The following is a 56870-nucleotide window of genomic DNA, read 5'->3' as shown; positions in this document are numbered from 1 at the left end:
AGACAGGCCGCGGCACTTCCGAGCAACAGCTCCCACGCGCGTGTCGGCAGCATGAAAAATGCAAAGCTTGGCCAAAGCTGAACTGCAATCGTTACAAAAGCGAAACTGGCGACCGACAGGAGAAGAACGACGTGCAAAGGGTTTGCGCGCCGGACGCGGGAAACCAGCAACAAGAGGAAAGGCATGAGCAGGTAAAACTGTGCCTCGACGCCGAGCGTCCACGTATGCAGGAGCGGTTGCAACTGAGCGGCGACTTCGAAGTACCCGCGTTGTGCAAGAAAGTAGAAGTTTGAGACGAACAGAGCCGCCGCGCCCGCGCTTTCCTGTATACCGACCTGATAGCTGTTTGGCACCAGAAGGCTTGCCGCCAATACCGTTGCGATGAGAACGGCGAAGAGTGCGGGAACAATTCGCAGAATGCGCCGCCTGAAGAAAACCGGAAGCGAAAAACTGTTGCTGTTGAGATCTGAAAGTATGATCCCGGTTATCAGATAGCCTGAAATAACGAAAAAGACATCAACACCGATAAAGCCGCCGGAGAACGTGTCGAAGCCCGCGTGAAACAACACGACCGCAAGCACCGACACCCCGCGTAATCCGTCAATATCCGCTCGGTAATTCATGCATTTCCTGGTTGTCGCGTTATCCGGTTGGCCGCGTTTTTGCCCATGCTCTATGCCAATTGCAGATCCGTCTGCCGCCGGTCGAGCCCGCCTGCCCCGGACTGCGCCTTGCGTGGAACCGGGCTCGTGGTTGAGCCGAGCTATCGATCGCCAGGCCCTGGACTGGCCGAGTGCCGGGACATCCTGATCAGAACCATTTTAGCGGAGGACCATACGCCTTGTAGTTGGCAGGTGCGTCGAGAAACCGGAAATCCAGCAAGAGCGCTTCCCGGGTCCCCGCATGGCTGAAACGTCCGCGTCGATGCAAACCCATCGTATTGAAAATGATGAGCGAATTTCCCGGAGCTTCAAGCGGGATAGGTTTCGCGTCGAGAAGCTTCAGCAAGTTATCCTGGATCGGCTGCACTTTCACATGCGGTTTGCCCTGCCGGGCCCTCGCCTGGACGATGCTGTCCCTGTATTCCATGTAGAGCCGCTTCATGTTGAATTTGTGCGTTCCAGGCGCAAACTCGAAAGCGGCATTCGATTTGTCGCAATCTTCGAGATAGAAGAACGCGCGGAAATTTCGCAAAGGCACGTCGTAGTGCAATTCGTCCGTGCGTGCGGTCTCGCGCAGGCCCAGGTCGCTTTCCTCCGCCCAATAATGGTGCATGCGGATCAGGGGTAGAAGATGTTGCCGGTGCGCCGACGCGTTTTCGACGACTTCGTTTATCGTGTTGTTCTTGACAAAGAGCTCTTCGATCAGAGGGTCGACGGTGCCGTCCTTGGGGTCGCAGAGGGGGGGAGCAACCAGCTTTGGTCCTTCGTTTGTCGGTTTCTCAAGGTCTTTGAGACGCTCATAGTAATGATCCTTGAGCCGGGCATAGTCCTCCGGAGAAAGAAAATCAGGGATGACGATGTAACCATCGCGCTCGAAGTCTTTCGTGTAATTCGATTTTTCGGAACGCGGCGACAGGAAGAGCCGTCGAAGCCGGTACTTCAGCTCGAAACCCATGACCCGGAAAACCTGCAGTCCAAGCTGGTTCGCCCGCGTCTTGAACTTTGAACGCACAGGGGTTGACCAGGGGCCCTTCTTTTTTTTGCTCATTGTTGTGTCGCCTCATACAAATCTGGCAAGTCGTATGCCACGGGTGAGCCTGTCAGCGCAACAAATCATGCCCAGCATCGAAATGTCGGGCGCGGCGAGACGCCGTGCCGCGTTTCTCATTCTTCTTGACTCAGCTTGAGAGCTTTATACAAGCGGGTCGTCGGTCTGCCTGGGGAATGGATCGGCGGGTAGCAAAAGGCTTATGCATGCTGGAGAAATTTGCCAAGAGGATAGCCTACAAAATCAGGCGAAAACTCAACTACAAGACAATTTCGATAAGCGGGATCGTTCTCAATACAGATCCTGAACTTGTACCCAAGGGTATTCGAAAGCAGTTGCTGCAAAAGGAATACGAGAGCCCTGAGCTGATTTTGGTGCGGGAAGGCATAACGGCACAGGACCGCGTTCTGGAAGTCGGTGCCGGTATTGGCTTTGTCGGCATTGCCTGCGCGAAAATCTGTGGCCCGGAAAACATTCTGTCCTATGAGCCCAACCCGAAAATGAGGCCGGTGATCGAGGCGAACTATTCCTTGAATGGCATGCGCCCCAACCTGAGAAGCAAGGTTGTTGCCGTGACCGACGGCGAACTTGAGTTTTATTTTTCAGAATCCGTTCTTTCTTCATCGCTGGTTGACCGGAAACAGGGCAGCCCGACGCTCGTCGAAGCGGATGCCATTTCCGGTGTTGTCGAGGAGTTTCGCCCAACCGCGATTGTCATGGATGCCGAGGGAGCGGAAATCGATCTTCTTTCCAATTGCGATCTTGGCCGGGTGTCGACGATCGCGGTTGAACTGCACCCGCATATCGTTGGCTCACAGGCGATCAGCGAGTTGCGCACCTATCTCAGCGAACGCGGCTTTGAAGAGAAAAAGAGGCTGGGAAAAAGCGCATTGTTCAGGAAGGCCGCCTAGGAAATCAGGCGACCCTGTCCGTGAGCCTTTCTTGATCCTGTTGCGCTTGAACGCCGCTTTGACGTTTGCGTTTCTGCCGGTCCGTTACCGAAAGGGCCGGCCTTGGTTCAGGCGTTACGGTCAAGCTCCAGTCCGAGCAGCTTTGCGTAGAAATCGCAGATTGCGCCTTCGGAGTGCTGTTCCTGCTGATACACATGACCGTTTTTTCGGAGTTTTTCCCCAGATGCGGCGTTGGCAAAGACGGATTGGATGTTCCCCGCCAGCGCGCCGGCATCCCCGCAGGGCGACAACAGGCCGGTCTCCCCGTGTTCAATCAGCCAGCTCGGTCCGGGGGACGCAGTGGCAACGACCGGCAGTCCGGCGTTCCAGCCTTCCAGCACGACGTTGCCGAGCGGCTCGTCGTCGGTCGGACAGACCAGGATATCGGCGGCGAGGAGGAACGGGGAGGGATCCCGTTGCCAGCCGAGGAAATGTGTTCTCGCCTCGACGCCAAGCGTCGCTGCAAGCCGCCTGTTTTCATCCAGGAGCTCACCGTCACCAATAAGCCAGGCGTGCACGGTCTCCGGCAGCTTCGCAAGTGCCTTTATCAGCAGGTCGAACCTCTTGCGTTCGACGAACCGCCCGAGCGCGATCAGCACGGTGGCGTCTTCCGGTGTGTTGAAATCCGCACGATGGACGGGTTGGAGGCTTTCCGGCAGGGGATCCACGAAGTTGCTTATCATGTGCGCCCGGTCGGCGCGCCAGCCATCCTCAACCGCCTGCCGGATGATTTCCGGTGTGTTGCCGATGAGACCCTCGACGTTGCCATAGGTGTGAAAACCATCGGGGAAGTCGCCAAGACGCAGGAATGTGCGCATGTCCGGGCCGGGCTTGGGCATCCACTTGCTTGCCGGGCTCATCCAGCCGAGTGTTGCCTTCGAGCCAAAGTTTCTGATCACGCGCGCAATGCCCCAGCGAACGAAATGACGTTTGAAATGCGAGCGGCTGAATTTCAATTCGTGGACCTCGCAATGCTCTGCGAGTTCGTCCCTCCAGGGCCGGTCGTACCGGATGAAGGCGATCTGTTCCACGCCACGTCTCGCCAGAGCACGGGACAGGCGCACGAAAAATTTCTCGGCGCCGCCGTCGACGCCGAGATGGATATGCGCGAGCTTCCTGCGAGCGGAGGTCGGATCAGTTGCCATCAATCACGTCATAGTAATTGTGAGCCCTGCCGAACAGGCCGCGCAGATTGCCCGATCCCTTCATGAGGCGGATGAGCCCGTAGTAGTAGAGTTTTTCGCCGCGTTCCCTTGCAAAAGGCTTCAAGACAAACCCGACGATCGTGGCCACAAGTCCTAACAGGATGCGCCTTGTGCTCTTCGGAATGAAATGCAGTGCGGCCTTGCCTCTGCCTTCCCTCAGGACGATGTTGAACGCACCGGAGGTCGCTGCCATGTGCATGCGGCTCAAGAGCCGTTTGGTCGTCACGCGCGAGGCGGGAATGTCCTCTTCGACAAAGGCGTCGTCGACCCATATCATCTTCGCGCCCGCAGCGTGGGTGCGGCGGAAGAAGTCGATGTCCTCGCTTCCGAAGGTGAGCCTTTCGTCAAACTTGAGACCCAGCCCGTCTTTCCGCACGATGCGCGCATGGATCAGCACGTTGTTGGTCGGAGCTTCGGTGATCTCGGTGCCGGTGGGCCTTGGTTTCAGCAGTTGGGATTTCCACCAGTGGGGAGCCGGTTTTTCGTAGATCCGCCGGACCGGACCGTTGGCAACCTCGGCATCGAACGTCTTGCAGGCCGTTAGAAGTTTCTCGATCCAGTCAGGTTCGGCACGTTCATCGTCGTCGATGAGGGCCACCCAGTCCGGACCCTGTTCGAGCGCCGCCTCAAGTGCCGTGTTGCGGGCAAAGGGAATGCCCCGCCGAGGTTCGTGATAGAAAGAAACCGGAACGGAGAACGCTGCCTTAACTTCGGCTGCCGCTGCACCCATGAAAAATGGCACCGCGTCGTTTTCAACGACCACCACGGACAGTTCGGTCTCGTCCGGACGGATCAGACTGTCGAGGCTTTTGAGGCACGCCTTGAGCATATTCGGACGCTGCGCCGTGCAAACGGCGATGACCAGTTTCTGGGCCATAGGGTAATTTCAATCCTCGGGTCGACAGTGTCGCGGCTCGAGCAGGGGTTTGGCGCAACAGACGCGCGCTGTCAAAGGAATTCCGCAAACCCGGCTTTCCAGAACGCTGCATGCGCGCTACGGTTTAGAGGCATACCTCACTCTAACCCTTTGAGCGATTGCGAAGACGCAACGGTGTTTGGGAGGACACGAATGAAGGGACAGATGATGCACCGTCCGCTGAAGATAGCGGACATCATCACCTTTGCCGCGGCAAACTATCCGAATGGGGAACTCGTTTCCGTGCGAACGGAAGGCGACGTCCACAGAACGACCTACCGGGAGACGGCGCACCGTGTGGCACAACTGGCCCACGGGCTGCGAAATCTTGGGGTCAATCCGGGTGACAGGATCGCGACGCTTGCCTGGAACGGCTACCGTCATTTTGAACTGTATTATGCGATTTCCGGCATTGGCGCCGTTTGCCACACAATCAACCCGCGCCTGTCCGCGGAGCAGATGATCTACATCGTCAACCATGCAAAGGACAGGATACTCTTCTGCGACACGACCTTTGTTCCGATCATTGAAAAGCTCCGGCAGCATCTGCCGCAAGACCTGCTTGTTGTCATTATGACTGACAGGGCACACATGCCGGAGACCTCGCTCGAGGGCGCGCTTTGCTATGAAGAGCTGCTGGACGGGCAGTCACAGGAGATCGACTGGCCCGACTTCGACGAGAACCAGGCAGCCGGCCTTTGTTACACCTCCGGAACGACGGGAAACCCGAAGGGCACCCTGTTTTCGCACCGCTCGACCCTGCTTCACGCCTTGACGCTCTGCATTACCATTCCCAAGGTTTTGCAGGAAGGAACCCGGATCCTGCCGGTGGTGCCGCTCTTTCACGTCAACGCCTGGGGATTGCCCTATGCAGCCCCGCTTTCCGGTGCGAGCCTGATTTTCCCGGGCGGTGCGCTGGACGGAAAGAGCCTGTTTGATCTTTTGGACCGCGAAAAGGTTTTCTCTGCCTGGGGCGTGCCGACGGTCTGGCTCGGCCTGATGAACGAAATCAGCCAGAGAGGCCGTCTCCCGGACGGGTTCGGTGACGTCGTCATTGGTGGTTCTGCGGCCCCGCGAGCGTTGATCGAGGCATTCGAGACCAGGGACGTGAATGTCTGTCACGCCTGGGGCATGACGGAGATGAGTCCGCTCGGAACGCAGTGCAATCTGCCGCCGGACATGGCGGATCTGCCGCAGGAACAGCGCATCGATCGCAAGCAGTCGCAGGGGCGCGGTGTTTTCGGCGTGGAGATGAAAATCGTTGACGATGCCGGAAATTGCCTTCCGCACGACGGCGCATCGCAGGGACATCTTTATGTGCGCGGCAACACGATCACATCAGGCTATTTCGAGGACCCGGAGGCGTCCAAGCCCGTTTTCGATCAGGAAGGCTGGTTCTGTACGGGCGACATTGCGGTAATCGATCAGAAGGGCTTCCTGCAGATCACCGACCGGTCCAAGGATCTGATCAAGTCCGGTGGCGAATGGATCAGCTCGCTCGACCTTGAAAACATCGTCATGTCCCATCCGGACGTCGCCAATTGTGCCGTGATCGCCGTACCCGACCCCAAGTGGGACGAGCGTCCCCTGCTGGTGATCGTGCCGCGCGAGGACGCGCAGCCGCAGGAGGATGAATTGCTTGCGTTGCTGGCGGACAGGCTGGCCAAGTGGCAGGTTCCCGATGAAATCGTCTTCGTCGAGCAGCTGCCGCTTACCGCAACCGGCAAGGTTTCCAAACTGACGCTCAGAAAGCAGCATGCCGAGGGCGGCCTATGACGCCGGACGTGCTTTTCGGCCTCACCGGCAAGACGGCGCTCGTGACCGGGGGCGCAACGGGAATTGGCCGGATGGCGGCCGAGGGCCTGATGGCTGCCGGGGCGCGGGTGCTGATTGCGAGCCGGAAGGAAGACGCCTGCCGTGCGGCCGCCGACGAACTGAATGCAGCCGGTTACAGTGGCCGGGCCGAAGGGTTTGGCGGCGATGTCGCGAGCGAGGGCGGCATCGACGCGCTCAGTGCCGAAGTTGGCAACCGTTGCGACAGCCTGCATATCCTGATGAACAATGCCGGAACCAGCTGGGGCATGCCGCTTGGCGAATTTCCGTATTTCGCCTGGGAGCGCGTGCTGCAGCTCAACGTCACCGGGTTGTTCCACCTGACACAGAAGCTTTTTCCGCTTCTGGAAGAGGCGGCAACCGGTGATGATCCGGCCCGTGTCGTGAATGTCGGCTCGGTGATGGGCGAGTTGCCACATGGCGACAGGGCCTACAGCTATGCGGCTTCGAAAGCCGCTGTTCATCACCTGACGAAAATCCTCGCCAAGGAACTTGCGGAAAGGCGCATCACGGTCAACGCGCTTGCGCCCGGTCCCTTCGTCAGCAAGATGACCGCATTTGCGACCGCCGATGAAGATGTCAGACAAAGAGTAGGCGCCCAGGTCCCGCTTGGCCGGGTCGGACGTCCGGAAGATATCGCTGCCGTGTTGCAATATCTGTGTGGCCGTGGCGGTGCGTATGTGACCGGTGCCATTCTTCCGATCAGCGGCGGCATCAATGTCCAAACCGGACCGGACCTGTTCCAGGAGGCCTATGAGTGAGCGCAGGAGAAGACGCGCGCGTGCTTTCGGTGGACGAGCTGAAAACGCTGATCGGTGAGGAAGTCGGGATCTCGTCCTGGTACCGTGTCGATCAGGCGCGGATCGATACCTTCGCGGATGTGACCGAAGATCATCAGTTCATTCATGTCGATCCTGAAAAGGCAGCACGGACCCCCTTTGGCGGCACAATCGCGCATGGCTTTCTGACCTTGTCGCTGCTCTCCGCCATGGGGCTGGAGGCCCAGCCAAGGGTGGCGGGAGCGCAGTTGGGCATCAATTACGGTTTCGACCGGATCCGGTTTCTGCATCCCGTGAAAGCCGGTCAGGAAGTCCGGGGTCGCTTTGTGCTGTCACGTGTCGCCGAAGCAGGGCCCGGAGAAGTGGACCTCCACTGGCAGGCGACGATCGAGATCGACGGTGAGAAACGACCTGCGCTGAAGGCTGACTGGCTAAACAGGTTCTACCTGGTGGAAAGCGGGGAAAGGCAGACGCGATGCTGAAGACGCGATCGCTTCCACCAGTCTTGCAGGATTTGAGGCTGCCGGCAATTGCGGCCCCGCTTTTCATTGTCTCCTGCCCGGCACTTGTGATTGCGCAATGCAAGGCCGGCATCATCGGCAGTTTTCCGGCGCTTAATGCCCGCGACGAGCCCGGTGGGCCCGTGATGCTCGAGGTCTGGCTGCAGGAGATCACCGAGGCGCTTGACCGGCACAATCAGGCGAACCCGGACAGTCCGGCAGCGCCCTTTGCCGTCAACCAGATCGTCCACCGGTCCAACGAGAGGCTGGAGCGGGATGTCGAGATCTGCGCGAAGCGGAAGGTGCCCGTGTGGATCACGTCCATGGGCGCGCGGGTCGAGGTGAACGAGGCGGCGCATTCCTGCGGTGGCATCGCGCTGCATGACGTCATCAACAACACCTATGCGAAAAAGGCGATCGACAAGGGGGCCGACGGACTGATCGCCGTTGCGGCCGGGGCAGGCGGTCACGGCGGTCCGCAGTCGCCGTTTGCGCTCGTTCGTGAAATCCGCGAATGGTTCGACGGTCCATTGCTCCTTGCCGGTGCGGTGTCGACGGGCGAAGCGCTTCTGGCCGCGCGCGTGCTGGGTGCCGATTTCGGCTATGTCGGATCGCCTTTTGTGGCGACGGACGAAGCCAACGCCGATCCTGTCTACAAGGACATGATGGTTGCCGGGGCGGCGGAGGACGTCATGACCTCGTCGCTCTTCACCGGACATCCGGCCAACTATCTGAAAGGATCCCTGTCGCGCGCCGGTCTTGACCCGGACAACCTGCCGGCGGAGTGGGACGTCAGCGTCATGCCGGACGACAGTCCGCTGCCGAAGGCCTGGCGGGAACTGTGGGGGGCGGGACAGGGGATTGGCGCGATCAAGACTGTCGGGCCTGCCTCGGCGGTGGTTGACCGCCTGGAACAGGAATATCTGGCCGCGTGCAGGCGCGCGCGGGACATCATTTAGGGAGTCGTCATGGATCTGGGCACAACAGAGCGGGTGCGGCCGCTGATCGAACAGGTCCGGCAGATGGTCGAAACCGAGATCGCGCCGCTTGACATCGAATTTCATCATGAAGTCGGCAGGCATCCCTCCGGTGACCGCTTTCAGCACACCCCGCGCCAGCTTGAAATTCTCGAAGGCCTCAAGGCGAGGGCGAAGGAACGGGGTCTCTGGAATTTCTGGCTGACGGACAGCGAGAGGGGTTTCGGCCTGACAACGGTTGAATATGCCTATCTCGCTGAAGAAATGGGCAAGGTCGGCATCGCGGCCGAGGTATTCAACTGCAATGCTCCCGATACCGGCAATATGGAAGTGCTGGAGCGCTACGGCACGCCCGCGCACAAGGAGCGCTGGCTGAAACCGCTTCTGGAGGGGACGATCCGCTCCGCCTACCTGATGAGCGAACCGGATGTTGCCTCGTCCGATGCCACCAACATTGCGCTGAGCGCTGTACGCGACGGCGATACATGGGTTCTCAATGGCGAGAAGTGGTGGGCAACCGGCGCAGGCGATCCGCGCTGCCGGCTTTATATTGTCATGGCCTGTTCCGATCCGTCGGCCCAAAAGCACAGTCGCCATTCGATGTTTCTTGTCCCGGGCGACGCAGAGGGAATCGAGGTGTTGCGGCCGATGCAGGTTTTCGGGGCGGATGACGCCCCTCACGGGCATATGCATATCCGCTTTACGAATGTCCGGGTGCCGGCGGAGGACCTTGTACTCGGCGAGGCGCGCGGCTTCGAAGTCGCGCAGGGACGTCTCGGCCCGGGCCGTATCCATCACTGCATGCGCGCGATCGGGCAGGCGGAAATGGCTCTCGAATTTCTGTGCAAGCGGGCAATGCAGCGCGAGGCTTTCGGCAGGAAATTGACGGATCTCGGCGCGAACTATGACATCATTGCCGATGCCCGTATGGAAATCGAAATGGCGCGGCTCTTGTGTCTCAAGGCGGCCTGGATGATGGACACCCAGGGCACGCGGGCGGCCCAGCCCTGGATCAGCAAGATCAAGGTGGTGGCACCGCTCACGGCGCTGAAGGTTGTCGACGAGGCCATGCAGGTCCATGGCGCGGCAGGCATCAGCCAGGATTTCCCGCTCGCCGCCATGTGGACACACTTGCGGACGCTCCGCTTTGCCGATGGTCCGGACGCCGTCCACCGGCGCCAGGTCGCGCGCACCGAAATCCGGAAATACACCAACGACAAGGTCTGAAGATGGCTGCGGACCCGGCATGTCAAAACAGGAGCAAAGGCTTTTGCCGTATGCGAACCAACCTCATCCTGAGGAAGCGCACAGCGCTGTCTCGAAGGATGGGCCGCTTGCTCCTGCGCATGCCGCCCATCCTTCGAGACGCGCGCCTTCGGCGCGCTCCTCAGGATGAGGTTGGTGGTGTTTTCGTGATTGGCGCCCGGCTTCTCCAGCCGCTACCCACACAAAGTAGGCTCCGTAATGACCAGCACCGCTGATCTTGATCTGGAGCGTCTCGGCGGTTGGCTGCGGGAGAACCTTGCCGGTTTCGCCGGCCCGCTCCGTGCGGAAAAGTTCAATCGCGGCCAGTCCAATCCGACATTCCGTCTGGGCACCGCCTCCGGCGACTATGTTCTGCGCCGCAAGCCGCCCGGCGTTCTCCTGAAATCCGCACATGCGGTCGATCGTGAGTTCCGCGTCCAGAAGGCGCTCGCGGGCTCGGATGTGCCGGTCGCCCGAATGCACGTGCTGTGTGAGGACGAAGGCGTCATCGGGTCGGCGTTTTATGTCATGGAGCTGCTGAGAGGCCGGAGCTTCGACGACCCCAGGCTTCCTGGTCTCGATACATCTCTTCGCGGAGGCATCTACGCCGATATGAACCGGGTTCTCGCCGCGATACACCGGGTTGATCTTGAAGCACGCGGTCTCTCGGACTTCGGGCCGGAGGGCAACTACTACAGGCGTCAGATCGACCGGTGGACCAAGCAGTACCGGGCCAGCGAAACCGAAGAAATCGCCGCCATGAATGCGCTGATAGACTGGCTCGACAGCAACGTGCCGGATGACGACGGCCGGCGGACGCTGGTTCATGGCGACTATCGCATCGACAACATGCTGTTTGCGGAGGATGGGCCGAGTTGTGTCGCGGTGCTGGATTGGGAACTCTCGACGATAGGCCATCCCTTCGCCGATCTTGCCGCACTTGTCATGCAATGGCAGCGCCCGCCGGGCGCGGAAGGGCGCGGTCTTGCCGGGGTCGACCGCGCGTCGCTCGGAATTCCCGAGGACCGGGCCTTCATCGATGACTATTGCCGGCGCGCCGGACTGCCGGGAATACCTGACTTCGGCTTCTATCTCGCCTTTGCCTTTTTCCGCATGGGGGCCATCCTTCAGGGCGTCAAGAAACGCGCCCTCGACGGCAATGCCTCCAATCCCGAACTGGGCCTGAGGCTTGGCGCGAGTGTGCCGGACTATGCAGCAGGCGGATTGAAGGCGGCGAGATCCTCCTGAGAAACAAGCGCGCCTCTGCGATTCAAGGCGGCTTCAGAGCTCCACCGTGGAATCAAACTTCTGATCGGACGAAGGTGAATGGGTCCTGAAGCTTATTCTTAGGATCTCCTTTTCCTCAGGTGCGCAGCGAAACGAAGTCTGGAAGTGTGGGTCCGGCAGAATTGCATTTGCGGCCAATCCTTCGAGACCGCGCTCACGCGCTTCCTCAGGATGAGGCTGGCACGTGGGTCGAAGGGAATGCCGCAAGTCGGCAACAAATCCACGTGTCGTCATTGCCGGACTTGATCTGGCAATCCATGCCGTTCGGTCTCACCTCGAAGGCGATCTCCAACCACTGAACTTGTCATTCCGGCTGAAGCGCAGCGGAACGCAGAGATGACATTGGCTGCGTTGGTTTGCCCCCGAAGAACGTCACCTACCGTCCGTCATTGCAGGGCTTGACCCTGCAATCCATGCCCTGACACCTCAACAACGCACGCCCTGCCAAATGGAAACGAAACGGCATGGATCCCGGATCAAGTCCGGGATGACAATCAACGAGATTGGAGCCTCAGGGAGGGGGCCGTTTGATAAAGTGGCACAACCCGTCGCATTGCATGGCCGCTCTGAGTTCTTGAAGTGCCGCTTTGAGTTGCCGCCGCACCGCAGCTGGACGCGCTACCTTGCGAGATTCCAACGCCCTAACGCCCTCCGTCGACATATTCGCCGTCAAACCGGAACACCGCGTGACCGCTGTTGCTGTGCTGCGGCGGAACGCCAACGCGCATCTGTAAAAACAGGGCGCCGTCCGGGTCCTTGTAAAACGGTGCGCCATTCCAGAGCTTGATCATGAACACTTCGGCGTTCTCGACCTTGAACGCCTTGATCAGCATTTGGGGAACATCGGTAATCAACTGGGGGTGAAACCCGGCCGCCTGTGTGAACGTGATCAAGTCCGCGTCGTTTTCCATGATCCGCGGCCGTGAAAAGCCGCGCGCGACGCCTTTGCTGCCGAGCGTGTATTCCACAACGTTGCCGGCGGCCTCGGGGTCCGGCAGCACAATGCTTGCCCTGTCCTGGCGGAACGTCATCTCAAAGAATTTGACGTCCGTGCCGAGCGTGCCCTGAAACTGGACGAAGGCTTCCGACATGCCCTTGATCGACAGATAGCTGTCGAATTCCCGGAGACTTTCCGGCAGCGCCACCGAATAGATGCTGGCGTCGGGACGCACGCGCACCACGACTCTCTCGCGTCCACCGGACGCGTCCTGGAACCTGATTTCCCAAAGGACGCCGGATTCCTTGCCAGTTGGCGGAGGTCTGGTCGCCTCAACGCCGTCAATCTGGCTCCAACCCGCCGGTGCTTCCGCGCGCGCCGCGTCCAGGATCTGCGGCAGGCGGGCGAGACCGCTCTTCGTTATGGAAAATGGCTGGCTGCGACCCGTCAAGGTGTACATTGAAACCGGTTTGCCGCCGATCCCGCGCCGGAAGCTGCCACCGTTCCAGCGATAGTCCTGTATCGCTGTCGGATCGGTCGGCGACACGGCATCAATTTCGACGCCATGGGTCAGTACCTTGATTTCGAAGACGTGTTCACCCGGACCGATGACGTCGGCAAATCGGTTTTCGGCTCCTTCGAACGGCCAATCGGACTGTGTCCGCAGGTTCATTGACCGGCAACGCTCGGTGTGACTGATATCGGCGCCGTCGAAGCGGCCGTCGGCGAGCGCATAGACCTGCCCGTGCTCGCGATCGCTTCTGACCGAGATGTTCCACTTCACCGCCCATTCTGCCTGACCGAGAACCGGGCCCAGGGCGGCTGCGGCCGCGGTCACCGTTCCCGGGTTCCTGGTCGGCAGGTTGTCCGGTGCAGCGCTCAAAATGGACCACAGCTTCGAAATCTGCAGTTCCGCCTGGCTGAAACGCTCGGGCGGGACGACAAACTTCGGACCGTCTGCCATATGCATCGGTCCATGGAGTTCGTCTACGGAACCCGGATCGCGGCCGTTGCGCCGCACTGACCAGAGATTGAATTCTTCGCCGTCCCGTCCGGTTGCGGCAATAACCGAAAAACTGTCAGGTTCGACCCTCAGCCACAGAAGGTCGCTGTCGCCGATCTCCTTGGTCAGCGTGGTCCAGGCGATGTCGAATGAACTCTTGTCATTGAGATAAGTTGTTTGAGCCCAGGCGGGCAATGAAAGCGCAAGAGCAACGAACAAAACAAGCGGCGCGACGCCGCTGCGCAGACGCAGATATTTGGCCATGATGCACCTCAAAAATATATGAATGGTGCATCATGCCTTGAATACGCTGCGTAAGCAAAACCTGGCCAACACGAGAGCCGGGCTTTATGGCTCAGCTTTCATTCATCCCCGCAAACGTGCCGCCGCTTTCGGCGAGCTTCCGCAGCAGGGACGGAACCTGCCAGTAATAGTCGTCTTCCCCGGCATAGGTTTCGATCCGCCGCACCAGTTCCGCAGCGCCGATCTGATCGGCCGTATGCATCGGCCCGCCGCGGAAGCGCGGAAAGCCGTAGCCGAACAGGAACACAGCGTCGATATCAACGGGCCGGAGCGCGATGCCCTCTTCCAGAACGCGCGTTGCCTCCAGGATCATCGCCGTCACGAAGCGGCTGACGATCTCGTCGCCGGCAAAGGTGCGCGGCGTCACGCCCGCCTTGGCGCGCTCCGCGTCGATGATCGCAAGCGCCTCCGGGTTCGGACGCGTGCCCTCGGCGTCGTAGATGTAAAATCCCTGCCCCGTCTTGCGGCCGAACCAGCCTTTTTCGCAGATCTCGTCGGCGATCGGGATGTAACGCTCTTCTGCGGGGCGCGTCGCTGCACGGCGTTTGTTGGCTGCCCAGCTGATGTCGAGCCCGGCAAGGTCGGCGACCTGGTAGGGGCCCATGGCGAAGCCGAACCCGGTGATCGCCCTGTCGATCTCCTCCGGAGACGCGCCGTCCATCATCATGTAGTCGGCCGCCTTCTTGTAGAAGGTCATGATGCGGTTGCCGATGAAACCGTCGCAGACGCCGGAGCGCACTGCAATCTTCTTCAGCTTCTTGGCAAGGGCAAACCCGGTGGCAACCGCATCCGCCCCCGTCTTGTCGGCAACGACAACTTCCATGAGACGCATGATGTGCGCGGGAGAGAAGAAGTGCAGACCGACAACGTCTTCCGGCCGGCGCGTCGCCTCTGCGATCTGGTTGACGTCGAGATAGGAGGTGTTGGACGCCAGCACGGCTCCGGGCTTTGCGATCTTGTCCAGCGTTTCGAAGATTTCGCGTTTGACGCCCATGTCTTCGAACACGGCCTCGATAATCAGGTCGGCATCGGAAAGAGCCTCGAGCTCTGTTGCCGTGGACAGCTTTTCGGACAGGATGTTTTCCCGGACGTCGGATGTCAGCTTGCCGCGTTTCACCGCACCGTCGAGATTGGACGTGATCGTCGCCTTGCCCCGGTCGAGACCGGCCTGATCCCTCTCCGTCATCGTGACGTCGAACCCTGCAAGAAGCGCAGCCGTTGCTATGCCCGAGCCCATCGTGCCGCCGCCGATCACACCGATTTTTTGAACGTCCCGTGGCGTTGCGGCGGCTTCCGGAACCTTGGCGACCGCGCGCTCAGCGAAGAACGCATGGATCAGTCCGGCCCGTTGCGGGCTGTTCATGCATTCGTTGAAGAGGCGGCGCTCTTCCTTCAGGCCCTCGTCCCGCGGCAGCCGGCTCGCCTCGACAGCATCGACACATTTGTGTGGCGAGAAGAGAAGCGGTTGGGTCTTGGCGAGTTTCGCCCGCATGGCCGCAACGGCATCGGCGTCTTCTTCAACCGGCAGATCGCAGGTGCGCCTTGCTTCCAGCTTGCCCGCGAGAAGGTCCTCGGCAGCCGCGACGGCGGCTTCTCGCGGGTCTCCGGTGGCGATCCGATCGATCAGACCCTGGTCCAGTGCCGACTCGGCCGGGATCGGCTTGCCGCCCGTGATGAGGTCAAGAGAGGCCGCAATACCGGCAAGACGCGGCGTGCGCTGCGTGCCGCCTGCGCCCGGCAGGATGCCAAGCGTGACTTCGGGCAGCCCGACCCGTGTACCGGGCAGCGCGACCCGAACGTGGCTGGCAAGCGCGACTTCCAGCCCGCCGCCAAGTGTCGTTCCGTGAAGAACACAGACAACCGGCGTCTTGCTGTCCTCGATGAAATTGCAAAGATCCGGGAGCCACGGGTCTTTCGGCGGTTTGCCGAACTCTCGGATATCCGCGCCTGCTATGAAGGTCCGGCCTTCGCCATAAAGGGCAATGACCTTGACATCCGCGTCTTCCTGCAGGGTTTCGATGGCTTTCCAGATACCCGAGCGCACCGCGTGGGAAGCCGCGTTCACCGGCGGATTGTTCAATGACACAAGCGCGACCGGACCTTGGCGCTCAAGCGACACGACGTCGTTGATACCGGTCACTCCGGTTTGAGATCCTGATTGCATGGGTTCCTCCGGAAAGCCGCCCGGGGCGAGCGGAACTGCGCTGGAATGTTCAATTCCGGGAGGGGCTTGTCAAGCCGACGAAACAGAATGGGAAGGTGCCGGAATGGAATGGGTCCTGACCCTAGCGCGGTGAATTTGAAGTTCGCTCCGGAGTCTGCTGAAACTATAATGCGAACTTCAAATTCACCGCACTAGTTTTTCGGAGCGGCCTTTGGCGAGAAGGCGCAGCGGTCGGGTTTCAGGTCGATCAGCGGGGTTCCATCGAGGCAGTCGAGCCCGCGAACGATCAGAACCGGTCCGTCAACGCTGATCAGTTTTGCACCAACCGTTCCGATCGGGTTCGGTCGGACGGGAGAGCGCAGCGCAAACGTGCCGAAGGTCTTGTCGCTGTGTCCGGGGTTTTGCACCACCAGATCTCTCCGGGACCTGTCGAGCCAGTAGAGCACTTCGATCTGGTCGTACTCCTCGATCCCCTTCAGCGCCGGCACCCAGGGTTCGAACACTTCGATCCGGCATTCCGGTCCATCCTGTTTGCCCTGGCGCGGGCAATCCTTCCTGTCGGTCCAGGGCGTGCGGATGCGCCCGATGAAATGGAGCTGCGCATCATCCGGCTCGGATGTTGGCACCATGATTTCGTGGGGGCGAATGTCGCTCATGGATAGGTTCCTTGGTCGGGAGGTCAGTCGGACAGCCAGCGAACCGACCCGAAGTCTGTCAGGTCGTAACCGCCGAGCGCCTCGGCTTTTTCAAGAAATTCTGGCGTCCGGGCGTAGGTGAGCAGCGTCTGCACCGGCTCGGTGAAATAGGACCTACGGTCGATCAGGAGATCGAACTGCTCGTCGGTGAGCGGCAGGAACGAGAGCTTGAAGCGTCTGGCCATTGCCTCGATACCGAGCGATGCGTCGGCCTCTCCGGATGCGACCGCTGCTGCCGCGTCGCTTTCCGTGTGGGCCCTGTCCTTGCACAATACCAGGTCGCTTTCGGAAAGACTTGCGTCCTTCAGCAGCTTTTCGAAGATCAGGGCGGCCCCGGCGCCGGGCTGGCGTTGCGCGACGCGCCGGCCCTTCAGGTCCGACGTTGTTCGCACGCTCCGTGCAACATCATTCGACAAAAGCAGCCCGCGTTTTCGCACCGCCCAGCTTATCAGAACACAGTTCCTGCTGCCGCTGCCGGACACGGCGGAAACGTTCCAGCCGTCTTCGCCCGGAAGGTGCAGACCGGCGGCAAGTGCGCTGCCGGCGTTGAACTGTGCCAGGCCGTCCCGGCTGCCGTTGCAGAGCGTGGCGAGACCGCATCCGGAGGCCCGGATGGCCCAGTCCAGAAGCGGATCATGGGACCCTGCCAGGACGTTGGGCCGGTCCCGGGCGTCCATATTGTCATCGCCGTCAATCCAGTTGCGCAGCGCCTGTGCGGGGAAAAGAAGTTTCCCTGTAATCCGGCGGTGTGGAATCTCATTGGCGGCGGCCAGGTCGTAAACCTTGCGCTCCTTCACCCTCAGGAGATCAGCAACCTCTTTCGTGGTCAGGAAAAGCGGAGCGTTTTTTTCAATTTCGGACACGGCAGTTCCTGCATTTTTCAAGGAGCGTAAACGAGAGGTGCTGGTACGTTCAAGAGATCCGAATGATGGAAAAGTCGGGCTTTTGCAACGGGATGGCCCGCTTCGTCCAGGCCGCAGGTCAGGGCGGTGGGTCGTATCGGCGGCATTCTGCGACGTTTGTAGGGTTTCGCAGCCGGAAGATAAAGACGATAGTCCGGTGGCGGCAGAAAGACTGCAAGCTGTCGCAACGCGTTGCAACAGACCGGAAAGAAGATTTTCTTTCCGCCGAACCCGTTGTTTCGGGTGGATTTTCCCGCATTCTTCCGTGCTGCAAAATATTCAGTCGGATCATGAATAAAAAATATCCATTTTTTTTCACAAGCCCCTTTCAAAGAAGCTTCTTTTTTGTTTTTCTAGCGCCGATGGTTTGGTGAATTCCTGAACAGTAACGATCGTTACCGCAAGATTTCACTCGGCGATCCATAATAATGATAGAACCGGATTTGGGGACAATATGGCGAATGCAAGGGGCGCTGCTGTTAAGTATGACAGCGTTCAGAAGAGCTATGACGGGGAATCCCTGGTCGTAAAAAACCTCAATCTCGATATTCCGCCCGGCGAGTTTCTGACAATGCTCGGGCCTTCCGGTTCCGGCAAGACAACCTGTCTGATGATGCTGGCCGGTTTCGAACCTGCCACACACGGTGAAATCTATCTGAATGACCGGCCGATCAACAACGTCCCGCCGCACAAGCGGGGCATCGGCATGGTGTTTCAGAACTATGCCCTGTTCCCGCACATGTCGGTGTCTGAAAACCTCGCGTTTCCGCTCCAGGTCAGGAATGTCCCGAAGGCCGAGCAGGAACAGAAGGTGCAGCGCGCGCTCGACATGGTCGAGCTTGGAGCGTTCGGCAACCGCCGCCCGGCGCAACTGTCCGGTGGCCAGCAGCAGCGCGTCGCCGTTGCCCGCGCCCTCGTGTTCGATCCCGAGCTTGTCCTGATGGACGAGCCGCTCGGCGCTCTCGACAAACAGCTGCGCGAGCAGATGCAGTATGAAATCAAGCATATCCACGAGAATCTGGGCGTAACCGTCGTCTATGTTACGCACGACCAGACGGAAGCGCTGACGATGTCCGACCGTGTTGCGGTTTTCAATGACGGCGTCATCCAGCAGTTGTCGACCCCGGACGACCTTTACGAAGATCCGCAGAATTCGTTTGTGGCGCAGTTCATCGGCGAGAACAACAAGCTGAGCGGCAAGGTCGTCGGCATTGACGGTGAGGAATGCCTCGTCGAACTGGACGACGGTACCCAGCTGAAAGCGGACAAGGTCAACGTGTCCGCGGTGGGCGACAGGACGACACTGTCGCTTCGCCCGGAACGTGTCGAATTCGACACGAACGACTCCATGGACAATCTTGTCGATGGCCGGATCGAGGAACTGATCTATTTGGGAGACCATATCCGCGTTCGCATGAACGTGGCTGGCAATGACGAGTTCATCGTCAAAGTTCGCAACCGGGGAGAGCGGCGCAAGCTGCATGTCGGTGAAACCGTCCAGGTTGGATGGGCACTCAACGACTGCAAGGCGCTCGACGCGGTTGCCTAAATTCGCGTGGCGGATGCTGCAGTCCGCCCGCGACAACGACGGAAAAATCCGTTCAATCCTAAAAGAGGGAGCTAGCTCAAATGAAGCTCAAGACTTTAATTCTCGCGGGAACTGCCCTGGCATTTGCCGGTAGCTCGGCGCTTGCCACGGATCTCACGCTCGTTTCCTGGGGTGGCGCTTACCAGGCGTCCCAGAAGAACGCCTACACGGATCCTTACACGGCGGAAAATCCCGACATCACCGTGATCTGGGACGAATCCTCTGCCGAGGCCGTTGCCAAGCTGCGCGCCATGAACGAAGCCGGCAACGTCACCTGGGATCTCGTGGATGTGGTTGCCTCTGACGCAATCCGCCTCTGCGACGAAGGCCTGGCGATGGAAATCGACCCGGACGTCGATCTTGCAGCCGCACCTGACGGAACCTCTGCATCTGAAGATTTCGGCGACCTGCTGGTCTCCGAGTGCTTCATCCCGCAGATCGTCTATTCCACCACGTTCGGCTACCGGTCCGATATTGACGAGTGGGGCGGCAAGGAGCCGACCGAAATCTGCGACGTGTTCGATCTGGAAACGTTCCCGGGCAAGCGGTCCCTGGAAAAGCGCCCGATCAACAACATGGAATGGGCTCTGCTGTGTGACGGCGTTCCGAAGGAAGAAGTCTACAACGTGCTGGAGACCGAAGAAGGCCAGAGCCGAGCGTTCGCGAAGCTCGACACCATCAAGGACAACGTTGTCTGGTGGTCTGCCGGTGCTGAAACACCTCAGCTTCTCGCCGACAAGGAAGTCGTGATCGGCTCCACATACAATGGCCGCCTGTTTGCCCTGATCGAAGAGCAGAAGCAGCCGGTCAAGATGCTGTGGGACGCGCAGGTGTTCGACCTTGACGGTTGGATCATCCCGACCGGTCTGCCGGAAGATCGTCTTGCCGAGGTGAAGAAACTCGTCAAGTACGCGACCGACACGCAACGTCTGGCCGACCAGGCGAAGTTCATCTCCTACGGCCCGGCCCGTAAATCCTCTGCACCGCTCGTCGGTCAGCACGCTTCGCTCGGTATCGACATGGCTCCGCACATGCCGACCGACCCGAACAACGCGAAGAACACCTTCCTCTATAACTACGAGTGGTGGGCTGATTACCGCGACGACATCGACGCCAAGTTCCAGGCTTGGCTCGCACAGTAAGCCAATAGGCCCCGGCCCGGGCGGAACCTTCCGCCCGGGCTGATTTTTCTGATACCGGAAGACTGTTTCATGAGCGATACCACCGACGGTCAGGTTCTGACGACACAGGACGGAAAGCCGCTGAAAGCCGCGCTCAGGCGCGCCCTTCGCCGCGAAAAGCTGCGCGCCTTCCTGCTGATCGCACCCTTGCTGATTTTCGTGCTGATCACGTTTGTCGCACCGATTGTCGATATGCTGTTCCGCTCTGTCGAAAACGGCATCGTCGCGGACACGCTTCCGAATACGGTTATCGAACTCAGCAAGTGGGACCCGGCCTCCGGGGAATCACCGGACGAAGTGGTCTTCGCCGCGCTTTATGACGACATGGTCGTTGCCGTGGACCAGAAGACACACACCCGTCTCGGCTCCCGTTTGAACTACGAGCAGAGCGGTATTTCCAGCCTGTTCCGAAAAACCGGCCGCCGCATCAAACGCATGGACGAGGATGGTCCGTTCAAGGACCAGTTCATCGGCGCGGACAAGAAGTGGGACGATGTCGCGACCTGGCAGGTCCTGCAGCAGTTTTCGCCGCGCTATACCGACGGCTATTTCCTGAACGCCTTTGATGCCAAGCGCGGTCCGGATGGCATCGAGATGAAGCCGGAAGACCAGCAGATCTACATGTTCCTGTTCGGGCGGACGCTGTTCCTGTCGATCGTGATTACCCTTTCTTGCCTGCTGCTGGGATATCCGATCGCCTTTTTGCTCGCGTCTTTGCCGCTGCGAACGTCCAACCTTCTGATGATCCTCGTTCTGCTGCCGTTCTGGACCAGTCTGCTCGTGCGGACATCGGCCTGGAAGGTGCTGCTGCAGCAACAGGGCGTCATCAATGATTTTCTGGTCTGGACCCGGCTGATCGACGATGCGAACCGTCTCGTGATGATCAACAACCAGACGGGCACGATCATCGCCATGACGCACATCCTGCTGCCCTTCATGATCCTGCCGCTCTATTCGGTGATGAAGACGATCTCGCCCAGCTACGTCCGCGCGGCCAAGAGCCTCGGCGCGAATGACTGGACTGCCTTCTGGCGGGTCTATTTCCCGCAATCCGTCCCGGGCATCGGCGCCGGCGCCATTCTCGTCTTCATCCTGTCGATCGGCTACTACATAACGCCGGAACTGGTCGGCGGCACGTCGGGCATCTTCATTTCCAACCGGATCGCCTATCACATTTCGTCATCCCTCAACTGGGGCCTGGCAGCTTCGCTCGGAACCCTGCTCCTGGTCGCGGTGCTGATCCTCTTCGTTGTCTACGACAAGATCGTCGGCATCGACAACGTGAAGCTCGGATAGGAGGACGACATGAGCGCACTACCACCCTATGCGTCCCCCTTGCAGAGAACGTGGTTCTATACGTTCCGGGTCATTTGCGGGCTGATCTTCTTCTTCCTGATTTTCCCGATTCTGGTGATCCTGCCGCTGAGCTTCAACGCCCAGGACTTCTTCACCTTCACCAAGGAAATGCTGTCCTTCGACCCGGCGGGATATTCGTTCAAGCACTACAACGACTTCTTCACCAACCCGGACTGGCAGCAGGCGCTCGTCAACTCGGTGCTGATCGCGCCGGTTGCAACGCTTCTGGCAACGGCTTTCGGAACGATTGCCGCGGTTGGCCTGTCCCAGTCGCATGTGCCCTACAAGCCTGCAATCATGGCGATCCTGATCTCGCCGATGATCGTGCCGCTGATCATCTCGGCAGCGGGCATGTATTTCTTCTATTCCCGGATCGGCCTGCAGGGCACTTACTGGGGAGTGGTTCTGGCCCATGCAGCGCTCGGCACACCCTTCGTGATCATCACGGTGACGGCGACCCTTGTCGGCTTCGACCGCTCCCTCGTGCGCGCTTCGGCGAGCCTCGGGGCCAATCCGGTCACCACTTTCTTCAAGGTGCAGATGCCGCTGATTGTCCCGGGCGTCGTCTCCGGTGCGCTGTTCGCCTTCATCACTTCGTTCGACGAGGTGGTCGTGGTCCTGTTCCTCGGCTCCGCCGGTCAGAAGACGCTGCCATGGCAGATGTTCACCGGCCTGCGCGAACAGATCTCGCCGACCATCCTTGCGGTCGCCTCGCTCATGGTGGCGATCTCGATCGCGCTGCTCACGGTGCTCGAACTGTTGCGCCGGCGTTCGGAAAGGCTTAGAGGTTTGACACCGGGCTAAACAAATCCCCGCAGCTCACCATATGTGCCGGTGGCGGAACGCCAGCCACCGGGCGGAGACGAAAGTCTCCCGGTTGCAAGACAATTTGGATTTGGGCCTGGCGGGCCGGCTTCTTTTCAGGAAGCCGGCCCGTTTTGCGTTTCAGGCCCCGGAAATGAGCAGAACACGCAGCCTGCTCACTTCGGGAAAGGAGATCTTCCATGAGCGACGACATGATCCGCATTTACGAAATGAACAATGGCGAGAAGAGCTTTTCGCCTTTCTCGGCAGTGGAGATGGACCGGCGTCAAGACAATCTGCGCCTGCTGATGGCGGATCACAGGATCGACGCCGTCCTCATGACCTCCTATCACAACATCTGTTACTACTCCGGCTTCCTCTATTGCCGTTTCGGCCGCAACTACGGTCTCGTCGTCACGCAGGACAAGGCAACCACAGTTGCCGCCGGTATTGACGGCGGCCAGCCCTGGCGCCGGACCCACGGCGACACACTGATCTATACTGACTGGCGCCGCGACAACTTCTTTCACGCTGTCCAGTCGCTGATTGGCTGGCCGAACGCCTCCGTGCTGCGTATTGGCATCGAGTTCGATCATGTTTCGCTCGATCTCCTGAAAATGCTGGAAGCCGCATTTCCGGGCGTGGACTTCGTGGATGTTGCCGCCGATGCCATGACCCAGCGCGCGATCAAGAGCGCGGAAGAACACGCCCTGATCCGCGAAGGCGCGCGCATCTGCGACATCGGCGGCGCTGCCGTTGCCGAAGCCGTTCAGGCGGGGGTCACCGAGCACGAGGTCGCGATTGCGTCGACCAACGCCATGATCCGGGAAATCGGCAAGTCGTTTCCCTTCGTCGAACTCATGGACACCTGGACATGGTTCCAGTCCGGCATCAATACGGACGGCGCTCACAACCCGGTCACCAACAAGGTGGTGGAGGCCGGAGACATCCTCAGCCTCAACTGCTTCCCGATGATCTTCGGCTACTACACCGCGCTGGAGCGGACGCTCTTTTGCGAACACGCTTCCGACGAACACCTGCGGCTCTGGGAGATCAACTGCCATGTCCACCGGGAAGGCCTGAAGCTGATCCGGCCGGGCGCGCGCTGCTGTGACATTGCCGCCACGCTCAACGACATCTACCGCAGCCATGATCTCCTGAAATACCGCAGTTTCGGCTACGGCCACTCCTTCGGCGTTCTCAGTCACTACTATGGCCGCGAAGCCTCGGTGGAACTGCGCGAGGACGTCGAAACGGTGCTGGAGCCTGGCATGGTGGTTTCGATGGAACCGATGATCATGATCCCGGAAGGCCTTCCGGGCGCCGGCGGCTACCGGGAACACGACATCCTGATTGTCGGCGAAGACAGCGCGGACAACATCACCGGCTTCCCCTTCGGCCCCGAGCACAACATCTTTCCGGCGCGCTGAGGCGGGAGGACGTCAGCCCATTGGCGAGGTGAGAACCGGAGCGCGAGCGCTCCGGTTTTCGTGTGCCCCGACACGTATAGTCCTATGAGGTCAGTGAACGTATGCTTGGCACTACCTGCCATGCAAATTGCGATCTCGTCTTTAGAAAATTTCCGACTGAGTCACGACTTTCAATCAAGTGCATCCGAATTACTAGCATGTGCCTCAGTTCAGCATCTCGTCGTCGATCAACTCATACACTCGAGTCTCGATGTGCTTGAAGAGACACAATGCGCCCTCTCGGGTTGACCGAAAGTCCGGTGTCGAGGGGATCAGAGGAGAGCAGTTTTCATTCCGAGCATCAATCCACTTCCTTTGATCGCGGACCAGCTGCTTTTGCGACGACGAATCTAACATCTGACGCCGGGTTCGGTAAACACGTCCGAGAATGCTGTCTAGAAGCATCAGTTCCTTGTCATCGCAAATAAGCCCCTCGACTTTCGTTGTCGCTTTCGAGCAGTCGAAGCTCGGACCGAGATCGGTTGTCGAATTCCCTGATAGCGATGCGAAGAAAAAGCCGTCGACACATGCTTTGCGCCCGGCGATTGGGTGCGGGTCATCAGGGTGATGGTAGAAGCCGAAACAACGAGCCGAAATCTCCGTTATCCATTTCATTTCGTCGGGGCCGTAAGAACCCGTGAACATGTCAAGGGTGCCATAAGGGAAACCTCGTTTGACTGCGGCCTGGGCGATCTCCTCGTTGCAGACGTCGTTGCGGCCAGAGGTGTCCGAACAAGAATGTATTCCGAGAACGGATCCCGGTGTCAGGACGGAATAGAAGCCGGCTGGAAACAAGATCTGAGCGCAAGCCGATGCGCATTCGTCGTCTCCAATGATAGAGAACTCTCGAGCTTCGATCGCGTCGGCGAGAGAAAGCGCAGCTCCGACACTTCCGCCAGGGCTCGTGACGACCAGTATTAGAGCTGACGGCGGATTAGTCTTTAGAAGATCCAAGAAGCGTTCGGTGTCTCCCGGTTCGATTGTGCCTTCGGCGCGTACAACGGTGGTACCGGAATTGCCCGAATAGGGAACAGTTTCGAATGACATCGGACGAGATGACGTGATGTTGGCGAGGAAGGCTAATGAAGCCAACAAAATATATTTCACGTCCAAGTTAGGCATTTCTGCCTCTCTAGTAATGGGAACCGAAGCAAAGTCTCTCGCTCGCGTTTTGTTGATTTTTTTCAGTGAATGCATGGTACGGGGTCAACTATTGCTGATACCTAGTTGGTAAGTCTGCAGTTAGCGGACATCATACTGATGGCGCGGACATAATATTCGGCACGCAGGCTGCTTCTCAGGCTTGATTGCAGACATGAATGCTATTACCTTAGGTTGATCGGGTTGTTGTTTGCTGTCAAGTTAGTTGAGGAATTCATGGAACCCGGTGTCATTTTCCTTTTCATTTGGCTTCCCGCTGCACCAGTTCTGCTCGTTGCTTGGATCTGGACATGGATCATTTTGCGCTACTCCAGAAAGCAATCGATCGCAATCATCGACGGGTTAGAGGAGCGGGCGGTCAAGCTAGAAGATAAGTACGGTGGCCTGATTTCTGAGGAAGCCGAACTCGAACGATTAAGGTCAGAGACTGTCGTAGAACAAAGCAGGATTGAGGAGCTGCGTACTTCGTATGCCGAGAAGAAGGTTACGTTTGATCGATTGCAGCACGAATTAGCTGTGTACGACGAGCGGTTGTCATTCGCCGAACTCGGCATGTATGAGCCGCATTTTGATTTCAATGACAGCGAAGCTTTTAAGGAACGCATCAAAACTGTTCGGAGACGGCAGAAAGCAATGGTCTCTTCTAAACATGCCTGCATTTGTCCAACCAATTGGACCGTTGATGGAAGTCTGTCGAAGGGAAAGACCATGATCAATCGTCAGATGCGCCTGACTATGCGGGCGTTCAACAACGAATGTGAGGCAGCAATAGCAAATACTCGATGGAACAATGTCATCGCGATGGAGAACCGGGTCCTTAAGGCGGTTATTGCAATCGATGCCTCGAACTCTTCGATGAACCTCGTGATCAACGACGCCTATGTTGCGCTGAAAATCGAAGAACTTCGCTTGACGCATGAGTACCGTGAACAACTCAAACAGGAGCGAGATGAGCGGGTGGAATTGGCCCGGGCCGAGCGTGAAGAGAAAAAGCTTCTCGCTGAAGCGGAAAAGGCAGACAAGGAAGAGCAGAAATATCAAGATTTGCTCGCGAAGGCGCGTAAGGAGGCCGAGGTCGACGTCGACAATGAGCGGCTTCGAAACAAGATCGCGGAGTTGGAGACATCTCTCGCGGAGGCACATGCGACCGGTGAACGCGCCCGAGCGATGGCAGAACTGACAAAGTCGGGATACGTCTACATTGTTTCTAACGTGGGGTCATTCGGAGAGGACGTCGTCAAGATCGGACTAACGAGACGGCTGGACCCAAATGATCGCGTGCGGGAGCTTGGAGACGCCAGTGTGCCATTTTCTTTTGACACCCATGCAATGATCTATTCCGAGGAAGCACCAGCTTTGGAGTTAGCGCTGCATCGCGAATTCGGAGACAAGCGCATCAATATGTCGAATTTGCGAAAAGAGTTCTTTCGTGTGAGCCTCAATGAAGTCGAGGACGCCGTTCGACGTCTTGCACCTGACGCGTCGTTCTTCAAGGATCGGGAGGCGCAAGACTGGCAGGAAACGCTTGCGCGCAGAAAACAACTGTTGGCTGATACCGCTTACGCTCAATCGGCAAATGCATTTCCGGCGACACTTTGATGCCCATAAATCTTAACTCTTCCTCCGCTGCGCGTCAGCCGGAATGACAAGCACATTGACCGGGGATCAGCCTACGAGAACCATTTCGGGTTAACCCGCACCGCAGGGGGGAGTGCGGGAGCGTGCAGGTGCCCCGGTTCTTTTGTCGGTGGTCAAAGCCAACTTCGAAAACCTCCCCTATTCACCCAAGTCTTCATATCCACCCCCGTTTTGCCTAAGCTATCGGGCATGGCGAGAGTGGAGATGACATGCACAAGATCCTGATCCCGGTGGATGGGTCCGTTCACTCGATAAAGGCGCTGAGAATTGCCTCGGATCTGGCGGCGAAGTATCAGGGGCGGCTTCTGATCTGTCATGTGCTTCTGAGAGGCAAGGACGCCAGCGATCTGATGGCTCTGGATGTTTCCGGCCAGTTCGATGCGCCGTTGCACAAGATCCTGACCAAGGCTGTTTCGGCCAATCTCGGCCCGGCCCCCGACAAGGTACTTAGAATGATTGGCCAGATCATTCTGGATCACGCCGCCGAAAAGGCCGGCGGCCATGGCGTTGATTTCGAGAAACTGCCCATTCTGACCGGAAAGCCGGCTGATGCGATCTTGAGCACGCAGAAGCGGCTCGAGGCTGCCACGATCGTCATGGGCGCCCGCGGCGTCACGCCTTCGGACCGCTCGACTTTCGGCAGCGTGTCGCAGGACGTCTTCAGCCGGGCAAGCTGCACCTGCATCTCGGTGAAGTAGGCGGCACCACGGGTGCGACGGGTCGTCTTGACGTCAGTTCATACCCCCTGACCGCCCACCCGTCTCTCAATTGTTCCAGTAGGAGCCTTCCTTGCGGCCGATGTGGCTGATCATGACGTCACTGGCTTCTTCCGTCTTTCCTGCGGCCAGCAGCTCGCAGATCCGGATGTGTTCACCGTAGGATTTTTCCATGTGGTCCGGGTGATTGCCCAGCTTGTTCCTGAGACAGGCCATTTTCGCCGCGATCGTCTGGAACGCGTCGTTCAGGAACATGTTCTGCGCGTGGTCGAACAGCTTCTGGTGAAACTCCGTGTCGAGACTGAGATACTGCCGGTCGTCTGCTTTCTTGCGGGCCTTCGTCATCTTTTTGGTGATGTCGGCCAGGCTCTTTACCAGTCCGTCCGGATCGCGTTCCATGGCCTTGCGCAAGGCTGCGGTTTCCAGGCAGACGCGGACGTCGCAAATGTCGACAAGGGCGCACCGGTCGAGCGTGAAAACGAACGTGCCGCGCTGCGGTTCGGTATGAACCAGCCCCTCCAGTTCAAGACGCGCAAACGCTTCCCGGACCGGTGTCCGGCTGACGCCGAGCTCCTTGGCAATCTTGGTCTCCGACAGCGCTTCCCCCATGTCGCGCTCGCCGCTGATGATCTGCGCACGCAGGACATCGGAAACCTGTTCCGCAAATGATTTGGGTCGCTCGATCTTCAGCATGCGTCTTCGATTCCTTCCGGTTCAACGGGCTTATAGCGCGCACCGGCGTTTTGTGTACAGTATTTTTGTTGTTGACATACTGTATGCCAGTATGCCAGTTGTGAAAACAAGGGGGATCGATCGGGCGATTGGCCGCGATCCCGGATCTGAGGGAGGGGACAGATGGCGCGGTTCGAGCGCATCCTGATTGCAGTCAACCGCGCTCTGGTCGTGGCAGCGCTCGCTGCGGTTTTCCTCATCGTGATCACGAATGTCGCCGGCCGTTATCTGTTCGGCAGCTCGCTCGCCTGGGGTGAGGAAGTCGCCCGTTTCCTGATGATCTTTGGTGTCTTCGCCGGCGCGGGCCTTGCGCTCAGAAGCGGCCGTCTTGTCGAGATCGATCTTTTTGTTTCTCTCCTGCCGCGCGGTCTCAAGACCGCGATCCGCTGGGGTGCGGTCCTGGTGATGGCAGTCTTCATGGGACTGATCTTCTGGTTCGGCATCCTGTTCGTGGAGTTCGGCTGGAACAAGGAGACCATGGCGACCGGCATTTCGCGCGGCATCCCCTATATGGCCATACCTTTCGGCTGTTTCCTGTTTCTCTGCCACCTCGCATTCGTGTGCCGGCGCTTTGTTGCAGGAGAGTTCGAGGCAGAGGCAGCCCTTGACGATCAGGAGGACCCCTCCTGATGGCCAAGACCCTGATCATCCTGTTTTTCCTGACCTTGGCTCTGGGCCTGCCGGTCGTGTTCACGATGGGCGTTGCCTCGACCGCAGCTATCCTCATCGACGGCGGTCTGAACCCGTTATTGATCCCGCAGCGCATGTTCGGCGGGATCAACTCCTTCCCGCTGATGGCCGTTCCTTTTTTCATCCTGGCGTCGGAGCTGATGACGGCGTGCGGACTGACGGCGGCCCTCTTGCGCTTTGCCAATGACCTGGTCGGGCATATCCGGGGCGGTTTGGGACATGTGAACGTTCTGGTGTCCATGCTGTTTGCGGGCATCTCCGGATCAGCGCTCGCGGACGCAGCCGGGCCATCGGCCATCGTCATGCGCATGATGCGCAAGGCCGGCTACGAGGCCAACTATGCCGGAGCCCTGTCGGCGGCGACGGCAACGATCGGTCCGATTATTCCGCCGTCCATCCTCATGGTCATTTTCGCGATTTCCGACAACCGCGTGACGGTGGCCGGATTGTTTCTGGCCGGGATCGTTCCCGGACTGATGCTCGGACTGGCCCTTGCCGCCGCAAACCATCTCGTTTCGGTCAGGAAAGGTTACCGGGGGCGTGAAACCCGGGCCGCGGTGCCGGAAGTCGCCCGAAGCGCATTTGCTGCCGGACCGGCTCTGCTCATGCCGCTGATCATCCTGGGCGGTATTCTCGGAGGCATCTTCACGCCGACCGAGGCCGGTGCGGTCGCCACGGCCTATGCGCTTCTTCTTGGCCTGGCGATGCGCTCGCTCAACCTTCAGAAACTCTACACCGTTCTCGTAAGGGCCAGCGTTACGACATCATCGGTTCTTTTGATCGTCGCGATGGCATCCGTGTTCGGCTGGCTGCTGACCTACCTGCAAATCCCGCAGAGCCTGGCGGCCGCGATCGCGGGCCTGACATCGGACCGGTTGACCGTTCTCTTCCTGCTTGCCGGCTTCGCGCTAATCTGCGGTCTTTTCATCGACACGCTTCCGGCCCTGATCATTCTGACACCGGTGCTCGGCCCGATCGCGGCACAGTTCGGCATCGATCCGCTGCAGTTCGCCATGATGCTCGTCCTCAACCTCACCATCGGCATGATCACGCCGCCGGTCGGCCCTGTGCTCTTTGTCATCGCGACGGTTGGCCGTCTCAGGATCGAAGGCCTGTCCCGCGCCGTTCTTCCGCTTCTCGCGGCGGAAATGGCGGTTCTTCTGCTGGTCATTCTCGTACCGGCACTCAGCACCGCGTTACCTCGCTTCTTCGGACTATCCAGTTAGCAAACGGGAGGAATACCATGAAACTGACATCACGACTTCTGGGCGCAACGGCCGCTTTGGCCATCGCTTCCGCGGCCGGTGCGGCCTCCGCGAAAGAGCTGAAATACGCACATTTCCAGGCGGCTGACATGTCGTCGCCCAAACATGCGGCCGCGCTCGCCTTTGAAACCTGCGTGGAAGGCAAAACGGCCGGTTCCATCGACGTCCAGGTCTATCCGGCCTCCCAGCTGGGTGACGGCGGGCAGGTCATCGAAGGCCTTCAGCTCGGCACCATCCAGCTCGGCGTTGTGCATGACGGGCCGATATCCGGTGTCTACAAACCCTTCGCCGTCTTCGCCATGCCGTATCTTTTCGATGATCAGGCCATGGCCTGGTCCGTGGTTGACGGCGAGTTTGGTGCGGAGATGTTCGAGGATATGCGGACAAAAACAGGCATCCGCGTCCTGGGTCTTGCCGACAATGGCGTGCGCAACTTCACCAACTCCAAGGTTCCGGTCGCCGAACCTGAGGACATGAAGGGCCTGAAGATGCGCGTGATGACCGCTCCGGTCTGGACCCGTCTGGTGGAATCTCTGGGCGCTTCGGCGACCCCTGTGCCCTGGCCGGAACTGCCCGGCGCGCTGCAGCAGGGTGTTGTCGACGGCCAGGAAAACGGCGTCACCAACATCGTCAACGCGTCACTCTATCAGCATCAGAAATACGTCTCCCTCGACGGGCACGTCTTCTCCTGGCACGCCTACATGATCAACGACGATTTCTATGAGAGCCTCACCGACGCGGAAAAACTGGCCGTCGGCCAGTGCGTCGAGATCTCCAAGATCATCCATCGCGGCATGACGGCGGCTCAGGACGCCAATGCCGCGACAATCCTCGGCGAAAAGGGCCTGGAGGTGGTCCCGGTCAGCCCGGAACAGAAAGCCAAGTTCCGTGAACTGGCACAGCCGGCCGTGCGCGAATACATCGTTGGAGAAATCGGCGAGGAATGGCCTGACAGGCTTGACGCGGCGGTTGAGAAGTACCGGAACCAGTGACATGCAGGCGGAGACTGTAACCACACCGGAGACGCCGCTTGCCGCCGTGCTTGAGCCGGGCTACGCGGACTACGAGCTGGAGCAGGCGGCAATACAGCCCTTTGGGGCGCGTGTCCTGCCGGTTCCCGCCGGACAGGATGCGCTCTCCGCCCTTGCCGACAAGAACGTCTTTGCGGTGCTCACACGAGAGCGCCGCATCGACCCCGCGCTCTATTCCGACTTTCCGGGCCTGAAGCTCATCCTGAGATATGGCGTTGGTGTCGACAACGTCGATCTCAAGACCGCGACGGAACGCCGGATCCACGTTGCCAACATTCCCGACTATGGCGCGGAGAATGAAGTCAGCGACCATGTCATTGCCCTTTACCTCGCGGTCGCAAGGCGGATCGTGACCCGGGATGCCGAAGTGCGGGCGGGCCTTTGGAGCGTCGGGCAAAAAAGCCCCGTTCCCGGCCATCGCAACGCGACAATAGGCCTGATCGGCTTCGGGCGGATCGCGCGCGCCGCCTGCACGCGCTTCCGCGCCCTGGGGTTTTCCCGCGTGCTGGTGAGCGATCCTTATCTGGATGCGGAGGCACGAGCTGCCTGGGACGTCGAGGCAACTGATCTCGACAGCTTGTGCCGCCAGGCCGACGTCGTCAGCCTGCATACCCCGCTGACCGAGGCAACGCACAATGTCATCGACGCCCGCCGCATTGGGCTCATGAAAGAAAGCGCAATTGTTCTGAACGCCTCGCGCGGTGGCCTTGTCGATGAGGCGGCCCTCGCGGACGCATTGCACGAAGGCAGACTGTTCGGCGCAGGGATCGATGTGTTCGAGACCGAGCCGCCGGCCCGGGAAAATCCGATTCTCAACGCGCCCAACACGGTGCTGAGCGACCATTGCGGCTGGTATTCGGAAGCATCCGTTGGCGAGTTGCAAAGACGCGCGGGCGCCGAGCTGGTGCGCGTCCTGGAAGGGTGCCCGCCGGCCAATTGGGTCAACCGGTGGTGAGCCGGCAAACACAACACGCAAATGCCGTTCAAGGACGTTTTCAATCAGGAGAACCGGAAATGGAACTTAAGGAACTGGTCGCGGGCTTCCGCGAAACCGCCACGGCTTCGGTTGCCGATGCGGTGGACAAGATCACCGGCCGCAAGGGCTATCTCGATCAGGCCATCAAGCCGCGCATCAACGAAGTCAAGATCGTCGGTCCGGCGGTCACGGTGCTTGAAGGCCCGACAGATGAATTCGTGCCGCCGCAGCATGCCCTGGATGCGATTGATGAAAGCGAACCGGGATCCGTTATCGTGATCTCGATTGCAGGCGACGCCAACGTGGCGGTCTGGGGCGGTCTGATGACCGCCGGTGCCGTCGCCAACAGACACGAGGGCGCCGTTCTCGACGGTGCCGTGCGCGACATCACGGAGATCCGCCGGGACTATGATTTCCAGATCTTCGCCCGGTCTTCGTCTCCCGGAACGACGCTTGGCCGTCACAAAACGCTGGCTGCCAATGTCTCGGTCCCCCTCGGCGACGTGATCGTGCATCCGGGCGACATCATTGTCGGCGATATCGACGGCGTGGTGGTGGTCCCGATCGCGCAGGCGGAGGAGATTCTTGAAATGGCGCGTGAGATCGACATTCGCGAAGCCGAGCAGGCGAAGCTGATCATGCAGGCAGGATCCCTGCGTGAGGGGTTGGCGAAATACGGCCGGATCTGACGCTGAAAGAAGGGGGACACTTCAAATGACACAGACAAGACTCGCAGCGCTGCCGGCGATCGTGGCCGTCTTTATAGGGCTCGGTGGCGCGGTCGCCAAGGACACGCCCCGGCCGGAAATCGTCGCCGAATGGAACAGCCTGCCCTACAGGGTCGTATCAGAAGACATCAGGTCGGCCTGGGAAAAGAGCGCAATTTTCGGTCAGGCGCTCGTCCAGGGCGCCAAGGTCGACAGCAATGGCAACATCTACGTTTCAACGGCGCGGTGGGCCGGAAAGGAGATACCGGCAACGCTCTCGAAACTCGTCAGGAACGGCGACACCTGGGAGCTGGAGCCCTATCCGAACGAGAACATGAACGACATTGCCAACGCGGCCGGTCTCAAGGCTGTTCTCGGCTTTGAGATTGATCGCAATGACGTCATGTGGATCCTGGACCAGGGTCACGTCGCCGGCCCTCCGTTTGAAGACGGTGACGCCAAGCTTGTCCTGTGGGACATCAACGCAGGCAAGGAGATCCAGCGGTACGTCTTCACGGCTGACGAGGCGGACAGGCAGTGCTCCTTCCTGAATGACCTGGCCGTGGACAATGATACGGGAGTCGCTTACATCGCCGACAGCGGTATCTTCTGTGATCCGCTTCACGGCGGGCTGATCGTCTATGACAGCAAGACCAATACGGTGCGCCGTATTCTCGATCAGCACAAGTTTACCAACAACGAGCCCAACTTCTTCTTCAACATCGATGACCGGCCCGTTCTGAAGAACGGCGGCATGCAGACCGGTGCCGATGGAATAGCGCTGTCCGGTGACAAGAAGACGGTCTACTGGACCAATCTGACGGGCAACAAGCTCTATTCGCTGCCCACGGAAATCCTGCGTGACTTTCAAACAAACGAGACGGTGATCGAAAACGCGGTGCGCGTGGAAACGTCCCTTCCTTCGAACACGGACGGCATGACCGCGGACAACGCCGGCAACATTTACATGACGGCCCTGTCGCTCGACGGTCTGATGAAATTCGATGAATCGACCGGTCAGGTAAGCCGTTTCGTTCATCACCCGGAAATGAACTGGCCGGATACGCTCGCCTGGGGGCCTGACGGATCGCTTTATGTCGTCTCGAACCACCTGCACGTCTGGGTGGATGGCGAGATGAATTTCGAAGATCCCGAGATCCCGAATTTCAGGATCTGGCGCATACCCGGCGTCGGACAAAGCTACACAGCCCAGTAAGCGGCCCCGGCCACGCTTTGACGGGCGTGGCCGGTGCCCAAACCGAAAAAGGCAAGGAAAATGCAACCCGATATCATTTGTCTCGGCGAGCCGATGCTGGAATTCAACGAACAGGCGGACGGACGTTTTCTGAAAGGACATGGCGGAGACACGTCCAACGCCGCGATTGCCGCCGCGCGCCAGGGCGCGTCCGTCGGTTACCTGACACGGGTCGGCCGGGATGCATTCGCCGATGAGTTCCTGCAGCTTTGGCAGTCGGAAGGTGTCGACACATCAAGGGTGGTTCAGGATCCTGATGCGCCGACCGGCATCTATTTTGTCAGCCACAACGACAACGGCCATGCGTTCACCTATCGGCGCAAGGGCTCCGCTGCGAGCCTGATGACGCCTGCGGACCTGCCCGAAGACTATATTGCCGGTGCCCGTATCCTGCATGTGTCCGGCATAAGCCAGGCGATTTCCGCCGATGCAGCCGATGCGGTTTTCACCGCGATGGATCTGTGCCGGAACGCCGGCGGCTGGGTGTCCTACGATACCAATCTCCGGCTCAATCTCTGGCCCCTGGAGCGCGCCCGGGCCGTGACCCATGCTGCCATGGCCAAGGCGCATATTGCCCTACCCGGGCTTGAAGATGCCATCCAGCTGACGGGCTTTACCGACCCCGACGCGATTGCGGACTTTTATCTTGATCTGGGCTGTGAGATCGTGGCGCTCACACTTGGCAAGGACGGCACGCTGATCGCGCTGAGAGATGAACGCAGGCGCGTTCCGGGGCAACCTGTTTCCGCGGTCGACGCGACCGCGGCGGGCGACACGTTCGACGGTGCCTTTCTTGCTGAATTGGCGGCCGGCCGCGATCCCTACGAGGCGGCCAGCTACGCAAACGCGGCCGCCGCGTTGTCGACGCAAGGCTATGGAGCGGTTGCTCCCATGCCGAGACGCCGGGATGTGCTGCGGTTCATGAGGGAAGGGCAGGCGGCATGAAACATGCCTTGGTGACAGGCGGAACGCGCGGCATCGGCTTCGGTGTCGTGGAGACGCTTCTGGAAGAAGGTTGGGCGGTTACCGCGACCGGCGTCAGCGAGGCCGAGGTTGCCGCGTGCCCGGTGCGCGAGAACCTGACCGCCGTCGCGCTCGATGTCACCGATGATGACCGGATCGCGGACCTCGTCGCCACCCATGACAGGCTTGATGGCCTTGTCAATTGTGCAGGGATCCTCCTGCGCGAGGCGGAGTACGAAATCGAGACTTTCTGCAAGGTGATCGACGTCAACCTGACGGGCACGATGCGGATGTGCCTGGCGGCCAGGCCGCTTCTGGAGCGCTCTGGCGGCGCCATTGTCAATACGGCCTCGATGCTCAGCTATTTCGGCGGCCCGCTCGTGCCCGCCTATTCCGCCTCCAAGGGCGGTGTTGCGCAACTGACCAAGGCGCTCGCCGCGAAATGGGCGGCGGACGGCATAAGGGTCAACGCGGTTGCGCCCGGATGGATCGAAACGGAAATGACCGCCGGCCTGCGCGAGCAATCCGACCGCGAACGCACGATCCTCGGCCGAACGCCTCTGGGCCGCTGGGGGCAGCCGCAGGAAGTGGGTGCGTTGGTCGCCTGGCTTTTGAGCGGCAAGGCACAATTCGTAACGGGTGCGGTCTACCCGGTGGATGGCGGCTATTCCGCCGTCTGACAGGAACAGGGAAAGAGGAGTGGAGCATAGATGCCCCTAGACGCAATAGACGAGAACCCGCGGATCCCGTATCAGCTGCCGTTTCCGAAGGACGCCCAGGCGGAGATCGTGGTGCCGTCGGCGATCCCGGAAGACGAGCGCGTCTGGGTGCCCCAGACGGAAAACGTCTGGTTCCGCCCGCTCTGCCTCAACCGGAGCCAGGGTTACTGGGTCAATCTCTTGCGGGTACGCAAGTCCGGCGTCCTGTCGCGCCACCGCCACCCCAACCCCGTGCATGGCTATGTCATCAAGGGGCGCTGGCACTACCTGGAACATGACTGGGTCGCCGAGGCCGGTGGCTATGTCTACGAGCCCCCGGGCGAGACGCACACGCTCGTCGTGCCGGACGATGTCGAGGAGATGATCACCCTCTTTCAGGTCAACGGCATCATGTATTACGTCGACCCCTACGGCAAACCGCTCGGCTACGAGGACGTCTTCACCAAGATCGACATGTGCCGCCAGCACTACGCCGACGTTGGTCTTGGCGAGGATTACGTCGACCAGTTTTTGCGGTGAAGGGGTTGGCGACGGGTACGGAACATGATGGAATTGATCAAAACATGGTCCGCGTCAAAACGCCTGAGGACGAGGTGAAGGTTCACTTGGTGATTTGTCCAGACGACGGTAACGTTACCAAGCAGCGGGACAATCTGGATGCAATCGTGACAGCGTGCGAGGGATCTGGCGTAGAGTTTACCTGGGCTTTCGATGGGACCGGAATATCCCACGCGCGGCACATCGTGACCGACACAGGCTGGAAGATCTCACTCGACCGTGGGCTCGATATTTTCCAGCCCTATTCGATGAACGATGCTTTCAGCCTTGCAAACCGGCTCCAGGAACAGCGACCAATCAAGCAATTCGAGGTGACCTACCTGAGGAACTAGCGAACCGAGGACCGTCGTGTTCTCAATGAAGGCCGGAGTGTCCAATTCGTGAAGATTATCGGCATAGACTTCACCGGCGCCCTAGCAAGCGCAAGCCGATCACCGCATTAACGTGCTGTTTCGACGACCGAATATTGCGTACGCAGAAACTTGAAGAATGGGCGAACTTTTCTGATTTCGAGAACGCCCTCGCGCAACCGGGTCCACGGATTGCTGGCATTGACTTTCCGTTTGGGCAATCCCGCCGTTTCATCGAAACGATTGGCTGCCCACTGCTTGGGCGGATTATGTCCATCATGCCAGAAGCCTTGAGCGTAGTGGCTTTCGTGCCGCGCTGGACGCCTACCGCGCCGGCCGTCAGACAGGCGATAAAGAGCACCGTAGAGCAACTGACGTAGCCGCAGGCTCGATTAGCCCGCAGAAGCTCTATGGCGTGCCTGTGGGTCTAATGTTCTTTGAAGGCGCTGGTCGCTTATTGGATGCCGGCGTCACGATCCCACATCTTCACAAAGGGGATCCGAACAGGATCGTGGTGGAAGCCTATCCCGGCATAATCGCTCGAACCTTAATCGGGTGCCGCAGCTATAAGAACGATACCAAGAAAAAACAGACCAGCGATCATTTTGAAGCTCGTCTCGCAATTCTCGAAACCCTCCAGATGCAGAGCCCTCATTGCTATGGTTTTGCGATCGAGGCCAGTAAGGACTTATGTGATGATCCAGGCGCTGATCACCTCGACGCCTTACTCTGCGCCGTGCAAGCTGCATGGGCTTGGCAACGGCGTGACAAAGGCTTTGGGGTTCCGCTGACGGTGGACGCGGCCGAGGGGTGGATAGCCGATCCATCGGTAGTCGAAGCGTTGGAAAGACGTTGTCAATCAGAAAAAAAATAATAAATCAACATATCTACAATCCTGAATTGAAAAATGTTACCCTTCTTAGCAGAAGTATTTTATCACTGAATATTCACACCGATTCTGGGATATAAGATGAAAGCGATCGACCGTCCACACCCAAAGATCATTAACGGCGCTTCGCAATTCATCATTCCGGTATTTCAACGCGACTACAGCTGGTCTGAAGAAAACTGCCGTCAAATTTGGAAGGACATACTTGCGGTTGGAGCAAGCGCCAATGGACGCGGGCATTTCATTGGTTCCGTCGTGCATGTGGCAACAGGTGACAGTGCGGCAGGTTTTACTCGTTGGCTCCTTATCGATGGCCAACAACGTGTCACAACAATAACGCTCCTTTTAACTGCACTTCGTGATCACATTCGAGAAACCGCTTGGCAAGGCACGGAAGACGGCCCGAAAATAAAGCGGATAGAGGCGTATTTCCTCCGCAATGTCCAAGAGGAAGGCGATCGAGAAATTAAGCTGAGACTGCGACGTCATGACGATGCAACCCTGCAGGCATTGATCAATGGAGAAGAGCTGCCTCGCGACGCTTCGCAAAAGATACAGGAAAACTATGAGCTATTCCGGGAGCTTTTGTCAGAGGCAGATCCCGAAATCGTTTATCGGGGCCTCAACAGACTAATAGTCGTTGATGTGACGCTTGAACGTGGTGTCGATGACCCGCAGCTCATTTTCGAAAGCCTGAATTCAACCGGTGTAGATCTGAGTTCTTCGGACCTGATCCGAACCTTTATCCTCATGCGACTTGCCGAGGCTGACCAGACGCGCCTCTACAATACGTATTGGTGCAAGATAGAAGCATTGTTTCGAGGGAGCGAACGTATATTCGACAACTTCATTCGAGATTTTTTGGCGCTAAATACACAGCCGTCAAAACTGGAGAGAGCTGACAGGGTGTATGTAGCGTTCCGGCACTACTATTTTCGCATCGGTGACGATCCTGATGCTTTGGAAGCGCTTCTCGAAGACCTGCTTCAACGAGCCAGATATTACGCGGCGTTCGCCGTACGCAGTAGCCCCGACGAACTCGGACGGGCCCTCGCCAACTTGCGTCAGCTTGGAGACATACCTGCTATACTGGTTATGCGGCTCTACGAGACTTATGAGAATTTAAGAACGCTCAGCTATTCTGATTTCCTTGAGGCACTTCGCCTCCTCGAAAGCTATCTGCTGCGGCGTGCTATTGTTGGGGCGCAAACGCGCGGCTACGGTCTGGAATTTGCCAGAATTGCGTACAAAATCGCAGAACAGAATCCGTTAGCATCATTAAAAGTGGCACTGGCCCGTACTTCCGCCAGTTACGCATTTCCCGACGATGATACGTTTGAGAAATCTCTGCTAGAAAGCGACATGTATCATAAACGCGTATGTTTCCATTTGCTCGATGGGCTTGAAAACCGGGACAGCAGAGAGAATAGCGATACGAGCAAGTACAGTATTGAGCACATTTTGCCGCAAAACGAGAACCTTCGCGAGGAGTGGCGCAATATGCTTGGAGCAGATTGGGTGGGTATTAAGCAGACCTGGCTACATCGGATCGGAAATCTAACTCTGACCGGATATAACAGCACGTACAGCGATCGCCCTTTTGAGGAGAAAAAGCGCATAGGGGGCGGTTTCGTGCAGAGTTCCGTTAGATTGAATCAAGACGTCCGCGATGCGACGCAATGGACCGAGAATGAGATTTCAAATCGTGGCCGACGACTAGCGCGGCGTGCCATTCAGATCTGGCCATCCCTTGATGTGGATCCAAAGCTCGTGCGCCAACAAGAGTTCCACGAAAAGAAAGCAAGGGCGGCGAAGCGCAAGCTGGAAAAAGTATCGATGACGGAGCAGGCATCTGCGCTATTCACGGTTTTGCGCGCAGAGATGAGATCCGCATTTCCAGATGCGATTGAGATGCCCGAAACCAAGTCCGTTACTTACCATGATCCCGGCTTCTTTCTGGAAGTGATCCCTAGGAGGCGCAGCCTTAGTTTGCTCATTGCATTAGACTTCAATGAAATTGATGACGACGACGGCTTTGCCCAAGATACTTCTGTCTACACATTTATAACGAATGCCACACACAACGGGGGTATTGTGATCAAGTGGAGCAACGAAGCTGACATTGATCGAACAATGAAAATCGTTCGCCGAGCCCACGGACTTCAGGAAGGTATATGACCTCAATGCACGACGGGGTTAGCGTTGCTTTGAAATAGCTAATCAGAAGAGCTTTTGTTTGAGGTCAGACAAAGTCATTTCTATCTGACACGCTGCCTCGCCTTCTTGACTTGCCTTGATTTGAGTGCAGCGTAGAGATTCGGATGGTCGCCCAGACCAAAGGTGAGTGCGCGATAGCTGGCAGCACTTATGTGTGGTTACTATGTGGTTACTTTTTCAATAACCGCAAACCAGAAAATCTTCTAAGATGTTGATTTTTTTGGCGCACCCGAGAGGATTCGAACCTCTGGCCTCTGCCTTCGGAGGGCAGCGCTCTATCCAGCTGAGCTACGGGTGCGTATCGGCGCAAGAGAGCAATGCGCGATGGATAGAGCGCTCTGATACTAGATCCGGCTCGTGCGGGCAACGGGTTTTTGGAAATTCCGACAAGTATTCATGTGCCGCAGGGCGGTTCGGGTCGGCGGCCGCCCGGAGGTTTGCGCAGGCGTGAGCTGAAAATGCATCTCGGGCAGCGCGGCGGGTGATAGGAACGGCGCGCCGGTGCGTATAGGAAGCACGATCCTTTCAGATACCGAGCACACATGACGACAAAGACCGGCTGCCGACATCTCATCCTGATCCTGGGCGATCAGCTGACCCCCGCCATTTCGAGCCTCCTCGGCGCAGACAGGGAGCGGGACCGCGTGATGATGGTCGAAGTGCAGGAGGAAACGACCTATGTCCGGCACCACAAAAAGAAGATCGCCTTCGTGCTCTCGGCCATGCGCCATTTTGCACGGGAGCTGCGGGAAGACGGCTGGCAGGTCGATTATGTCAAGCTGGATGATGATGCGAATACGGGAAGTTTCCGCGGCGAGGTTGCGCGGGCCTGTGCGGCGCTGGCGCCTGAAACGCTTATCGTCACCGAACCGGGCGAATGGCGGGTGCGCGCGGATATCAGCTCCTGGCAGGAGCTGACAGGTGTCCCGGTCGAGCTGCGCGAGGACACGCGGTTCATCATCTCCGGGGCGGGCTTCAGGGCCTGGGCAGCGGACCGCAAACAATTGCGGATGGAACATTTCTACCGCGAGATGCGTCTGAAGACCGATCTCCTGATGGAAAACGGCAAGCCGGCCGGCGGCAAATGGAACTATGACGCCGACAACCGCAAGCCGGCTCGCACGGATCTCTTCATGCCGCAGCCGGCCCGGTGTTCCCCGGATGAGATCACCCGGGAGGTTCTGGACCTTGTCGGGGCGCGTTTCGGTGATCACGTCGGCACGCTCGAACCGTTCTGGTTCGCGGTCACCCGGCGTGACGCAGAGGCCGCCTTTGACCTCTTTTTAAAGGAAGCGCTCGCCGGTTTCGGGACCTATCAGGACGCCATGCTGACCGGGGAAAAGTTTCTCTATCACTCGGTCATTTCCGCATATCTCAATGCCGGTCTGCTGGATCCGCTCGATCTCTGCCGGAAGGTTGAGGCAGCGTACGAGAAGGGAAACGCCCCCCTGAATGCGGCTGAGGGCTATATCCGCCAGATCCTCGGCTGGCGGGAATATGTGCGCGGCATCTACTGGCTGAAGATGCCGGACTATGCCGGCTCCAACGCGTTCGGCGCGTCACGATCGCTGCCCGGTTTCTACTGGACCGGCGAAACAGGCATGCGCTGCCTGGCCGAGGCGGTCGGCCAGACAATCGAGGAGGCCTATGCGCACCATATTCAGCGGCTGATGATCACGGGCAACTTTGCGCTGCTGGCAGGAGTGGATCCGCACGAGGTGCACGAATGGTACCTCGCCGTATATGCGGATGCCTATGAGTGGGTCGAGCTTCCGAACACGATCGGCATGAGCCAGTTCGCCGATGGAGGACTGCTGGCATCCAAGCCGTACGTCTCCAGCGGCAATTACATCAACAAGATGTCGGATTATTGCGGAGACTGTTCCTACGATGTCCGTCTGAAGACGGGCAAGGCCGCTTGTCCCTTCAACGCGCTGTACTGGGCGTTCCTTGAGCGGAACCGGGATGTCCTGAAGGGGAACCCCCGATTGGGGCAGCCCTATGCCACCTGGAACCGGATGGCACCGGAAAAACAGGCGGAATATCTGGAGAGCGCTGCAAACTTCCTGGAGCGGCTGGACCGGAACGAGAGCGTATGACGGAGCCGGATGGTTGTCGTTCGGCAAGTCGGTGAGACGCTGATTGAACAGCCGATAAGAACGCCGGACAAAAAAAACGCGCAGCCGTGAGACTGCGCGAATAAAGTTACTGTGCACGTGGCCCCATCGACCACGGCGGCAACTCTAGCGACATCTCAATGTAATGTCATTACCGTAAAATATTTTATTTTTTGATTCACTCTAATGCGACTGATCGTTATTCATACTGAGTCAGGTATCGATGTTCCGGCATCGGTCGAAACACGAGCGTTTCCAGATCACTGAAGCGCGTTCGCAGTCAAATCCGCCGCCTTCCAAAGCCCGCTGAAATCAGGTTTTCAGAACCGCCTACTGGCATTTCTGCTTATGAACCGCGCTATTCGGTGCATCGGCGTTGGTGACGCGCACCTTGGTAATGCCCTTTTGAACGAAACCGAGCTGCCTGGCGGCTGCCAGGGTCACGTCAATCACGCGGCCTTTAGCAAACGGGCCACGGTCGTTGATGCGAACTGTCACTGTCTTGCCGTTTGAAAGGTTGGTGACGTCAACAAGGGTGCCAAACGGCAGCGTCCTGTGTGCGGCTGTCAGACCCTGCGGGTTGGCGCGTTCTCCGCTGGCCGTGGTTCCGCCCAGTTTGTACCAGGAGGCTTTTCCGCATTGCTGAAAGGCGTCTTTTGCCTGCGCGGAGGCGGGAAAAAACATGAGCGGAGAGACAACGCACACCGCAACGAACGGGCGTAAAACCCGTGCAGAAATGGTTAACATGGCAAACCTCACCCTGTCGCCGCCAATATTTTTTTACGGATTGGAAATTTGGGTTTTCGGCCCGACGGCGCGTTCCTCTACGTCAAAGCAGTGATCAAAATAAGGCAAATTCAGCAATTTAGGATAATATGAGTAGAGAGAAATATAAATTTGAAATAAATTTGAAAATTATTAGTAAAATTAATATTAACCATAAAATTTTTAAGATCTGTGAGTTGTTTTGCTTAGCCAAATTAAACGGTTAAACTGTGGTAATAATTTTCAGGGGTGACGCACGAGTATTTCAAAAGGCGTCAATAAAGAAGACTTTGTCGAAAGGGTTGTCTGGTGCAAATCAGCCATCGGTTGGCGGCTGACCGGAGGGATCATTCCGGTCCGACGCAGAGCAATATACTGTCTGCCTTTCACACTTCTCTTTTGGAAGTGCTGCCCTTCGCTGCGGCCTATGTCGCAAGGGACGGGGCCATTCTGGCCTGCAACAAGACGTTCGAAAACAGTCTCCAAAAACGGGGTCTCGTGTCTGTTCCCGATCGGTTTCAGGCGTTCCTGTCCGGCGAGAGCTGCGCGCGGTTCGAGCGGGTCCTCGAGGCTGCCTTCGGAGGCCTGCCCGCTGAGGTCAGCGGTGAAATGCACGTCAGATCCGGAGACGTTTTCTGCAGTCATTTCATGTGCACGTCCCATGTCTTTCTGCAAAAGGGCTGTGAGGCGGTCCTTGTCCAGTTCGAGACCGAAAGCGGCATCGCGGAACGCTGGCCGATGGCAGCGGACGTGCCGGGCCGCACGGCGCCGGCATCTGCCGGAACGCATGTTCAGCGCGTTTCCGACAGCCGGGTTCTCGCGCATTTCCCCGACGAAATCCTTTTTTTCGACGGCCGTGAGAGCCATGAAGACATGGCGCTGACCCTTTTGGAAAAAACGGATGGGGCCCAGGATCTTGAAGGGTTGATGCGGACGCTGGAAGTGGCTCGGCAATCCCTTCCGCAGACGCTGCATATTCCCGAGGCCGCGCCGTTCACACAAGACGCCGCGCAAGGTGGTGCGCGGGTCTGCGAGGTCAGGCTGGTCGCCTTGCCGGGCGACTTCGAGGGAAACGTGTCGCGGAATGCATGCATGGCCATTGTCCGGCGGAACGTCGAAAACCCGGCTGAAATAGCGGAGAACAAGCGTCTGGCCTATGAGGATCCGCTGACGGGGCTGGAAAACCGGCGCGCCTTCACACGGGCGTTGAAGCGGGAGCTGGAACACATTCGCGACGATGGAGATGCGGGGCTCGCCGTCTACTACATCGATCTCGATGAGTTCAAGAAGGTCAATGATCTTGGAGGGCATGACGCGGGTGACGACATGCTGCTCCAGGTCGCGTCCTGCCTGAAGCTGACACTGGGTGAACTGGCAACGGTTGCAAGGATCGGCGGCGATGAATTCGCGGCGATGCTGCCGGTCACGAGCCGGGAAACCGCGCATGAATATGCCGAAAAGGTTCTGGAAGGATTTGCCAGGATAAGGCTTGAAATCAAGGATCGTGTGTTCACCATTTCCGGATCTGTCGGGGTGGCCTATTGCGATGCGGCGATGCGGCGGAAAAACACGGATGCAAATGCACTGCTGGGCCTTGCCGATACGGCCTGTCTGCGCGGCAAGCGCGGGGGCGGGCGATCGGTTCAACTCTACGGGGGAGAGGCCGGCGAAGACACCTCAGAACCGGAAGAAAAGAGCGATCTGCCCGAACCGGAGAGCTTCTGCGGCAAGGAACTGGTTCTCTATGCCATGCCGATCGTGTCGCTCAGGAACAACGAGACCTGCGGCCACGAGGTACTGCTGCGTCTCCAGGGTGACCGGGCAAAGGGGCTTTCTTCCCGCGCCTGGATTTCAGCAGCCGAACGCTCGGGTTTTATCGCCCAGGTCGATGCCTGGACGCTCGACAGGGTGCTCGATGCGGCGGAGCGCAACGCCACAAGGTCGCTTTTGACGATGAACGTTTCAGCGGAATCCGCGCGTGATCCGGGTTTCCGCGACAGTCTGCACAACAGGCTGTCTGTCAATCCGCTGCTGGCATCGCGCCTGTGCCTGGAGATCGCGGAAAAGGATTTCCTGAGAGAGCCGTCGACGGTGGAATCCTTCTTCGGTTTCGTCTCCGAATTCGGGTGTCAGACGGCGATCGACGACTTCGCCGGTCACTGGCCGGTTCTCTCGCGTCTGCCCGGCATGCGGGTCGAGTGGCTGAAGCTGGAGGCAGGGCTGACGCGCCAGGTCTTGCGGGAACCCGCACGGGCGGAAATTCTTAGCGGCCTGATCGGTGCGGCGCGCAATCTGGGAATGAAGGTGATCGCAAAACATATCGAGACGCCCGCTCAGGCCGATCTTCTGCGGACACTGGACATCGAAGCCGCGCAAGGATTCCATTTCGGCCGTCCAGCGCCCTGGATCGAAGTACCCTGCTGAGGGCATTGCCAAGTTGTTAGGCGCAGCTTGGAATCGGCCGGTCGAGCTGGATCACATGGCCATACGACAGTTGTTTGCAAGGCCTGAGTTCTTTGGAAGCAACGGAAGTGTTTCGTTCTCCCCGGGATTTTTATTGCAGCAGATCGCGACCGGCGAAGAGCACTATGAGCAGGCCTGCTCCGGCATCAAGCAACAGGGATATGTTTCCAAAGGCTCCGCCCTTGCTAGAGACGGCCTGTAATACGGTCCGGCGTCCCACCACAGCAGCGACCGCGACCAGACCGAGCGTGAGCGCGATGCCGATCACCATCGATCCGGCGAACACAAGTCCTGCTTCCGGAACACCCTGCGACAGGGCCGCCACGACGACGAACAGTGTCAACGGGCAAGGAACCAGACCTGTCGTCAATGCGACCCCTATTCCTTCGTGGTTGCCTTCCTGTCGTCGGGCTCGAACGGCGCGAACGACCAGCCACAAGCCGATCGCGACAAGAAGAGCGCGGCTCAAGAACTCCAGTGCCGGTGCACGCCCGCCACCGACGAAAGACCGCTCCATAAGATGTGCTGCGAAGAAGGCAATGAAAACCGCGGTGACAACGTGCGTCGCTGCAAGCACCGTGGAAACTGAAAGCGCGCGCGCAAACCCGTTTTCCGAACCCGCGACATAACTGGCCAGTATGCTCTTGCCATGCCCTGGGGTCAGTGCATGGATCGCACCGAACACGATGCCGGTACCAATCATCCCCGGAAGCAGCCAGACATCGCCGGATTGGCCAAACTCCAAAATCGAGCTGCGCACACCTTCGTAAATCCAGCGTTGCCAGGCGACCAGCAGGTCCATCATTCTTACGCTCCAAACCCGGGATGGTTCCGGTGCGACATATCATTCGGCTTGAACACAAAGGCGAAAGAGAGTCCCAAAGCAACGCGGGTGTCGAGTTATAGGCTTATCGCCGGTCTCGGACGAATGCGAGTGAAGGCGCGCTTTGCGCACACCAAGCATGTATTGCGTCGACCACCAACGTCAAAGTGCGTTCGCGAAGTCTGTGAAACGCGCTTGAATGATGTCGGTCCAACCGGTCAGGTAGTTTCCTCTGATGTCGGCAGCCTTGTCGCCGCGTGCCTCCCAGCCGCTGTGAACCAGCGTGACGATCGTCTTGCCGTCGTCTGCCAGTTCGAACTCAACAGAGACTGTCGTCGCTTCAGTCTCCGGCAAACCGGGATGCCAGCTGAAAGAGACGCGTTTGCCTTCCTGGTAGTCCAGCAGGGTGCCCCACATTCTGTGTTCTCCCTTCGCCGAAATCTCATAGATTTTTCCGCCTTCATGTCGCTCGACCACAACGCTTTCGGGCGCAGGCTCACCGAGATACGGGCTGACGGAATGCGTATCCAGCGGCCACCATTGCGAGACCTTTGACATGAACGCATCGAAGGTCTCGCTTGGGCTTCGGTTGATTTTGGTAACGACCTTGACCGGATCTAGAGACATCGGACTACTCTCCTTGTTCGTCAATTGAAGCCAGCAGATTTGACCAGTGAGCAGTCCAGAACGCGCGGATTTCGGCCAGCTTGTCTTTGTTGATGCAGTAGATATTCCGGGTGCCTTCAGGACGCGCGGAGATCAGGCCCGTGTCCTTCAGGACCTTGAGATGCTGCGACATGACAGGTTGCGAAACGTCAATTTTCGACGTCAGTTCGCGCACGGACATCGGCTGCCGGGCCAGCTCATCAATCACGCTCTGGCGGATCGGGTTCGAAAGAGACTTGAGCTCGTCTTCATAAGGCATTCCTAATCATAAGGAATCTCTTATGAAACTGGCAAGCCAAATCAGTACCGGAATCATCTCGCGATCAAGAAGCAGACTTATGCGTCACGCGGAGCATCACGCACCCTGGCCTCAAGAGCATTTGCGTGACCGGTGTCACAGCAAATCGAAAGCCTGCCGGCTAATTTCGCATTCGTTGAGACAACGCATATTTCGATAAAGGATTTTGGACATGGGCAAAGTGCGCCTGAAAATGATTCCGATTATGAAACACGTCGACAACAGGAGCTCCGCAGCGGAAGACACCTTTCAGTTTGTGTCCGATCTCGGGGAAGGCAAGGAGCCTTCCGATTCGTCGGCAGACCCGATTCCCACCGAGACGATTTCTCTGAATTATGAGGAAATAAAGGTCACCTACAGTGAAGCGGCCGTCCTTGATTTCGCATTGACGGGTGATGACAACTTTTCACCGGACAGCGCCGACGATTTCCTCTTCTGATCGAAAATCAGGGCATCGAAGCCTCGCCCGGTTTCCGCGGGTGGCCGGCGCCTGAAGACCCGCCCACTCGGCGGACAGGGACGCGGGCTGTCACTCGCGCACCTTGAGTGCGGCGCGGCGGGCGCCATTCAGGTGCGTGCGCAGTGCCTCCTCGACACCGGGCCGGTTACCGGCCGCAAGCAGGCGCACAATGAGTTCGTGTTCCTGGTTGGAGGCTCTGAGCCGGTCGATCTGAAAGAGCTGCGATTTGCGGTAAGGTGCAAGCTTCAGGCGCAACTCGGACGCCATTTCGGCCAGATCGATGTTTCCGCTTGCCTCATAGATGAGCGAGTGAAAATCAAGGTTCATCGCTTCGTATTCCCGAAAGGCCTTGTTGGCTGCGAACTCGGTCATGCGGCCGTGCATGGCTTGCAGGCGGGAAAGACTGTCCTGTGAGATCCGTTCGGCTGCCAGGCCTCCGCAAGTTGCTTCCATCTCCGCCATGGCCTCGAACATCGACGCGAGGCGCGCGGTGTCAAAACTGCGGACGATGACGCCCTTGTAGGGTGAACGTTCTGCCAGCGATCGGGACACGATGGTCTGAAGTGCCTCGCGCACCGGTGTCCTGGATACACCGAAACGTTCCGCGATGGCGGCCTCGCTCAATCGGGTGCCGGGAGCCAGGCTGCCCCGGACGATCTCGTCTTCGAGAGTCTCGGATATCATGGCGCTGTGAACACCTTTCAACGTGTGGTCACCCCCTGTTTTGTCCCTGTTGCAAGACCAGAACACGCGGACATGCTGAAGTGTCCAGGCTCCATAGTCCATAGCACACAAAATCAGGCCCGGTTGCCGGCCGTTCCGGTTTCACACGAAACCTGCCGGCGTCCTGCCGCAAGGACCGGCTTGTCGGTTCTCGCAGCGTCCTCCCGGATCAGGCTGTCACATCACCAGCCGATCGCCTGGGGCAGCCATGTCGCAATGCCGGGGAAGCTGAACAGCAGCACGAGCGCAACCGCCTGTAGAGCGATGAAGGGAAGGACACCCCGATAGATCATGGTCGTTGTTACTCCTGGTGGCGCGGCTCCCTTGAGGAAAAACAGTGCCCAGCCGAACGGCGGCGTCAGGAAGGATGTCTGCAGGTTCAATGCAATCAACGCAGCCAGCCACACCATGTCCGTGCCCTGTTCCACGAAGAACGGCAGCAGCAGCGGCAGGGCGATATAGCTGATTTCGATCCACTCGAGGAAGAAGCCCAGTATGAACAGCAGAACCATCAGGAACAAAAGCGCACCCATTTCTCCGCCGGGCAGGATGTAGAGCATATCCTTGACGAGGTCTTCGCCGTCCAGGCCCCGAAAGGCAATGGCAAACACCTGCGCCGCGACCAGGATGAAAAAGATCATGGCGGAAATCCGCAGCGTGCCCTGCGCGGCATCCCAGATCATGGAAAGCGTTAGACGCCCGTAGAGCGCGGCAATCAGGATCGCGAAAACCGCGCCGACACTGGCGGCCTCGGTTGGCGCGGCGATCCCTCCGATGATCGACCCGAGCACACCGCCAACGAGAACGAGTGGCGGGGCCAGCGACGTGACTGCCTTGAGCGCAAGCGGCCAGCCGGTCAGGTCGGACCGCTCGTCGGCCGGCAGGGCCGGCATCAGGTTTGGGCGCATTTTCCCGTAAAGCAGGATGAACGCGACGTAGAGACCCGCCAGCATCAATCCCGGCATCATGGCAGCGGCAAACAGCGTGCCCACACTCTCGCCCATGATATCGGCCAACAAAATGAGCACCAGGGATGGCGGAATGATCTGGCCGAGGGTGCCTGAGGCGCAAATGGCTCCGGACGCGAGACCGCCGTCGTAGCCGCGGCGAAGCAGCACCGGAAGCGTCAGCATCGTGAGCGTTGCAACGGTTGCGCCGACAATGCCGGTCGAAGCACCCATCAGGACACCGACAATGATGAGCGCGATTGCCATGCCGCCGTTGAGCCGGCCGGAGAGACGGCCAACCACTTCCAGCATGTCTTCGGCCACGCGCGACTTCTCGAGCATCACGCCCATGAACACGAAAAGCGGGATCGCGATGAATTCGTATTTCGTCACCACCCCGTAGATGCGCGATGGTGTCAGATTGAAGAGAAAATCGCCGAAACCCATCCAGCCGAAGACGAACCCGGCCACCGCAATTCCGATGCCGACGGGAATGCCGGCCAGAAGCAGGAGCATGAATCCGAGGATAAGCCCGATTGCGAGCAGTTCCATCAAGGGCATCACTCACCACTCCTCAGAATGGCTGCATGGCGGGCTGCATTTGCAAGGCATTGCAGCGCCAGCAGAGCAAACGCAAAGGGAATGAAACCCTTGAGCAGCCATCGGCCGGGGAGCCCTCCGGGATCTGGTGATCCCTCGAGCAGAGAAAAGGAGCTGTCGACGAAGCCCATGGAATACTTGATGAAAAGCAGGGAGACCGCCGCGCCGAGGATCATGGACACGAGATCGATCCAGCGCCGGGCGCGAGACCCGAGCTTGTCGTACACCATGTCCACGCGGACATGGCCGTTCTCACGCATCAGCACGATGATGCCCAGAAGCGCGATCGGCACCAGAAGGTGCCATTCCAGCTCCTGCATCCACACCGTGGCATTGCCGAAAACATAGCGTCCGGCCACGTTGAAAAAGACCAGGCCGACCATGAAGAGAAGCAGAGCCGATGCGATACGCGAAATGATGCGCGTCATGCCGTCGACGAGATCGGCAAACTTGAGGACAAACGTCATGGGAATACTTGTCTAGAGGGGAGGAGTATCCGGCCGCGAGGCGCGGCCGGATCAGGTTGTCTAGCTGGAGGGTCTCACGAAGCGGTCCGCAATTCGGAGTGCCAGACCTTCTCTGAACCATCTGCCCAGACATCATGCTCCGCCTTGAATGCGAAATAGTTGTCCATGACCATTTTGAAGAGCGGGTCGGCAGCGCCCATTTCTTCATAGACGGCATCCATCTCGACGCGAAGCGATTCGACGACTTCCGTCGGCAGTGTGCGCAGTTCCGTTCCCGAGGCGGCGAACTCTTTCAACGCTGCCGCATTGTTGGCTTCGCCCCAGCTGTGCGAGATCACGTTACAGGCCGCGGCCGCGTTGGTGACGATTGCCTGCAACTCCTCATCGAGCGTGTCCCACGCCGCCTTGTTGATCGTGAGTTCGGTGACCGTTGTCGGCTCGTGCCAGCCCGTCGTGTAGTAGTATTTTGCAGCCTTGTTCAGCCCCAGGATCTTGTCCTGCGCCGGACCGACCCACTCCGCTGCATCAATCACGCCGCGTTCAAGGGCGGGGAAGATTTCACCGCCGGGCAGAACCTTAACGTCAACACCGATACGCGAATAGGCCTTGCCGGCGAGACCCGGAATGCGCAGCCGCAGGCCCTTCATGTCGTCGATCGAGTTGATTTCCTTGTTGAACCAGCCGGTCATCTGCACGCCTGTCGCACCGATGGGCATCGCCACCAGACCGAGGGGTTCGTAAACCTCGTTCCAGAGCTTGATGCCGTCGCCGATATAGAACCAGGCGTTCTGGCCCTGAGTGGACATTCCGAACGGGACCGCCCCGAAGAACTGCGCGGCGGGCACCTTGCCCGCACCGAAGTAGCTCACCCAGCCGTTCATCTGCACGATGCCCTGGCGCACCGCATCGAAGCCTTCGAAGGCCGGAACCAGCTCACCGCCATTATACACCTGGATATCGAGCCGGCCGCCGGACATGGCGCGGACACGATCGGCAAAGTCGGACAGCGAGCCTGGCCCTGTCGAATAGAATGGCTGGCCCGCCGGAAAGGCCGTCGTCATCTTCCATTCAATCGTGTTGGCCCGGGCAACAGCGGGAGCGGCAAGCGTGGCGGCACCGGCGACACCAGCGGTCGTAAGAAACGAACGTCTATCCATGATCTGTCTCCTGATCGTATACAATATAAGGCGTAGGGAACTAGAAATGTGAGCGTAGGCACTTGGATTGACATAAATTGTATGCAATTCATTTCAATAGATTTTTGCCTATTTTTTGGCGTCAGATCCGTTTTGCTATTTATTTGAGCAAAATATGCAGCGGATGATCGGGCGATGGGCAACGCGACAGCGGAGAGGAGGATCAATCGGAATGAAGATCAGCCGTCACGGCCGCTATGAGTTCAGCGCGATCCATGATCGGGCCGTCTATGACTGGCCCGGCGGGAAACGCCTCGCGGTTTATCTCGGGATGAACCTGGAGGTGTTTTCATTTGGCGAGGGCCTGGGAGCGGAACTGGCGCCGGGTGGACCGCAGCCCGACGTGCTCAATTTTGCCTGGCGCGATTACGGCAACAGGGTCGGCGCACCGCGCATGCTTGCGCTGTTCGATAAACTTGAACTGCCGTGCACCGCGCTGGTCAACTCGGAGATCTACGGCGAAGCACCTGGACTTGCCGAGGCGTTTGCCGCGCGGGGAGACGAGATTGCCGGTCATGGGCGGACGAATGCTGAACGGCAGGGCATCCTGACCGAGAGCGAAGAAAAGACACTCATCGAGCAGTCAACCGGGGTCCTGACGGCCCGCCATGGCCAAAGGCCGAAAGGGTGGCTCGGTCCCTGGATTTCTCAAAGTCATGTCACGCCGGACCTCCTGCAGGAGGCCGGCTACGAGTATCTGCTGGATTGGTGCCATGACGACCAGCCAACCTGGATGACAACGCGTGCCGGGCGCATTCTGTCGGTTCCCTATCCGCAGGAACTGAATGACATCCCCCAGATCGTCGGGCGCAGGCGTGAGGGGCATGAGTTTGCCGACATGCTCATCGATGCATTCGATGTCATGCGGGAGGAGGCGGAGACACGCCCTCTGGTCATGGGAATTGCACTTCATGGATACCTGATGGGGCACCCGCACAGGATCAAGCATCTGGAGCGCGCCCTTCGCTACATGATGGCCCATTCCGGCGACCTCGTCTGGTGGACGACCGCAGGCGCAATCAACGATCACATTCGCACTTCGGTGGATCTTTGAACGACCGGCCCTGAGGCGTTTGTCACAGTCCCAATACCAGGAGCGCCCCAACGGCGAGCTAAGCATTGTGCTGAATCTACAGTTTGGGCGGGAAGCGGACGTTTGGTGCGGTGCTGCCGAACGTTGGCTTTGCGCACAAAAATACTGACCGCAGCGAATGCATTGCGTGACTGCATTCCAGTCACACGGAGCAACGGGTCACAGACCGAACGTGTTGACTGTTCAAGAACGACTATGACTTGCCGTCATCCGCGACGCCGACATGGGCGCGTTTGTAGCCGTTTTTTTCCAGCCTGGAGTAAATGTCGGACGCATATTCCTCTAGGGCAAACATCTTGTCGAGAACGAACGGAACCGGAAAATCCGGCCAGGTTGTGCGCAAGTCACGTACGGCGTTGGCCGCGGCTCTTGTGTTGCCAAGATGGTCATGAGCTGCGGCGAGGAAAATGAGCGAGGGTGCTGAGACTGGTGCCCCGGCTGCCGGAGCAGTCTCGAAGGCGTCAATCACTGTCCCGTAGTTTCCCAACATGTAATTCGCCACACCCCAGATGTTCGGTGCGCCAAAGCGCCCTTTTCCAAGACGTAAGCGCTCCGGATCGGATGCTTTTGCGGCCCGGGCTCCGTCTCCTGCCAGTATCGCAACGACCCCGTCTATATCGAGAATATACCCATCATCGGGCATCAGACCCACGGCAATGTTCGCATGTTTGCGGGCTATATCGCTTCCACCGGACATGCTCGCGATCCATGCCGTTGCTCCGTGTGCACGCGCGCTGGTCGGTCCGAGTTCCCTGGCCTTGGATGCCAGGGAGGCTGCCTGCTGCATCAGGTCGGTGCTCTGCATATCGTCTTTGGCAAGGAAGGCCAGTGTGGCAAGGGCCTGGGCCTTGCCGGCATATCCATCGGGCAAACTCGGGTCTAGCGCGATTGCGCGGTCAAAGAGACTTATCGCGAGACGTTGGCGCTCCGCGTCGAACACAGGAAAAAGCAGGCCGCGTGCCTGCTCCGCCAGATTCATCGACTGGACCGATACCGGGGACTTTTCCATCAAGGCGGAGCGCACGGCGGCTTGCGGATCCGCAACCGACGGAATCGTATCCTGCTGGAACAGCAAGACGCCGCTTGCGATCAGCGCAACGACAACACCCGCGACTGTTGCAAATCTCCATGGGGGTGCGGAACGCACAAACCCGGAGGTTGTGTTCGCAGCAACGGGCGTGGCTTCCTTTCCGTCGTTGGCGGCAGCGTAGGTATCCTCGCGCAGTTCGAACCGGGGAACATAGGTTCCCGCATCAACGTGGATACGGATGTTCTCGTCCCGGCCGCTGCCTTCGTAGAACTGATCCAAAACGCGTCTCAAGCGGCGCGCTTCCACGCGCACAATGTTGTCCGACGCATTGCGTCCGTCGAGCACACGGCCATAGACATCGGCTGCAATGGTTTTGCCCTTGATCTGGTCGCCCCGTCCGGCCAACCGCTCTTCGACGATGTAGCTCAAGATCTGTTTCAGACGCGGCGAGGACGCGAGCTCTTCACTTGAGATGACTGCTTGGAGCGCATCGCGAACAGCCTTCGGTTCGCAATCGACCGATTGCTCAGATCGTGTGCTTTTGCCCTTCGCTGGCATTGCCGTCTCACCCACGTTTCACGGTGAGTCACTTGGCCTGGAGCCGAGGCCGAATTCTACTCAGCGTGTTGCCCATCAGCGTAGCGCAACGGAGCACATCGTCAATGAAGTTCGTCCAACGAGACCTGCCTGAACAGGCGATAGCGATAAAAAAGCGCCTTCAGTCAGATGTGCACCTGAAGGAGGCTTGTAAAGACTACGAATGCCTGTGCGCGCGGCTTGCCCGTGGCGCCATCGACAGCACGGAAGTCTCTCAAATCAACGAAATACTTGTGGAACTGCGCGCGGAGATCGTCCGCCGGGTTTCACGGCCCCAGAGACCGGAGGAAAGGTTCACGCAATGAGTGATCACACCAACGACGACGACCGCAAAACCGACAATGCGACGGAAGAGGACCGGGTTGAAAATCCGAACAGGCGCAGCGTCCTGAAAGGGATGGCAACCGGAGCGGCGGTAACCGGCGCGGCAACGGTCGCCTCTCAGGGCGCGCAGGCTCACTCGGGCGACGGACCTCTGGGGGAGGCTCTCAAAAACCCCTATGGTGGCCGCCCGGCAGGCGGCATTTCGCTACCCGAGTACTTCCGACCGACAAAATACATGACTGGCTCCAATGCCAATTACTTTCCCTTGTCCGAAGAACTCGGCCCGGACGAAATGCGCATATCCTTTTGCGGATCCACGCCCTACCCGCCGAGAGAAGACCAAGCCGGAACATGCATCATGGTCGAGCTTGGAAATGGCAAGAGGTTCTTTTTCGACTTTGGCTCCGGATGCGTACGCAACATTATTGGCATGCAGGTTCCCGGCCAGCTGATTAACGACATTTTCATTACGCACCTTCATGTCGACCACTACGCCGACATTCCTTACATCTATCCCTTTCGCGCCTGGTCCGGTGGCTATACGCCATTGCGTATCCATGGACCCTCCGGCCGCACGCCCGAACTTGGCACCCAGGGCATGGTTAACGGCATGCAGCAGATGATGAAATGGCACCTCGAAGCCTTCGATGTGTTTCCGATTGGCGACGGATATGAAATCGAGGTCAATGAGTTCGACTATCGCGAGGAGGGCGGCATTGTTTATGATCAGGACGGCGTTGTCATTCGGAGTTGGCCGCGCAGCCACGCCAAGGATGGTGCCGTCGGTTACCGCCTCGACTGGAATGGCCTGAGTTTCGTTTGGACCGGCGACGGCCGCCCGGACGAGCTTTCACGCAAGTACGGCGAAGGTGTCGATGTGTTTGTTACAGAGATGTCCGGCCAGGACATCGGCCAGCTGATGACCTACAAGTATGGTCTGCCGCAGGAACTCTTCAACTATACGATTGATACGCACCATACGTCCCATTATGCAGTCGGAAAACTGTTTGCCGACACACGTCCTCGATTGGGAATGGTGACGCACTATACCCAGGATGAAGACATTGATGCAGAAATGCTGGCCGGCATCCGCGCCCACTATGATGGCTTGTTTCAATGGGGGCTAGATGTCGCGGTCGTCAATGTTACCAAGGAGGCAATCTGGTACCGGAAAGCGACTCTTCCTGGAAAGTCTGGGACGGTTCCGCCATTCCGCGAGCTTGCCGCGGCTGAAGAGGCAGGTCGTTTAACACTACCCGACGAGGTCGTATTGCCGGAACCGCGCTCTTCTCGGGCCGAGCAACAGGATCAGAAGTACCGGGACATGGAGATCGATCCCAAGGAATACTATCCGGCAGATGTTTTCCGTGAGCCCGGGACCCAATGGCCGTCTGGTTTCTCAATCAGTGTCGATGACGTGATCCCCAACCGGAAGAAACCGGAGTAGGACCATGATCGAGTTTGGAGAAAAATCTGCTGTGCCGGTAACAATCCTGACCGGCTTCCTGGGGTCGGGAAAGACGACCTTGCTCAACCGGATCCTGACCGGACAGCATGGATTGCGCGTTGCCGTTCTGGTGAATGATTTCGGGTCCATAAACATCGATGCCGACCTTGTCGTCGGCATCGAGGACGATGTCATGAGCCTTGCCAACGGGTGCGTCTGCTGCTCCATCAGGGATGATCTGATCGAAACTGTCGAACAGGTTTTGGCGCGAGACGAGAGACCGGAATACATCATCCTAGAGGCCAGCGGCGTCTCGGACCCGTCCTCGATCGCAATGACATTCACAGATCAGAAGTTCCGCAACCTGATCCGCCTGGACAGCATCGTCTGCCTGGTCGACGCGGAACAGATTTTTGCTGCTCCGGAACAGATGGAACTGAAGCTCCGCCAGATTGCATTCTCGGACATGGTCATCCTGAACAAGGTCGACCTGGTCAAAAGTGAAACGGTGGCCGAAGTTCATAAGTGGCTCGGTTCGCGCTTCAAACGCTACCGGCTCGTGGAAGCGGTCAACGCGCAAGTCCCGCTCGATATTCTTCTGTCGGTCGGACGGTTCGCGGAGAGCCAGCTCAAAGATGCAGATCACCATGTGCATGGACCGGGGTGCGGATGTCCTGAGCACCAACACGAGGACATCGAGGAACACTCACACGCGGCGCAGTTTGCAACGACTATGGTACGATCGGATAGACCGCTGCGATTGTCAGCCCTCAAAAGCGCCGTCAAACAATTGCCGGGCAGTGTTTACCGGATGAAGGGATTTGTCTTCAGTGAAGAGGATCCTGATCATCGCATAATTGTCCAGGTCGTGGGCAAACGGGTCGACATCGCCCGGGACGAGGCTTGGGGCGCGCGACAACCGGAAAGCCGGTTGGTGGCGATTGGCGCGCCGGGCAGCGTTAGTGAGGATACGCTGCGGTCCATGATCCTGGAAGTTGCATAAGCAGCGCGCGCCGGGCGGCGCTTCAAGACGCCGCAGGAAGCTGGTGATGCGCCGTCGGGTGCACGATGTTCGTCGCGGTTTGTAGAGTGCCAGCTGCGGCGACATTGTCAGCCCGGAGCGTCCGTTGCGTTCAAATCGCGAAGGTCCGCTTCGGGCCGACATGGCGCTTGCTCAGCGAAT

53 protein-coding genes and 1 tRNA gene (1 of these 54 running past the window's edge) are annotated in these 56870 nt (G+C 58.7%); 34 read left to right on the top strand and 20 right to left on the bottom strand.

The features are described from left to right. Both RDA78_RS04730 and RDA78_RS04725 read right to left on the bottom strand, forming a co-directional pair. On the bottom strand, nt 1–623 hold the 5' end (the start) of the coding sequence (locus RDA78_RS04730; protein WP_434054204.1) for an acyltransferase family protein. It extends 1411 nt beyond the left edge of the window; 623 of the gene's 2034 nt are visible here — the first part of the coding sequence; it begins with the start codon at nt 621–623; the stop codon falls past the left edge of the window. A gap of 187 nt (nt 624–810) precedes the next feature. Next, complete coding sequence (locus RDA78_RS04725; protein ID WP_434054203.1) at nt 811–1710, bottom strand: phytanoyl-CoA dioxygenase family protein; 900 nt, start codon at nt 1708–1710, stop codon at nt 811–813. Between the two features lie 206 nt (nt 1711–1916). Between RDA78_RS04725 and RDA78_RS04720 the strand changes: the two genes are divergently transcribed. Continuing rightward, complete coding sequence (locus tag RDA78_RS04720; protein WP_434054202.1) at nt 1917–2621, top strand: FkbM family methyltransferase; 705 nt, start codon at nt 1917–1919, stop codon at nt 2619–2621. Nucleotides 2622–2728: 107 nt separating this feature from the next. On the opposite strand, the gene RDA78_RS04715 is transcribed toward RDA78_RS04720, so the two are convergent. Then, complete coding sequence (locus RDA78_RS04715) at nt 2729–3805, bottom strand: glycosyltransferase (protein WP_434054201.1); 1077 nt, start codon at nt 3803–3805, stop codon at nt 2729–2731. Further along, a complete protein-coding gene (locus tag RDA78_RS04710; protein WP_434054200.1) occupies nt 3795–4742 on the bottom strand; it encodes a glycosyltransferase family 2 protein in 948 nt (315 codons plus the stop codon). Before RDA78_RS04710 ends, RDA78_RS04715 begins: the two co-directional genes overlap by 11 nt. A 192-nt stretch (nt 4743–4934) precedes the next feature. Between RDA78_RS04710 and RDA78_RS04705 the strand changes: the two genes are divergently transcribed. The 6 genes from RDA78_RS04705 to RDA78_RS04680 all read left to right on the top strand — a co-directional run bounded on the left by RDA78_RS04705 (nt 4935) and on the right by RDA78_RS04680 (nt 11363). Beyond that, the gene (locus RDA78_RS04705; RefSeq protein ID WP_434054199.1) at nt 4935–6557 is read left to right on the top strand and encodes a long-chain fatty acid--CoA ligase; all 1623 of its coding nucleotides are present in this window, start codon (nt 4935–4937) and stop codon (nt 6555–6557) included. After that, nucleotides 6554–7375, top strand: coding sequence for an SDR family NAD(P)-dependent oxidoreductase (locus RDA78_RS04700; RefSeq protein ID WP_434054198.1), 822 nt, complete (start codon nt 6554–6556; stop codon nt 7373–7375). Before RDA78_RS04705 ends, RDA78_RS04700 begins: the two co-directional genes overlap by 4 nt. After that, nucleotides 7372–7875, top strand: coding sequence for a MaoC family dehydratase (locus RDA78_RS04695; protein ID WP_434054197.1), 504 nt, complete (start codon nt 7372–7374; stop codon nt 7873–7875). The genes RDA78_RS04700 and RDA78_RS04695 overlap by 4 nt, the downstream gene beginning before the upstream one ends. Beyond that, complete coding sequence (locus tag RDA78_RS04690; protein ID WP_434054196.1) at nt 7869–8852, top strand: NAD(P)H-dependent flavin oxidoreductase; 984 nt, start codon at nt 7869–7871, stop codon at nt 8850–8852. Before RDA78_RS04695 ends, RDA78_RS04690 begins: the two co-directional genes overlap by 7 nt. 9 nt (nt 8853–8861) lie before the next feature. Beyond that, a complete protein-coding gene (locus RDA78_RS04685) occupies nt 8862–10097 on the top strand; it encodes an acyl-CoA dehydrogenase family protein (RefSeq protein WP_434054195.1) in 1236 nt (411 codons plus the stop codon). A gap of 237 nt (nt 10098–10334) precedes the next feature. Further along, the gene (locus RDA78_RS04680) at nt 10335–11363 is read left to right on the top strand and encodes a phosphotransferase family protein (protein WP_434054194.1); all 1029 of its coding nucleotides are present in this window, start codon (nt 10335–10337) and stop codon (nt 11361–11363) included. Between the two features lie 680 nt (nt 11364–12043). On the opposite strand, the gene RDA78_RS04675 is transcribed toward RDA78_RS04680, so the two are convergent. From RDA78_RS04675 to RDA78_RS04660, 4 genes are all read right to left on the bottom strand, one after another. After that, nucleotides 12044–13606, bottom strand: a complete 1563-nt coding sequence (locus RDA78_RS04675; RefSeq protein WP_434054193.1) for a hypothetical protein — start codon at nt 13604–13606, stop codon at nt 12044–12046. 91 nt (nt 13607–13697) lie between these two features. Continuing rightward, complete coding sequence (locus RDA78_RS04670) at nt 13698–15809, bottom strand: 3-hydroxyacyl-CoA dehydrogenase NAD-binding domain-containing protein (RefSeq protein WP_434054192.1); 2112 nt, start codon at nt 15807–15809, stop codon at nt 13698–13700. Nucleotides 15810–16000: 191 nt separating this feature from the next. Next, complete coding sequence (gene tsaA / locus RDA78_RS04665; RefSeq protein WP_434054191.1) at nt 16001–16465, bottom strand: tRNA (N6-threonylcarbamoyladenosine(37)-N6)-methyltransferase TrmO; 465 nt, start codon at nt 16463–16465, stop codon at nt 16001–16003. A gap of 23 nt (nt 16466–16488) precedes the next feature. Next, complete coding sequence (locus RDA78_RS04660) at nt 16489–17367, bottom strand: substrate-binding domain-containing protein (protein WP_434054190.1); 879 nt, start codon at nt 17365–17367, stop codon at nt 16489–16491. 62 nt (nt 17368–17429) lie between these two features. Between RDA78_RS04660 and RDA78_RS04655 the strand changes: the two genes are divergently transcribed. The 6 genes from RDA78_RS04655 (at nt 17430) to RDA78_RS04630 (ending at nt 23765) form a co-directional block, all read left to right on the top strand. Beyond that, a complete protein-coding gene (locus RDA78_RS04655) occupies nt 17430–17780 on the top strand; it encodes a hypothetical protein (RefSeq protein ID WP_434054189.1) in 351 nt (116 codons plus the stop codon). Nucleotides 17781–17860: 80 nt separating this feature from the next. Beyond that, complete coding sequence (locus RDA78_RS04650) at nt 17861–18955, top strand: ABC transporter ATP-binding protein (protein WP_434054188.1); 1095 nt, start codon at nt 17861–17863, stop codon at nt 18953–18955. 80 nt (nt 18956–19035) lie between these two features. Continuing rightward, nucleotides 19036–20136 carry an extracellular solute-binding protein gene (locus RDA78_RS04645; RefSeq protein ID WP_434054187.1) on the top strand — a complete coding sequence of 367 codons (1101 nt, stop codon included), beginning with the start codon at nt 19036–19038 and terminating at the stop codon, nt 20134–20136. Nucleotides 20137–20205: 69 nt separating this feature from the next. After that, nucleotides 20206–21471, top strand: a complete 1266-nt coding sequence (locus tag RDA78_RS04640; protein ID WP_434054186.1) for an ABC transporter permease — start codon at nt 20206–20208, stop codon at nt 21469–21471. Between the two features lie 9 nt (nt 21472–21480). Then, entirely contained in the window at nt 21481–22335 is an 855-nt protein-coding gene (locus RDA78_RS04635; protein ID WP_434054185.1) for an ABC transporter permease, read from the top strand. Between the two features lie 200 nt (nt 22336–22535). After that, nucleotides 22536–23765: a M24 family metallopeptidase gene (locus RDA78_RS04630; protein ID WP_434054184.1), complete on the top strand. Its 1230-nt coding sequence runs from the start codon at nt 22536–22538 to the stop codon at nt 23763–23765. Nucleotides 23766–23969: 204 nt separating this feature from the next. Here RDA78_RS04630 and RDA78_RS04625 read toward each other — a convergent pair whose 3' ends face one another. Continuing rightward, nucleotides 23970–24926: a lysozyme inhibitor LprI family protein gene (locus RDA78_RS04625; RefSeq protein ID WP_434054183.1), complete on the bottom strand. Its 957-nt coding sequence runs from the start codon at nt 24924–24926 to the stop codon at nt 23970–23972. A 255-nt stretch (nt 24927–25181) separates the two neighbouring features. Between RDA78_RS04625 and RDA78_RS04620 the strand changes: the two genes are divergently transcribed. Together RDA78_RS04620 and RDA78_RS04615 are read left to right on the top strand one after the other, a co-directional pair. Next, nucleotides 25182–26564 (top strand): DUF4041 domain-containing protein, encoded by a 1383-nt coding sequence (locus tag RDA78_RS04620; RefSeq protein ID WP_434054182.1) that lies wholly within the window; start codon nt 25182–25184, stop codon nt 26562–26564. 248 nt (nt 26565–26812) lie between these two features. After that, nucleotides 26813–27301: a universal stress protein gene (locus tag RDA78_RS04615; RefSeq protein ID WP_434054181.1), complete on the top strand. Its 489-nt coding sequence runs from the start codon at nt 26813–26815 to the stop codon at nt 27299–27301. A gap of 66 nt (nt 27302–27367) precedes the next feature. On the opposite strand, the gene RDA78_RS04610 is transcribed toward RDA78_RS04615, so the two are convergent. Further along, complete coding sequence (locus RDA78_RS04610; RefSeq protein ID WP_434054180.1) at nt 27368–28012, bottom strand: GntR family transcriptional regulator; 645 nt, start codon at nt 28010–28012, stop codon at nt 27368–27370. 162 nt (nt 28013–28174) lie between these two features. On the opposite strand from RDA78_RS04610, the gene RDA78_RS04605 reads away from it, so the two are divergent. The 12 genes from RDA78_RS04605 to RDA78_RS04550 all read left to right on the top strand — a co-directional run bounded on the left by RDA78_RS04605 (nt 28175) and on the right by RDA78_RS04550 (nt 39632). Further along, on the top strand, nt 28175–28681 hold the full coding sequence (locus RDA78_RS04605; protein WP_434054179.1) for a TRAP transporter small permease: 507 nt from the start codon (nt 28175–28177) through the stop codon (nt 28679–28681). Then, nucleotides 28681–29967, top strand: a complete 1287-nt coding sequence (locus tag RDA78_RS04600; RefSeq protein ID WP_434054178.1) for a TRAP transporter large permease — start codon at nt 28681–28683, stop codon at nt 29965–29967. The genes RDA78_RS04605 and RDA78_RS04600 overlap by 1 nt, the downstream gene beginning before the upstream one ends. A 17-nt stretch (nt 29968–29984) precedes the next feature. Then, a complete protein-coding gene (locus tag RDA78_RS04595) occupies nt 29985–30998 on the top strand; it encodes a DctP family TRAP transporter solute-binding subunit (RefSeq protein WP_434054177.1) in 1014 nt (337 codons plus the stop codon). A gap of 1 nt (nt 30999) precedes the next feature. Then, nucleotides 31000–31992 carry a C-terminal binding protein gene (locus RDA78_RS04590; RefSeq protein ID WP_434054176.1) on the top strand — a complete coding sequence of 331 codons (993 nt, stop codon included), beginning with the start codon at nt 31000–31002 and terminating at the stop codon, nt 31990–31992. 59 nt (nt 31993–32051) lie between these two features. Then, nucleotides 32052–32702 (top strand): RraA family protein, encoded by a 651-nt coding sequence (locus tag RDA78_RS04585; RefSeq protein WP_434054175.1) that lies wholly within the window; start codon nt 32052–32054, stop codon nt 32700–32702. Nucleotides 32703–32727: 25 nt separating this feature from the next. Continuing rightward, nucleotides 32728–33936, top strand: coding sequence for an L-dopachrome tautomerase-related protein (locus RDA78_RS04580; protein ID WP_434054174.1), 1209 nt, complete (start codon nt 32728–32730; stop codon nt 33934–33936). A 60-nt stretch (nt 33937–33996) separates the two neighbouring features. Next, nucleotides 33997–34920, top strand: coding sequence for a sugar kinase (locus RDA78_RS04575; protein ID WP_434054173.1), 924 nt, complete (start codon nt 33997–33999; stop codon nt 34918–34920). After that, a complete protein-coding gene (locus RDA78_RS04570; RefSeq protein WP_434054172.1) occupies nt 34917–35618 on the top strand; it encodes an SDR family NAD(P)-dependent oxidoreductase in 702 nt (233 codons plus the stop codon). Before RDA78_RS04575 ends, RDA78_RS04570 begins: the two co-directional genes overlap by 4 nt. 30 nt (nt 35619–35648) lie before the next feature. After that, nucleotides 35649–36176: a 2,4'-dihydroxyacetophenone dioxygenase family protein gene (locus RDA78_RS04565; RefSeq protein ID WP_434054171.1), complete on the top strand. Its 528-nt coding sequence runs from the start codon at nt 35649–35651 to the stop codon at nt 36174–36176. Between the two features lie 44 nt (nt 36177–36220). Next, nucleotides 36221–36547 (top strand): MIT C-terminal domain-containing protein, encoded by a 327-nt coding sequence (locus tag RDA78_RS04560; RefSeq protein WP_434054170.1) that lies wholly within the window; start codon nt 36221–36223, stop codon nt 36545–36547. 448 nt (nt 36548–36995) lie between these two features. Then, nucleotides 36996–37439 (top strand): hypothetical protein, encoded by a 444-nt coding sequence (locus RDA78_RS04555; protein WP_434054169.1) that lies wholly within the window; start codon nt 36996–36998, stop codon nt 37437–37439. 96 nt (nt 37440–37535) lie between these two features. Further along, complete coding sequence (locus tag RDA78_RS04550) at nt 37536–39632, top strand: DUF262 domain-containing protein (protein ID WP_434054168.1); 2097 nt, start codon at nt 37536–37538, stop codon at nt 39630–39632. 260 nt (nt 39633–39892) lie between these two features. Here the strand turns inward: RDA78_RS04550 and RDA78_RS04545 are convergent. Continuing rightward, nucleotides 39893–39969, bottom strand: a tRNA-Arg gene (locus RDA78_RS04545). 244 nt (nt 39970–40213) lie between these two features. Between RDA78_RS04545 and RDA78_RS04540 the strand changes: the two genes are divergently transcribed. Then, nucleotides 40214–41770: a cryptochrome/photolyase family protein gene (locus RDA78_RS04540; protein WP_434054167.1), complete on the top strand. Its 1557-nt coding sequence runs from the start codon at nt 40214–40216 to the stop codon at nt 41768–41770. 348 nt (nt 41771–42118) lie between these two features. Here RDA78_RS04540 and RDA78_RS04535 read toward each other — a convergent pair whose 3' ends face one another. Further along, nucleotides 42119–42472: a septal ring lytic transglycosylase RlpA family protein gene (locus tag RDA78_RS04535; protein ID WP_434056100.1), complete on the bottom strand. Its 354-nt coding sequence runs from the start codon at nt 42470–42472 to the stop codon at nt 42119–42121. Between the two features lie 390 nt (nt 42473–42862). Here RDA78_RS04535 and RDA78_RS04530 point away from each other — a divergent pair, with 390 nt between their 5' ends. Next, on the top strand, nt 42863–44977 hold the full coding sequence (locus tag RDA78_RS04530) for an EAL domain-containing protein (protein WP_434054166.1): 2115 nt from the start codon (nt 42863–42865) through the stop codon (nt 44975–44977). Nucleotides 44978–45107: 130 nt separating this feature from the next. On the opposite strand, the gene RDA78_RS04525 is transcribed toward RDA78_RS04530, so the two are convergent. The 3 genes from RDA78_RS04525 to RDA78_RS04515 form a co-directional block, all read right to left on the bottom strand. Continuing rightward, on the bottom strand, nt 45108–45821 hold the full coding sequence (locus RDA78_RS04525; RefSeq protein ID WP_434054165.1) for an ABC transporter permease: 714 nt from the start codon (nt 45819–45821) through the stop codon (nt 45108–45110). A 180-nt stretch (nt 45822–46001) separates the two neighbouring features. Next, on the bottom strand, nt 46002–46466 hold the full coding sequence (locus RDA78_RS04520) for an SRPBCC domain-containing protein (RefSeq protein ID WP_434054164.1): 465 nt from the start codon (nt 46464–46466) through the stop codon (nt 46002–46004). Nucleotides 46467–46470: 4 nt separating this feature from the next. Further along, entirely contained in the window at nt 46471–46764 is a 294-nt protein-coding gene (locus tag RDA78_RS04515; RefSeq protein ID WP_434054163.1) for an ArsR/SmtB family transcription factor, read from the bottom strand. A 244-nt stretch (nt 46765–47008) separates the two neighbouring features. Here RDA78_RS04515 and RDA78_RS04510 point away from each other — a divergent pair, with 244 nt between their 5' ends. After that, entirely contained in the window at nt 47009–47242 is a 234-nt protein-coding gene (locus tag RDA78_RS04510) for a hypothetical protein (RefSeq protein WP_434054162.1), read from the top strand. 90 nt (nt 47243–47332) lie between these two features. Here RDA78_RS04510 and RDA78_RS04505 read toward each other — a convergent pair whose 3' ends face one another. The 4 genes from RDA78_RS04505 to RDA78_RS04490 all read right to left on the bottom strand — a co-directional run bounded on the left by RDA78_RS04505 (nt 47333) and on the right by RDA78_RS04490 (nt 51157). Further along, nucleotides 47333–47947: a GntR family transcriptional regulator gene (locus RDA78_RS04505; protein ID WP_434054161.1), complete on the bottom strand. Its 615-nt coding sequence runs from the start codon at nt 47945–47947 to the stop codon at nt 47333–47335. 221 nt (nt 47948–48168) lie between these two features. Then, nucleotides 48169–49494 carry a TRAP transporter large permease gene (locus RDA78_RS04500; protein ID WP_434054160.1) on the bottom strand — a complete coding sequence of 442 codons (1326 nt, stop codon included), beginning with the start codon at nt 49492–49494 and terminating at the stop codon, nt 48169–48171. Then, nucleotides 49494–50000, bottom strand: coding sequence for a TRAP transporter small permease subunit (locus RDA78_RS04495; RefSeq protein WP_434054159.1), 507 nt, complete (start codon nt 49998–50000; stop codon nt 49494–49496). The genes RDA78_RS04500 and RDA78_RS04495 overlap by 1 nt, the downstream gene beginning before the upstream one ends. A gap of 74 nt (nt 50001–50074) precedes the next feature. Continuing rightward, nucleotides 50075–51157, bottom strand: coding sequence for a TRAP transporter substrate-binding protein (locus RDA78_RS04490; RefSeq protein ID WP_434054158.1), 1083 nt, complete (start codon nt 51155–51157; stop codon nt 50075–50077). A 211-nt stretch (nt 51158–51368) separates the two neighbouring features. On the opposite strand from RDA78_RS04490, the gene RDA78_RS04485 reads away from it, so the two are divergent. After that, entirely contained in the window at nt 51369–52250 is an 882-nt protein-coding gene (locus tag RDA78_RS04485) for a polysaccharide deacetylase family protein (RefSeq protein ID WP_434054157.1), read from the top strand. Nucleotides 52251–52482: 232 nt separating this feature from the next. Here RDA78_RS04485 and RDA78_RS04480 read toward each other — a convergent pair whose 3' ends face one another. After that, nucleotides 52483–53877, bottom strand: coding sequence for a tetratricopeptide repeat protein (locus RDA78_RS04480; protein ID WP_434054156.1), 1395 nt, complete (start codon nt 53875–53877; stop codon nt 52483–52485). Nucleotides 53878–53981: 104 nt separating this feature from the next. Between RDA78_RS04480 and RDA78_RS04475 the strand changes: the two genes are divergently transcribed. Genes RDA78_RS04475 through RDA78_RS04465 form a run of 3 tightly spaced genes read left to right on the top strand, consistent with a single transcriptional unit; the run spans nt 53982 to nt 56690 of the window. Then, the gene (locus RDA78_RS04475; RefSeq protein ID WP_434054155.1) at nt 53982–54221 is read left to right on the top strand and encodes a hypothetical protein; all 240 of its coding nucleotides are present in this window, start codon (nt 53982–53984) and stop codon (nt 54219–54221) included. Then, a complete protein-coding gene (gntH, locus tag RDA78_RS04470) occupies nt 54218–55687 on the top strand; it encodes a guanitoxin biosynthesis MBL fold metallo-hydrolase GntH (protein ID WP_434054154.1) in 1470 nt (489 codons plus the stop codon). Before RDA78_RS04475 ends, gntH begins: the two co-directional genes overlap by 4 nt. A 4-nt stretch (nt 55688–55691) precedes the next feature. Next, entirely contained in the window at nt 55692–56690 is a 999-nt protein-coding gene (locus RDA78_RS04465; RefSeq protein ID WP_434054153.1) for a CobW family GTP-binding protein, read from the top strand. Nucleotides 56691–56870: the final 180 nt, after the last annotated feature.

Origin of the sequence: Roseibium sp. (genome assembly GCF_051016195.1) — a bacterium.
Lineage (GTDB): Bacteria > Pseudomonadota > Alphaproteobacteria > Rhizobiales > Stappiaceae > Roseibium.
This window is presented reverse-complemented; position numbering and strand designations above follow the sequence as displayed.

Coding starts and splice junctions, on each gene's coding strand:
- RDA78_RS04725 (WP_434054203.1), bottom strand. CDS start 1,710: ATGAGCAAAAAAAAGAAGGGCCCCTGGTCAACCCCTGTGCGTTCAAAG.
- RDA78_RS04720 (WP_434054202.1), top strand. CDS start 1,917: ATGCTGGAGAAATTTGCCAAGAGGATAGCCTACAAAATCAGGCGAAAA.
- RDA78_RS04715 (WP_434054201.1), bottom strand. CDS start 3,805: ATGGCAACTGATCCGACCTCCGCTCGCAGGAAGCTCGCGCATATCCAT.
- RDA78_RS04710 (WP_434054200.1), bottom strand. CDS start 4,742: ATGGCCCAGAAACTGGTCATCGCCGTTTGCACGGCGCAGCGTCCGAAT.
- RDA78_RS04705 (WP_434054199.1), top strand. CDS start 4,935: ATGAAGGGACAGATGATGCACCGTCCGCTGAAGATAGCGGACATCATC.
- RDA78_RS04700 (WP_434054198.1), top strand. CDS start 6,554: ATGACGCCGGACGTGCTTTTCGGCCTCACCGGCAAGACGGCGCTCGTG.
- RDA78_RS04690 (WP_434054196.1), top strand. CDS start 7,869: ATGCTGAAGACGCGATCGCTTCCACCAGTCTTGCAGGATTTGAGGCTG.
- RDA78_RS04685 (WP_434054195.1), top strand. CDS start 8,862: ATGGATCTGGGCACAACAGAGCGGGTGCGGCCGCTGATCGAACAGGTC.
- RDA78_RS04680 (WP_434054194.1), top strand. CDS start 10,335: ATGACCAGCACCGCTGATCTTGATCTGGAGCGTCTCGGCGGTTGGCTG.
- RDA78_RS04675 (WP_434054193.1), bottom strand. CDS start 13,606: ATGGCCAAATATCTGCGTCTGCGCAGCGGCGTCGCGCCGCTTGTTTTG.
- RDA78_RS04670 (WP_434054192.1), bottom strand. CDS start 15,809: ATGCAATCAGGATCTCAAACCGGAGTGACCGGTATCAACGACGTCGTG.
- tsaA (WP_434054191.1), bottom strand. CDS start 16,465: ATGAGCGACATTCGCCCCCACGAAATCATGGTGCCAACATCCGAGCCG.
- RDA78_RS04655 (WP_434054189.1), top strand. CDS start 17,430: ATGATGGAAAAGTCGGGCTTTTGCAACGGGATGGCCCGCTTCGTCCAG.
- RDA78_RS04650 (WP_434054188.1), top strand. CDS start 17,861: ATGGCGAATGCAAGGGGCGCTGCTGTTAAGTATGACAGCGTTCAGAAG.
- RDA78_RS04645 (WP_434054187.1), top strand. CDS start 19,036: ATGAAGCTCAAGACTTTAATTCTCGCGGGAACTGCCCTGGCATTTGCC.
- RDA78_RS04640 (WP_434054186.1), top strand. CDS start 20,206: ATGAGCGATACCACCGACGGTCAGGTTCTGACGACACAGGACGGAAAG.
- RDA78_RS04635 (WP_434054185.1), top strand. CDS start 21,481: ATGAGCGCACTACCACCCTATGCGTCCCCCTTGCAGAGAACGTGGTTC.
- RDA78_RS04630 (WP_434054184.1), top strand. CDS start 22,536: ATGAGCGACGACATGATCCGCATTTACGAAATGAACAATGGCGAGAAG.
- RDA78_RS04625 (WP_434054183.1), bottom strand. CDS start 24,926: ATGCCTAACTTGGACGTGAAATATATTTTGTTGGCTTCATTAGCCTTC.
- RDA78_RS04620 (WP_434054182.1), top strand. CDS start 25,182: ATGGAACCCGGTGTCATTTTCCTTTTCATTTGGCTTCCCGCTGCACCA.
- RDA78_RS04615 (WP_434054181.1), top strand. CDS start 26,813: ATGCACAAGATCCTGATCCCGGTGGATGGGTCCGTTCACTCGATAAAG.
- RDA78_RS04610 (WP_434054180.1), bottom strand. CDS start 28,012: ATGCTGAAGATCGAGCGACCCAAATCATTTGCGGAACAGGTTTCCGAT.
- RDA78_RS04605 (WP_434054179.1), top strand. CDS start 28,175: ATGGCGCGGTTCGAGCGCATCCTGATTGCAGTCAACCGCGCTCTGGTC.
- RDA78_RS04600 (WP_434054178.1), top strand. CDS start 28,681: ATGGCCAAGACCCTGATCATCCTGTTTTTCCTGACCTTGGCTCTGGGC.
- RDA78_RS04595 (WP_434054177.1), top strand. CDS start 29,985: ATGAAACTGACATCACGACTTCTGGGCGCAACGGCCGCTTTGGCCATC.
- RDA78_RS04590 (WP_434054176.1), top strand. CDS start 31,000: ATGCAGGCGGAGACTGTAACCACACCGGAGACGCCGCTTGCCGCCGTG.
- RDA78_RS04585 (WP_434054175.1), top strand. CDS start 32,052: ATGGAACTTAAGGAACTGGTCGCGGGCTTCCGCGAAACCGCCACGGCT.
- RDA78_RS04580 (WP_434054174.1), top strand. CDS start 32,728: ATGACACAGACAAGACTCGCAGCGCTGCCGGCGATCGTGGCCGTCTTT.
- RDA78_RS04575 (WP_434054173.1), top strand. CDS start 33,997: ATGCAACCCGATATCATTTGTCTCGGCGAGCCGATGCTGGAATTCAAC.
- RDA78_RS04570 (WP_434054172.1), top strand. CDS start 34,917: ATGAAACATGCCTTGGTGACAGGCGGAACGCGCGGCATCGGCTTCGGT.
- RDA78_RS04565 (WP_434054171.1), top strand. CDS start 35,649: ATGCCCCTAGACGCAATAGACGAGAACCCGCGGATCCCGTATCAGCTG.
- RDA78_RS04560 (WP_434054170.1), top strand. CDS start 36,221: ATGGTCCGCGTCAAAACGCCTGAGGACGAGGTGAAGGTTCACTTGGTG.
- RDA78_RS04555 (WP_434054169.1), top strand. CDS start 36,996: ATGTTCTTTGAAGGCGCTGGTCGCTTATTGGATGCCGGCGTCACGATC.
- RDA78_RS04550 (WP_434054168.1), top strand. CDS start 37,536: ATGAAAGCGATCGACCGTCCACACCCAAAGATCATTAACGGCGCTTCG.
- RDA78_RS04540 (WP_434054167.1), top strand. CDS start 40,214: ATGACGACAAAGACCGGCTGCCGACATCTCATCCTGATCCTGGGCGAT.
- RDA78_RS04535 (WP_434056100.1), bottom strand. CDS start 42,472: ATGTTTTTTCCCGCCTCCGCGCAGGCAAAAGACGCCTTTCAGCAATGC.
- RDA78_RS04525 (WP_434054165.1), bottom strand. CDS start 45,821: ATGATGGACCTGCTGGTCGCCTGGCAACGCTGGATTTACGAAGGTGTG.
- RDA78_RS04520 (WP_434054164.1), bottom strand. CDS start 46,466: ATGTCTCTAGATCCGGTCAAGGTCGTTACCAAAATCAACCGAAGCCCA.
- RDA78_RS04515 (WP_434054163.1), bottom strand. CDS start 46,764: ATGCCTTATGAAGACGAGCTCAAGTCTCTTTCGAACCCGATCCGCCAG.
- RDA78_RS04510 (WP_434054162.1), top strand. CDS start 47,009: ATGAAACACGTCGACAACAGGAGCTCCGCAGCGGAAGACACCTTTCAG.
- RDA78_RS04505 (WP_434054161.1), bottom strand. CDS start 47,947: ATGATATCCGAGACTCTCGAAGACGAGATCGTCCGGGGCAGCCTGGCT.
- RDA78_RS04500 (WP_434054160.1), bottom strand. CDS start 49,494: ATGCCCTTGATGGAACTGCTCGCAATCGGGCTTATCCTCGGATTCATG.
- RDA78_RS04495 (WP_434054159.1), bottom strand. CDS start 50,000: ATGACGTTTGTCCTCAAGTTTGCCGATCTCGTCGACGGCATGACGCGC.
- RDA78_RS04490 (WP_434054158.1), bottom strand. CDS start 51,157: ATGGATAGACGTTCGTTTCTTACGACCGCTGGTGTCGCCGGTGCCGCC.
- RDA78_RS04485 (WP_434054157.1), top strand. CDS start 51,369: ATGAAGATCAGCCGTCACGGCCGCTATGAGTTCAGCGCGATCCATGAT.
- RDA78_RS04480 (WP_434054156.1), bottom strand. CDS start 53,877: ATGCCAGCGAAGGGCAAAAGCACACGATCTGAGCAATCGGTCGATTGC.
- RDA78_RS04475 (WP_434054155.1), top strand. CDS start 53,982: ATGAAGTTCGTCCAACGAGACCTGCCTGAACAGGCGATAGCGATAAAA.
- gntH (WP_434054154.1), top strand. CDS start 54,218: ATGAGTGATCACACCAACGACGACGACCGCAAAACCGACAATGCGACG.
- RDA78_RS04465 (WP_434054153.1), top strand. CDS start 55,692: ATGATCGAGTTTGGAGAAAAATCTGCTGTGCCGGTAACAATCCTGACC.